The 41,624-nt window shown below is 63.9% G+C and carries 41 protein-coding genes (1 of these 41 only partly in view); 18 read left to right on the top strand and 23 right to left on the bottom strand.

What is annotated here, in order from left to right:
• The 8 genes from RHIZ70P_RS18865 to gfa form a co-directional block, all read left to right on the top strand.
• Nucleotides 1–297: ATP-binding protein (locus RHIZ70P_RS18865; protein WP_181904072.1), on the top strand; the 297-nt coding region annotated here is incomplete at its 5' end.
• 40 nt (nucleotides 298–337) lie between these two features.
• Entirely contained in the window at nucleotides 338–550 is a 213-nt protein-coding gene (locus RHIZ70P_RS18860) for a hypothetical protein (protein WP_147294023.1), read from the top strand.
• Between the two features lie 83 nt (nucleotides 551–633).
• Nucleotides 634–1,605 (top strand): ABC transporter substrate-binding protein, encoded by a 972-nt coding sequence (locus RHIZ70P_RS18855; RefSeq protein ID WP_115672018.1) that lies wholly within the window; start codon nucleotides 634–636, stop codon nucleotides 1,603–1,605.
• On the top strand, nucleotides 1,598–2,359 hold the full coding sequence (locus RHIZ70P_RS18850; protein ID WP_181904071.1) for an ABC transporter permease: 762 nt from the start codon (nucleotides 1,598–1,600) through the stop codon (nucleotides 2,357–2,359). Before RHIZ70P_RS18855 ends, RHIZ70P_RS18850 begins: the two co-directional genes overlap by 8 nt.
• Entirely contained in the window at nucleotides 2,356–2,988 is a 633-nt protein-coding gene (locus RHIZ70P_RS18845) for an ABC transporter ATP-binding protein (protein ID WP_115672016.1), read from the top strand. Before RHIZ70P_RS18850 ends, RHIZ70P_RS18845 begins: the two co-directional genes overlap by 4 nt.
• Complete coding sequence (locus RHIZ70P_RS18840; protein ID WP_115672015.1) at nucleotides 2,985–3,713, top strand: ABC transporter ATP-binding protein; 729 nt, start codon at nucleotides 2,985–2,987, stop codon at nucleotides 3,711–3,713. Before RHIZ70P_RS18845 ends, RHIZ70P_RS18840 begins: the two co-directional genes overlap by 4 nt.
• A complete protein-coding gene (locus RHIZ70P_RS18835) occupies nucleotides 3,710–4,504 on the top strand; it encodes an ABC transporter permease (protein WP_115672014.1) in 795 nt (264 codons plus the stop codon). Before RHIZ70P_RS18840 ends, RHIZ70P_RS18835 begins: the two co-directional genes overlap by 4 nt.
• A gap of 135 nt (nucleotides 4,505–4,639) precedes the next feature.
• Nucleotides 4,640–5,209, top strand: coding sequence for an S-(hydroxymethyl)glutathione synthase (gene gfa / locus RHIZ70P_RS18830; RefSeq protein ID WP_115672013.1), 570 nt, complete (start codon nucleotides 4,640–4,642; stop codon nucleotides 5,207–5,209).
• Nucleotides 5,210–5,470: 261 nt separating this feature from the next.
• Here the strand turns inward: gfa and RHIZ70P_RS18825 are convergent, their stop codons facing one another.
• From RHIZ70P_RS18825 to RHIZ70P_RS18785, 9 genes are read right to left on the bottom strand one after another with little or no spacing between them, the layout of a single operon-like run.
• Entirely contained in the window at nucleotides 5,471–6,049 is a 579-nt protein-coding gene (locus RHIZ70P_RS18825) for a thioredoxin family protein (protein WP_115672012.1), read from the bottom strand.
• A 4-nt stretch (nucleotides 6,050–6,053) separates the two neighbouring features.
• A complete protein-coding gene (gene rpe / locus RHIZ70P_RS18820; RefSeq protein ID WP_115672011.1) occupies nucleotides 6,054–6,749 on the bottom strand; it encodes a ribulose-phosphate 3-epimerase in 696 nt (231 codons plus the stop codon).
• Complete coding sequence (cbbX, locus tag RHIZ70P_RS18815; protein WP_115672010.1) at nucleotides 6,746–7,690, bottom strand: CbbX protein; 945 nt, start codon at nucleotides 7,688–7,690, stop codon at nucleotides 6,746–6,748. The genes rpe and cbbX overlap by 4 nt, the downstream gene beginning before the upstream one ends.
• Nucleotides 7,691–7,705: 15 nt before the next feature.
• Nucleotides 7,706–8,098 (bottom strand): ribulose bisphosphate carboxylase small subunit, encoded by a 393-nt coding sequence (locus tag RHIZ70P_RS18810; RefSeq protein WP_115672009.1) that lies wholly within the window; start codon nucleotides 8,096–8,098, stop codon nucleotides 7,706–7,708.
• Nucleotides 8,099–8,125: 27 nt separating this feature from the next.
• Nucleotides 8,126–9,586, bottom strand: coding sequence for a form I ribulose bisphosphate carboxylase large subunit (locus RHIZ70P_RS18805; RefSeq protein WP_115672008.1), 1,461 nt, complete (start codon nucleotides 9,584–9,586; stop codon nucleotides 8,126–8,128).
• Nucleotides 9,587–9,617: 31 nt separating this feature from the next.
• Entirely contained in the window at nucleotides 9,618–10,697 is a 1,080-nt protein-coding gene (fba, locus tag RHIZ70P_RS18800) for a class II fructose-bisphosphate aldolase (RefSeq protein ID WP_115672007.1), read from the bottom strand.
• Between the two features lie 49 nt (nucleotides 10,698–10,746).
• On the bottom strand, nucleotides 10,747–12,771 hold the full coding sequence (tkt, locus tag RHIZ70P_RS18795) for a transketolase (protein WP_115672006.1): 2,025 nt from the start codon (nucleotides 12,769–12,771) through the stop codon (nucleotides 10,747–10,749).
• An 11-nt stretch (nucleotides 12,772–12,782) separates the two neighbouring features.
• Nucleotides 12,783–13,652: a phosphoribulokinase gene (locus RHIZ70P_RS18790; RefSeq protein ID WP_115672005.1), complete on the bottom strand. Its 870-nt coding sequence runs from the start codon at nucleotides 13,650–13,652 to the stop codon at nucleotides 12,783–12,785.
• 10 nt (nucleotides 13,653–13,662) lie between these two features.
• Nucleotides 13,663–14,712, bottom strand: coding sequence for a class 1 fructose-bisphosphatase (locus tag RHIZ70P_RS18785; RefSeq protein ID WP_115672004.1), 1,050 nt, complete (start codon nucleotides 14,710–14,712; stop codon nucleotides 13,663–13,665).
• Nucleotides 14,713–14,814: 102 nt separating this feature from the next.
• On the opposite strand from RHIZ70P_RS18785, the gene RHIZ70P_RS18780 reads away from it, so the two are divergent.
• A complete protein-coding gene (locus tag RHIZ70P_RS18780; protein ID WP_115672003.1) occupies nucleotides 14,815–15,756 on the top strand; it encodes a LysR family transcriptional regulator in 942 nt (313 codons plus the stop codon).
• A 22-nt stretch (nucleotides 15,757–15,778) separates the two neighbouring features.
• Here RHIZ70P_RS18780 and RHIZ70P_RS18775 read toward each other — a convergent pair whose 3' ends face one another.
• Both RHIZ70P_RS18775 and RHIZ70P_RS18770 read right to left on the bottom strand, forming a co-directional pair.
• A complete protein-coding gene (locus tag RHIZ70P_RS18775) occupies nucleotides 15,779–17,002 on the bottom strand; it encodes a YeeE/YedE family protein (RefSeq protein ID WP_115672002.1) in 1,224 nt (407 codons plus the stop codon).
• 182 nt (nucleotides 17,003–17,184) lie between these two features.
• Nucleotides 17,185–17,805: an exopolysaccharide biosynthesis protein gene (locus tag RHIZ70P_RS18770; RefSeq protein ID WP_115672001.1), complete on the bottom strand. Its 621-nt coding sequence runs from the start codon at nucleotides 17,803–17,805 to the stop codon at nucleotides 17,185–17,187.
• A gap of 214 nt (nucleotides 17,806–18,019) precedes the next feature.
• Here RHIZ70P_RS18770 and RHIZ70P_RS18765 point away from each other — a divergent pair, with 214 nt between their 5' ends.
• The 3 genes from RHIZ70P_RS18765 to RHIZ70P_RS23075 all read left to right on the top strand — a co-directional run bounded on the left by RHIZ70P_RS18765 (nucleotide 18,020) and on the right by RHIZ70P_RS23075 (nucleotide 19,859).
• Nucleotides 18,020–19,180: an iron-containing alcohol dehydrogenase gene (locus RHIZ70P_RS18765; RefSeq protein WP_115672000.1), complete on the top strand. Its 1,161-nt coding sequence runs from the start codon at nucleotides 18,020–18,022 to the stop codon at nucleotides 19,178–19,180.
• A gap of 5 nt (nucleotides 19,181–19,185) precedes the next feature.
• The gene (locus RHIZ70P_RS18760) at nucleotides 19,186–19,623 is read left to right on the top strand and encodes an acyl-CoA thioesterase (RefSeq protein ID WP_115672027.1); all 438 of its coding nucleotides are present in this window, start codon (nucleotides 19,186–19,188) and stop codon (nucleotides 19,621–19,623) included.
• A 62-nt stretch (nucleotides 19,624–19,685) separates the two neighbouring features.
• Nucleotides 19,686–19,859 (top strand): hypothetical protein, encoded by a 174-nt coding sequence (locus RHIZ70P_RS23075; protein WP_181904070.1) that lies wholly within the window; start codon nucleotides 19,686–19,688, stop codon nucleotides 19,857–19,859.
• 75 nt (nucleotides 19,860–19,934) lie between these two features.
• On the opposite strand, the gene RHIZ70P_RS18755 is transcribed toward RHIZ70P_RS23075, so the two are convergent.
• The 8 genes from RHIZ70P_RS18755 to RHIZ70P_RS18715 form a co-directional block, all read right to left on the bottom strand.
• Nucleotides 19,935–21,032 carry a DUF475 domain-containing protein gene (locus tag RHIZ70P_RS18755; RefSeq protein WP_115672026.1) on the bottom strand — a complete coding sequence of 366 codons (1,098 nt, stop codon included), beginning with the start codon at nucleotides 21,030–21,032 and terminating at the stop codon, nucleotides 19,935–19,937.
• A 353-nt stretch (nucleotides 21,033–21,385) separates the two neighbouring features.
• Nucleotides 21,386–21,805: an OsmC family protein gene (locus RHIZ70P_RS18745; protein ID WP_115671999.1), complete on the bottom strand. Its 420-nt coding sequence runs from the start codon at nucleotides 21,803–21,805 to the stop codon at nucleotides 21,386–21,388.
• Between the two features lie 99 nt (nucleotides 21,806–21,904).
• The gene (locus tag RHIZ70P_RS18740) at nucleotides 21,905–22,312 is read right to left on the bottom strand and encodes a hypothetical protein (protein WP_115671998.1); all 408 of its coding nucleotides are present in this window, start codon (nucleotides 22,310–22,312) and stop codon (nucleotides 21,905–21,907) included.
• A 78-nt stretch (nucleotides 22,313–22,390) separates the two neighbouring features.
• A complete protein-coding gene (pbpC, locus tag RHIZ70P_RS18735) occupies nucleotides 22,391–24,481 on the bottom strand; it encodes a penicillin-binding protein 1C (protein WP_115671997.1) in 2,091 nt (696 codons plus the stop codon).
• A complete protein-coding gene (locus tag RHIZ70P_RS18730; protein WP_115672025.1) occupies nucleotides 24,478–29,937 on the bottom strand; it encodes an alpha-2-macroglobulin family protein in 5,460 nt (1,819 codons plus the stop codon). The genes pbpC and RHIZ70P_RS18730 overlap by 4 nt, the downstream gene beginning before the upstream one ends.
• A 108-nt stretch (nucleotides 29,938–30,045) precedes the next feature.
• Complete coding sequence (locus RHIZ70P_RS18725; RefSeq protein WP_115671996.1) at nucleotides 30,046–31,323, bottom strand: CynX/NimT family MFS transporter; 1,278 nt, start codon at nucleotides 31,321–31,323, stop codon at nucleotides 30,046–30,048.
• Nucleotides 31,324–31,325: 2 nt separating this feature from the next.
• Nucleotides 31,326–32,003, bottom strand: coding sequence for a FadR/GntR family transcriptional regulator (locus tag RHIZ70P_RS18720; protein WP_115671995.1), 678 nt, complete (start codon nucleotides 32,001–32,003; stop codon nucleotides 31,326–31,328).
• Between the two features lie 71 nt (nucleotides 32,004–32,074).
• The gene (locus tag RHIZ70P_RS18715; protein WP_115671994.1) at nucleotides 32,075–32,998 is read right to left on the bottom strand and encodes a LysR family transcriptional regulator; all 924 of its coding nucleotides are present in this window, start codon (nucleotides 32,996–32,998) and stop codon (nucleotides 32,075–32,077) included.
• A 99-nt stretch (nucleotides 32,999–33,097) separates the two neighbouring features.
• On the opposite strand from RHIZ70P_RS18715, the gene RHIZ70P_RS18710 reads away from it, so the two are divergent.
• Both RHIZ70P_RS18710 and RHIZ70P_RS18705 read left to right on the top strand, forming a co-directional pair.
• On the top strand, nucleotides 33,098–34,285 hold the full coding sequence (locus RHIZ70P_RS18710) for an acyl-CoA dehydrogenase (protein WP_115671993.1): 1,188 nt from the start codon (nucleotides 33,098–33,100) through the stop codon (nucleotides 34,283–34,285).
• 416 nt (nucleotides 34,286–34,701) lie between these two features.
• The gene (locus RHIZ70P_RS18705) at nucleotides 34,702–35,712 is read left to right on the top strand and encodes a diguanylate cyclase (protein ID WP_115671992.1); all 1,011 of its coding nucleotides are present in this window, start codon (nucleotides 34,702–34,704) and stop codon (nucleotides 35,710–35,712) included.
• A 32-nt stretch (nucleotides 35,713–35,744) separates the two neighbouring features.
• Here the strand turns inward: RHIZ70P_RS18705 and glgX are convergent, their stop codons facing one another.
• The gene (gene glgX / locus RHIZ70P_RS18700; RefSeq protein WP_115671991.1) at nucleotides 35,745–37,823 is read right to left on the bottom strand and encodes a glycogen debranching protein GlgX; all 2,079 of its coding nucleotides are present in this window, start codon (nucleotides 37,821–37,823) and stop codon (nucleotides 35,745–35,747) included.
• Nucleotides 37,824–37,994: 171 nt separating this feature from the next.
• Between glgX and RHIZ70P_RS18695 the strand changes: the two genes are divergently transcribed.
• Together RHIZ70P_RS18695 and RHIZ70P_RS18690 are read left to right on the top strand one after the other, a co-directional pair.
• A complete protein-coding gene (locus RHIZ70P_RS18695; protein WP_115672024.1) occupies nucleotides 37,995–38,183 on the top strand; it encodes a DUF3008 family protein in 189 nt (62 codons plus the stop codon).
• A 26-nt stretch (nucleotides 38,184–38,209) separates the two neighbouring features.
• Nucleotides 38,210–38,992, top strand: a complete 783-nt coding sequence (locus tag RHIZ70P_RS18690) for an SDR family oxidoreductase (protein WP_115671990.1) — start codon at nucleotides 38,210–38,212, stop codon at nucleotides 38,990–38,992.
• Nucleotides 38,993–39,236: 244 nt separating this feature from the next.
• Here the strand turns inward: RHIZ70P_RS18690 and RHIZ70P_RS18685 are convergent, their stop codons facing one another.
• The gene (locus tag RHIZ70P_RS18685) at nucleotides 39,237–39,623 is read right to left on the bottom strand and encodes a hypothetical protein (RefSeq protein WP_115671989.1); all 387 of its coding nucleotides are present in this window, start codon (nucleotides 39,621–39,623) and stop codon (nucleotides 39,237–39,239) included.
• Nucleotides 39,610–39,864, bottom strand: coding sequence for a hypothetical protein (locus tag RHIZ70P_RS22820; RefSeq protein ID WP_147294022.1), 255 nt, complete (start codon nucleotides 39,862–39,864; stop codon nucleotides 39,610–39,612). The genes RHIZ70P_RS18685 and RHIZ70P_RS22820 overlap by 14 nt, the downstream gene beginning before the upstream one ends.
• Here RHIZ70P_RS22820 and RHIZ70P_RS18680 point away from each other — a divergent pair.
• Entirely contained in the window at nucleotides 39,845–40,237 is a 393-nt protein-coding gene (locus RHIZ70P_RS18680; RefSeq protein WP_115671988.1) for a response regulator, read from the top strand. The two genes, RHIZ70P_RS22820 and RHIZ70P_RS18680, sit on opposite strands and share 20 nt — an antisense overlap.
• 19 nt (nucleotides 40,238–40,256) lie before the next feature.
• Here the strand turns inward: RHIZ70P_RS18680 and RHIZ70P_RS18675 are convergent, their stop codons facing one another.
• A complete protein-coding gene (locus RHIZ70P_RS18675; RefSeq protein WP_115671987.1) occupies nucleotides 40,257–40,877 on the bottom strand; it encodes a riboflavin synthase subunit alpha in 621 nt (206 codons plus the stop codon).
• Between the two features lie 239 nt (nucleotides 40,878–41,116).
• Between RHIZ70P_RS18675 and RHIZ70P_RS18670 the strand changes: the two genes are divergently transcribed.
• Nucleotides 41,117–41,624, top strand: partial view of a 1-phosphofructokinase family hexose kinase gene (locus tag RHIZ70P_RS18670; protein WP_115671986.1) — the 5' portion only. The gene runs 416 nt beyond the window's last position; 508 of the gene's 924 nt are visible here — the first part of the coding sequence; it begins with the start codon at nucleotides 41,117–41,119; its stop codon lies off the right edge, out of view.

The raw sequence follows: 41,624 nt of genomic DNA, 5'->3' as shown, positions 1-41,624 counted from the left end.
CTCGGTTACCTGCCGTTCAGTGCTTCAGGCGGTGCACTGCTATTCCATCTGCTGAGCAAACTCTACGAGCACACGAGCGTCATCATCACCACCAACCTGAGCTTCAGCGAATGGGCCAGCGTGTTCGGCGATGCCAAGATGACCACCGCGCTGCTCGACCGCCTCACGCACCATTGCCATATCCTCGAAACCGGAAACGACAGCTTCCGATTCAAAAACAGTTCGGCCCATGAGCCCAAAGCGACGAAGGAGAAACGGAGGAACTTGACCACCCCAACCACGACGGACGATACCTAAGGCGGGTCACTTCTCGGCGCAAATCCCGGGTCAGCTCTCAGTGCAAATCAACACAGCGGGGGCGCAGGAAGTGCCGGCGGAAAAGGTGACGGCGATCCAGGCCATGCTGAAGACCATGCAATGCGAGGTCGATCCGGCCAATATCGAGGCCAATGGCGATGGTTTCGAGCTCGATGATGTCTTTTGCGCCGACGGTCAGTACGACATGGATCTGAAGGGCGACTTGACTGTGGCGGAGAAACGCAAGGAATAGGCGAGACGTCCGCCGCTGGGCGGGCGAATCGCTTGGAAATCGGACGGACAGGAAGACGGCGGTAAGCCGTGGGAGGACGCGCGATGGGTAAACTGGGACGTTTCTTGGCTACGGGCCTTTTGGTGCTCGGCCTTTCGCCGGCTCTGGCCGAGGATTTGCCGAAACTGCGGGCGGCCATGCTGGCCTCCGGCACGGTCAATTGGGAAATCACCACGATCAAGGCGAACGCGCTCGACAAGACGAACGGGTTCGAGATGGCGGTGCAGGACTATGCCGACAACGGCGCGACGCGCGTCGCCTTCGAGGGCGGCGAGGCCGATACCATGGTGGCCGACTGGATCTGGGTCGCCTATCAGCGCGCCGCCGGCAAGGATTATGTCTTCATCCCCTATTCGCGGGCTGTCGGCGGGCTGGTCGTCAAAGACGACAGCCCGGTCAAGACGCTCGGCGATCTGAAGGGGCAAAAGATCGGCATTGCCGGAGGGCCGCTCGACAAGAGCTGGCTGATCCTTCGTGCCTATGCGACCAAGAAGCATGGCATGGATCTCGCCAGGGAGACCGAACAGGTGTTCGCCGCGCCGCCGCTGATCTTCAAGTCGGCCTTGTCCGGGGAGACTGCGGCGGCGATCAATTTCTGGCATTTTCTCGCCAAGATGAAGGCCAAGGGCATGCGGGATCTGGTGACTGTCGCAGACGCGGCGACCGAACTCGGGCTGGACCCCGATACCCCGCTCCTGGGCTATGTGCTGAAGGGCGAATTCGTCAAGGCGCATCCCGAGGTGGCGCAAGGGCTCTACAAGGCCTCGGTGGCGGCCAAGGAACTCCTGCGCACCGACGACAAGGCCTGGGAGGGCCTGCGCGGAATGATGAACGCGGCGGACGACGCCGAGTTCGTTGCCTTGCGTGACGGGTATCGCGCCGGAATCCCGAGCGGCAAGCCGATCGACGAGGCGGCTGCCGATCGCTTCCTGCGGCTGATGGCCGAACTTGGCGGCGAGGAACTCGTCGGCAAGGCAACGACGCTTCCGGAGGGAGTGTTCCTGCATCTTGAGTGAATTCGCCCGCCATCCGTCGATCGTTCGCGCGCTGTCGCTCGGCCTGCTCCTGCTGGTCTGGGTCGCCGCTGCGGCGCTGACGGCGGATGCGAGCATCCTGCCGCAGCCATGGGCGCTCGGCGAACCCTTTGCCCGCGCGGCCGGGTCCGGCGCTCTGCCCTATCATCTCGCCATGACGCTCGGGCGTGTGGTGATGGCCTTTGTGCCGGCCATGGCGATCGGCGTGGCGCTGGGCTTCCTGATGGGGCGCTATCCCGCCTTCGATCGTTGGCTCGACCCCTGGCTGGTGGTGTTCCTCAACCTGCCGGCGCTGGTGCTGATCGTGCTCTGCTATCTGTGGATCGGGCTCAACGAGACGGCGGCGATCATCGCCGTGGTGCTCAACAAGATCCCGAATGTCGCCACGCTGATTCGAGAGGGCGCCCGCGCGCTCGATCCCAATCTCGACGCCATGGCCAAGGTCTATCGCATGTCGTCGCTAGCGCGCCTTCGCCATGTCGTCGTGCCGCAGCTCGCGCCCTATATCGCCGGCGCGGCGCGAGCCGGCATCGCGGTCATCTGGAAGATCGTGTTGGTGGTCGAATTCCTCGGTCGCTCCAGCGGCATAGGCTTTCAGATCCACTTCTACTTCCAGCTGTTCGATGTCGCCATGGTGCTGGTCTATTCGCTGACCTTCATCGTCGTCATGCTGATCGTCGAGGCGCTGGTCCTGCAGCCGCTCGAGCGCCGGGCGCGGGCCTGGAGGACGGCATGATCAAGATCGACGTCGAGCGCAAGGCATTCGGCGAGAACGAGATCCTGCGCGACATTCGCTTCGAAGTGGCGGATGGCGAGACGGTTGCGATCCTCGGGGCTTCGGGGATCGGCAAGTCGACGCTGCTCCGGCTGATCGCCGGCATTGACGAGGCCTTCGAGGGTGAGATCGTCCGACCGTCGAACATCGCCATGGTCTTCCAGGAGCCTGTACTGCTGCCCTGGCGCAGCGCGCTGCAGAACCTGACGCTGGTGCATCCGACGCTTGGGGAGCAGGCGGCGCGCGGCGCTCTCGAACGCATCGGCATCGCCGACAAGGCCGGGCTCTTCCCCGGCCAGTTGTCGCTTGGCCAGCAGCGGCGACTGGCGCTGGCGCGCGCCTTTGTCGGGCGTCCCGCGCTCCTTGTCATGGACGAACCTTATGTCTCGCTCGATCCGCAGACGGCGGAGGAAATGCTGGAACTGACCGAGGCGCTGATTGCCGAAACCCGCCCGACGGTGATCCTGGTCACCCATTCCGAGGCGGAGGCGAAGCGGCTGGCCAGGCGCACGATCCGGCTTGCCGGGCGTCCGGCGACGATCGTTGATGGAGTGGGCCCACCGGGGGCGAAGCGGGAGGACATGACATGAAGGGTCTGGAGATCAGCCATGTCGGCTTTCACTATGGCGAGCGAAAAGCGCTAGACGATGTCTCGTTCAACGTCGAACCCGGCCGCTTCTGCGCGCTGCTCGGCCCGAACGGCGCGGGCAAGTCGACGCTTTTTGCCCTTCTGACCCGGCTGATCGTCGCAGACGAGGGAGTGATCAATGTCGCTGGCTTCGACATCGCCCATTCGCCACGCGCGGCGCTCGCCCGGATCGGCGTGGTTTTCCAGCAGCCGACGCTCGATCTCGACATGACGGTGCGCCGCAACCTGCGCTACTTCGCCGGGCTGCACGGCCTGTCCGGCCGTTCCGCCGCCATCGCCATAGACCGGGCACTGGCACAGCTCGGCATGGCCGAGCGCGCCGACGAACTGGTGCGCGCGCTGAACGGTGGACACCGCAGGCGTATGGAGATCGCCCGCGCTCTGGTCCATCAACCGGAAATCCTGTTGCTCGACGAGGCCACCGTCGGGCTCGACGCCGCTTCGCGCCAGGCGATCACCGATCATGTCCATCAGCTTGCCGAGAGCGGACTTGCCGTCCTTTGGGCGACGCATCTGGTCGACGAAATCGCCGTTTCGGACCAGGTCGTGGTGCTGCATCGCGGGCGGGTATTGAGCAACGGTCCCGCGGCTGAACTGGCCGGGGACCGCAGCCTGGCCAAGGCCTTCCTCGCCATGACCGCCGAGAATACGGAGGCCGTTGCATGAGAGCCTGGCTGACCGCGATGCTTGCCATCATCACCCGCGAGAACCTGCGTTTCGTCAGGCAGCGCGGACGCTTCCTTGCCGCCCTCGTGAGGCCGCTCGTCTGGCTCATCGTGTTCGCCGCCGGCTTTCGCGCCGCGCTCGGCGTGTCGATCATTCCGCCCTACCAGACCTACATCACCTACGAGGTCTATATCCTGCCGGGGCTTTGCGGCATGATCCAGCTGTTCAACGGCATGCAGTCGTCGCTGTCTTTGGTCTACGACCAGGAAATGGGCTCGATGCGGCTGTTGCTGACCTCGCCTCTGCCGCGCTGGTGGCTGCTTTTCTCCAAGCTGCTGGCCGGGGTCATCGTGTCGATCGTTCAGGTGATGGTGTTCCTGGGCCTGGCGGCCTTGACAGGCATAGACCTGCCGCTGCTCGGCTATGTGGCCGTGCTGCCGGCGCTTCTGCTCAGCGGCCTGATGCTCGGGGCGTTCGGGCTTTTGATTTCCTCGACCATTCGCCAGCTGGAGAATTTCGCCGGGGTGATGAACTTTGTCATCTTCCCGATGTTCTTCCTGTCGTCGGCGCTCTATCCGCTGTGGAAGATGGCCGAAAGCTCACCGTTGCTGCGCGACATCTGCGCCTACAATCCCTTTACCTATGCCGTCGAGTTGATCCGGTTCGCGCTCTATGGCCAGTTGAACCTCGAGGCGCTGGCCTGGGTTTCCGCCTGCTTCGTCGTTTTCATGCTGGCGGCGGTGTGGGGCTATGATCCGGCCCGCGCCATGCTGCGTGCGCGCGGCCGGTAGCCCCCGGCTTACGCTGGAATCCCGCGTCCGCGCCGAAAACCGCCACTTTCCGCTATGTTGCCGATCGCCTGATTTGCTCCGATCCTGTCATCGACTGAGACGCTCCAGACGTCCAGACTTGAGGAGGAGGGACCCATGATCAAACTGCATCCGGCCATCGACAACGGCTTTCCGCCGGCTAAGCCCGGCTTCCACGGCGGTACGCTCAAATGCAAGTGCGCGACCAATCCGGTGACCGTGGAAATCAGTTCACAGACGGCCCACAACCATGCCTGCGGCTGCACCAAGTGCTGGAAGCCGAAGGGCGCAATCTTCGCGCAGATCGCGGTCGTGTCGCGCGACAATGTCAAGGTGACCTCCGGGGCGGAGAAGCTCCAGATCGTCGATCCCAGTGCTACGATCCAGCGTTATGCCTGCAAGGATTGCGGCACGCACATGTACGGCCGCATCGAAAACACCAAGCATCCGTTCTACGGCCTGGACTTCGTCCATACCGAACTCAGCGACGAGACGGGCTGGTCTCCGCCGGAATTCGCCGCCTTCGTTTCGTCGGTCATCGAGAGCGGGGTCAGCCCCGACAAGATGGGCGAGATCCGCGCGCGCCTCAACGAACTCGGGCTGCCGCCCTATGACGCGCTGTCACCGGCGCTGATGGATGCGATCGCGACCCATGTCGCCAAGCAATCGGGTGCGCTTGCGGCCTGATGAAGGCTAACCATTCCTCCCCCGAGCCCTGTCCGCGTCTCTTCCTTTTCGGAAGCGAGAACGGGCAGGGCTTGAGGGTGTCGGCGGCGCGCCGGCATCCTTGGGTTGGAAGTGCAGGCAGCAACAAGCAAAGCCGCCGATGGTGGATCATCGGCGGCTTTTTGACGTTTCATGGGATGTCCGCATGCGACCGGGGTTTGGTGTTGAAGGTCCTTGTCGCCATTTCGATCGGGGAGGGTGATCGCCGGTTCCGCAGTTGCCTCAGCGCTTCTGCGCCAGCCAGGACGGATCCTGCTTCCATTTGATCGAACAACCGATCGCCGAATGCTGCTCCTCCGGCCCCTTGCCGGTCCTGGCGATGCCAACCATGGCTTCGAACAGGTCGCGCCTCAGATCCGCCGGGCCGATCTCCTTGCGCGAGGCATCCAGCCGTCCGCGATATTGCAACTCCATGCGCTTGTTGAAGCCGAAGAAGTCCGGCGTGCAGACCGCGCCATAGGCTCTGGCGACCCACTGGTCGGCGTCATGCAGATAGGGGAAGGGCAGGGCGTGGTCGGCGGCAAATCGCTTCATATTGTCGAAGCTGTCTTCCGGATAGACGGTGGCATCGTTGGAGTTGATGGCGACGAAGCCGATTCCGTGGGCCTCGAGCTCCAGTGCATCGCGGACGATCCGGCCGATCACCGCTTTCACATAGGGGCAATGATTGCAGATGAAGGCGACGACGAGGCCATTCGGTCCGGCCAAGTCGAGTATGGAGCGGGCGCGCCCCTCGGTGCCGGGAAGCCGGGCGTCGATAGCCTTCCAGCCGAAATGGCAAAGCGGCGCAGTGGATGCCATGGAGCTACCTTTCGTTCTGGACCAGGGGACGGGTCGCGTTGTCTGCGGCGTGGCGCAGGGCGGCGATATTGCCGGCATAGGCATCCGCTCCGCCCTTGAAGACCGCCGAGCCGGCGACGAGGATGTCGGCGCCGGCCCGGGCGACGAGCGGCGCGGTCTCGGGCGTCACGCCGCCGTCGATTTCGATCACGATCGGGCGATTGCCGATCATCGCCTTGATGCGTGCGACCTTGTCCACCACGGCCGGGATGAAGGCCTGGCCGCCGAAGCCGGGATTGACGGTCATCAGCAGGACGAGATCGAGGCGGTCGAGGACGTATTCGATGACGGTTTCCGGCGTCGAGGGGTTGAGCGAGACGCCGGCCTTGCAGCCGAGGTCGCGGATCGCCTGCAGCGAGCGGTCGAGATGGGTGGTCGCCTCGGCATGGACGGTGACGATGTCGCAGCCGGCATCGGCGAAGGCTGAGAGAAAGGCATCGACGGGCTCGATCATCAGGTGGCAGTCGAACACCTTGTCGGTGCGATTGCGGATCGCCTTGATCACCGGCGGGCCGAAGGTGATGTTGGGCACGAAATGGCCGTCCATCACGTCGAGATGAATCCAGTCTGCCCCGGCCCGGCAGACGGCTTCGACTTCCTCGCCAAGGCGCGAGAAGTCGGCGGACAGGACCGAGGGCGCGATGATGGTTTTCTGGCTCATGCTGTCTCCTGACGAGGCTCGGAGGGTGTGGGCGGTTTCATGGCAAAGACACGGCTGGCGGCAATGTCACGACCGATGATCGTGGACAGCTGCTCGGCATTGACCGGTCCCTTGGCCTCCTCGAACAGGCGGTTGGCCTGTCGCAGCCGCGCCCGGTCGAGCGCGTTGCGGATGGACCGCGCATTGGCGAAATGCGGCTGGCTGCGCCGGCGGGCGATGTAGTCGGTCATCACATCCGTCGCCTCGGCGTCGAGGTGGTATCCCTGCCTCTCCAGCATGGTCTCGGCGATCGACAGCAGTTCCTCGTTTGCATAGTCGGGGAAGTCGATGTGATGAGCGATGCGCGAGCGAAAGCCCGGATTGCTTTCGAAGAAGCGATCCATGCGGTCGGAATAGCCGGCGAGGATCACCACCAGGTCGTCGCGGTTGTTCTCCATCACCTGCAGCAGGATCTCGATCGCCTCCTGGCCATAGTCGCGTTCGTTGTCGGGCCGGTAGAGGTAGTAGGCCTCGTCGATGAACAGCACGCCACCCATGGCCTTCTTGAGGATTTCCTTGGTCTTCGGCGCGGTGTGACCGATATACTGGCCGACCAGGTCGTCGCGCGTCACCGAGACGAGGTGCCCCTTGCGGATATAACCGAGGCGATGGAGCAGGTTCGCCATGCGCAGCGCCACCGTCGTCTTGCCGGTGCCGGGATTGCCGGTGAAGCTCATGTGCAAAGACGGCGGTTCATGGGAAAGTCCCATGGCGCGGCGGGCGCGCTCGACCAGCAGCAACGCCGCCGTCTCGCGGATCCGCCGCTTCACGGGTTTCAGGCCTACAAGGTCGCGGTCGAGTTCTTCGAGGATCTCGGCGACGCCCGAGGTCCGGTATTCCTCGGCGAGGTCGACCGAAGTCGGCAAGCTCTCCTGCGTCACGGTTGTCTCGGGCATTGCCATTGTCTCGTCCTTTCGTCAGTTCGTCGTGGTCGACCAGGAGTAATGCTGGGAGCGGCCCGGACCGTCGGTCCGCACCATCCGGAGATCCGGCTCCTTGTCCGGGCGGTTGACGATGAAGGACATCGTCACCGTCTCGAAACCGCGATGGGAATCGAAGGCATTGAGGCGGATGTAATGCTGGGGATTGGCCTTGCGGCAATCGTCGAGCTCCATCATCACGCCCTTGGCGTCCTTCAGGTCGAACATGGGATTGCCCCACATTTCCCAATAGGTGTTGCGGGGATGGGGATCGTCGGTGTACTCGACGCCGATCGCCCAGCCCTTGCGCAGGCAGTATTCCACCTGCGCGGTGATCTGCTCGTCCGTCAGGTCCGGCAGGAACGAGAAGCAGCCTTGGGTGATACGCATTGTCGTTTCTCCTTTTCTCTCGCCCTGTCAGAGGACGCTTACGCTCGGAACGAAGTCCGACGTGTCGGTCGAGGTGTAGTTGAAGCTGATATTGCCCCAGGTATCGAGGGCAGCTTCGAGCGGCTTGCACCACTTGGCGGCGGCCCTCAGAATTTCCGGACCCTCATTGGCGATGTCGCGGCCCTCGTTGCGGGCGAGCACCATGGCTTCGAGTGCGACCCGGTTGGCGGCCGCACCGGCCTGGATGCCCATCGGGTGACCGATCGTGCCGCCGCCGAACTGCAGCACCACGTCGTCGCCGAACAGGTCCAGCAACTGGTGCATCTGGCCGGCATGGATGCCGCCCGAGGCGACCGGCATGACCTTCTTGATGTCGCCCCAGTCCTGCTCGAAGAAGAGGCCGCGTTGCAGGTCGACTTCGTTCTTCGTTTCGCGCAACACATTGTAGTAGCCCTGTACGGTCATCGGATCGCCTTCCAGCTTGCCGACGGCGGTGCCGGCATGCAGGTGGTCGACGCCGGCCAGACGCAGCCACTTGGCGATGACGCGGAACGAGATGCCGTGGTTCTTCTGGCGCGTATAGGTGCCGTGGCCGGCGCGGTGCATGTGCAGGATCATGTCGTTCTGCCGGCACCATTCCGAGATCGACTGGATCGCCGTCCAGCCGACGATCAGGTCGACCATGACGATGACCGAGCCGAGTTCCTTGGCGAATTCGGCGCGGCGGTACATTTCCTCCATCGTGCCGGCGGTGATGTTGAGATAGTGGCCCTTGACCTCACCGGTGACGGCGGAGGCATGGTTGACGGCCTCCATGCAGTATAGGAAGCGGTCGCGCCAATGCATGAAGGGTTGCGAGTTGATGTTCTCGTCGTCCTTCATGAAGTCGAGGCCGCCCTTCAAGCCTTCGTAGACGACGCGGCCGTAGTTCTTGCCGGACAGGCCGAGCTTCGGCTTGGTGGTGGCGCCGAGCAGCGGTTTGCCGAACTTGTCGAGCCGTTCGCGCTCGACGACGATGCCGGTCGGCGGTCCCTTGAAGGTCTTCACATAGGCGACGGGGAAGCGCATGTCCTCGAGCCTGGCAGCCTTCAGCGGCTTGAACGAGAAGACATTGCCGATGATCGAGGCCGTCAGGTTGGCGATCGAGCCTTCCTCGAACAGGATCAGGTCATAGGCGACGTAGCAGAAGTACTGCCCGGGCGTTCCCGGCACCGGATCAACCCGGTAGGCCTTGGCGCGGTACTGGTCGCAGGCGGTGAGGCGGTCGGTCCACACGACCGTCCATGTGGCGGTCGAGCTCTCGCCGGCAACGGCGGCCGCCGCTTCGATCGGATCGACGCCGTCCTGCGGCGTGATGCGGAAGAGAGCGATCAGGTCGGTGTCCTTCGGCTCGTAGTGGCCGTCCCAGTAGCCCATCTGGGCATATTTCAGGACGCCCGCCCTGTAGCGTTCCTTGCCCTTGATCTCGGTTTTCGCATCGGCGTTCATGGCACTGTCCTTTCCTTGGTCGGATGGGAGTTCAGGCGGCTTCAGACCGCGCGTTTGAGGGTTTCAGGCTGCCGCTCGCATAGCGTTTGGCCATGTCGCTCATCGGGATGACCTTGATGCGCGACGCATTGCCCGCCGTGCCGAAGGCCTCGAATCGGGCCTTGCAGACGGAGGCCATGGCATCCATGGCGGGTTTGAGGAACTTGCGCGGGTCGAATTCGTCGCGGCGAGTATCGGCGACACGGCGGAATTCGGCGGCGGCGGCCAGGCGCAGGTCGGTGTCGATATTGACCTTGCGCACGCCGAAGCGGATGCCGCGGACGATCTCCTCGACCGGCACGCCATAGGTCTCGCGCATCTCGCCGCCATGGGCGTTGAAGATCTCCTGCCATTCCTCAGGGACCGAGGAGGAGCCGTGCATGACGATATGGGTGTCGGGAAGCCGGCGGTGGATGTTCTCGATCACGTCCATGGCGAGCACTTCGCCGGTCGGCTTGCGGGTAAACTTGTAGGCGCCGTGCGAGGTGCCGATCGCGACCGCCAGCGCATCGACGCCGGTCTCGGCGACGAAGCGGGCGGCTTCGTCGGGATCGGTCAGCAATTGCGAGCGGTCTAGCGCGCCTTCGAAACCATGGCCGTCCTCGGCCTCGCCATGGCCGGTCTCGAGCGAACCCAGGCAGCCGAGTTCGCCTTCGACCGAGACGCCGACCATATGGGCCAGACGCGCCACTTCGGCGGTGATGCCGGCATTGTAGGCATAGTCGGCAGGCGTCTTGGCGTCCTCTTTCAGCGAGCCGTCCATCATCACCGAGGTGAAGCCGTGCTGGATTGCGGACAGGCAGGTGGAGACCCGGTCGCCATGATCCTGGTGGATGCAGAGCGGAATGTCCGGATACATCAGTTCCAGCGCTTCCATCATCTTGGCCAGCATGATGTCGTTGGCATACGAGCGGGCGCCGCGCGAGGCCTGCAGGATGACCGGCGCATCGCAGGCCTTGGCCGCCTGCATGATGGCGAGGCCCTGCTCCATGTTGTTGATGTTGAAGGCAGGCACGCCGTAACCGCGTTCGGCGGCATGGTCGAGCAATTGACGAAGCGTGATGCGGGCCATGGTCAGGCGTCCTCTCTGTGTGCGGGGGTGGGATTGGAGGTTCTTGTCATCATTTGCGCCCACCCTTATTGTGGCCGGCAAGCCGCAGGGCTTCCGCGACGACATGCTCGGCGGTGATGCCGAAATGCTTGTAGAGTTCGCCAGCCGGGGCCGAAGCGCCAAAGCCCTGCATGCCGATGAAGCTGCCGCGCGATCCCATCCAGCGGTCCCAGCCGAGCCGGCCGGCGGCCTCGATGGCGATGCGTGGCGCGCCGCCGAGGGTCTTGTTCTGGTAGGCCTCGTCCTGCGCTTCGAACTTCTCCCAGCTTGGCATCGAGACGACGGCCGCCTCTATGCCTTTTTCGGAGCGGAGCTTGTCGGCCGCAGCGACAGCGATCTCGACCTCGGAGCCGGTGGCGAGAAGCGTCACGTCGCGTGGCCCCTTGGCTTCCCGCAAGACATAGGCGCCGCGGGCGGAGAGGTTCTCGTCGCCGGGGACGGTGCGCAGCATGGGCAGGGCCTGGCGGGAGAGTGCCAGCACGCTCGGCGTCGCCTTTTCGGTGAGCGCAATCTCCCAGCATTCGGCCGTCTCGATGATATCAGCCGGGCGGAAAACGTTGAGGTTCGGCGTCGCGCGCAGCATGGCGAGATGCTCGACCGGCTGGTGGGTCGGTCCGTCTTCGCCAAGGCCGATGGAATCATGGGTCAGCACGTAGACGACCGGCAGGCCCATCAGCGCCGAGAGCCGCATCCCGCCCCGGGCATAGTCGGAGAACACGAGAAAGGTGCCGCCATAGGGGATGAAGCCGCCATGCAGCGCGATGCCGTTCATCGCGGCTGCCATGCCGTGCTCGCGGATGCCATAGTGCAGGTAGCGACCCTTGAAGTTGCCGGCGGCGATCGGGGCCGTCTGCGAGGTCATGGTGAGGTTGGAACCGGTGAGATCCGCCGAGCCGCCGATCGTCAGGTCTGTCGCGCCGTTGATTACTTCCAGCGCCATTTGCGAAGCCTGGCGTGTTGCGACCTTGGTGGATTTCGTCTGGTGCTCTGCACGGAACTTCGCCAGCCGACGCCCGACCTCGGCGCCGAGATCGCGGCCGATGGTCTGCTCATAGCGCTTGCGCGAGCGGGATGTCTCCCTGCGAATTTCCCAGGCTGTTCGGACAGCCTTGCCCCGGATGGCCACGCCTTCCCACGCCGACTTGATGTCGGACGGGATGAAGAAGGGCGGATGGGGCCAGCCAAGCTTTTCCCGCGTGGCGGCGATTTCCTTGTCGCCGAGGGCGGCGCCATGGGTCTTGTGCGATCCTTCCATGCTGGCGGCCCCCTTGCCGATCCGCGTGCGGCAGGCGATCAGCGATGGCTTGCGGCTCTTGCGGGCACGCTCGATCGCCTTGGCGACCGCTTCCGGATCATGGCCGTCCACGGCTTGTGCGTCCCAGCCGGCGGCACGGAAGCGGGCGAGTTGGTCCATGGAGGTGGAAAGCTCGGTCGCGCCGTCGATGGAGATGTGGTTGTCGTCCCACAGCACGACGAGTTTGCGCAACTTCAGGTGTCCGGCCAGGTCGATCGCCTCGTGGCTGATCCCCTCCTGGAGGCAGCCGTCGCCGGCGACGACATAGGTGAAGTGATCTGAGAGCGACGAACCGAAGCGGGCGGCCATCATCTGTTCGGCGATCGCCATGCCGACGGCGGTGGCGATGCCCTGGCCGAGCGGGCCGGTGGTCGTCTCGATGCCGAGCGCATGACCATATTCCGGATGGCCGGCGGTCTTCGAGCCCATTTGCCGGAAGGCGGCGAGCTCCGTCATCGGCATGTCGGCAAAGCCGATCAGGTGATGGATTGCGTAGAGCAGCATGGAGCCGTGGCCGGCGGACAACACGAAACGATCGCGGTCGGGCCAGTCGGGTTTGGACGGATCGACCCTGATGAAGCGGTTGAACAGCACGGTCACCGCATCCGCCATGCCCATCGGCATGCCGGGGTGCCCGGAATTGGCCTTCTGCACGGCATCCATGGCGAGGAAGCGGATGGCGTTCGCCATGGCCTGCTCGGACACCGCGGCAGTGGTCTCGATCTTCTGCGAAATGTTCATGGCTGTCCTCCTCACGACATGCGGTGCTTGCGTTCGAGCAGCTTGTGGATGAGCGGGGTGAAAATCAGCTGCATGGCGAGGTCGAGCTTGTCGCCGGGCACGACGATCGAATTGGCGCGCGACATGAAGCTGTTCTGCAGCATCGACAGCAGATAGGGGAAATCAATGCCGCGCGGATTGGTGAAGCGGATCACCAGGATCGATTCCGCCGGCGTCGGAATCCAGCGGGCGATGAACGGGTTGGAGGTGTCGACGATCGGCACGCGTTGGAAGTTGATGTCCGTCTGCGAGAATTGCGGGCAGATGTAGTGGACATAGTCCGGCATGCGGCGAAGGATGGTGTCGGTGACGGCTTCGGTCGAATAGCCGCGGGTCGCCTTGTCGCGATGGATCTTCTGGATCCATTCGAGATTGATGACGGGCACGACGCCGATCTTCAGGTCGCAATGCTGGGCGAGGTTGAGGTCCTCGGTCACCGCGCAGCCGTGAAGTCCTTCGTAGAACAAGAGATCGCTGCCCTTGAACTCCTCCCATTCCGTGAAGGTCCCGGGGGCTGCTCCGTATTTCGCCGCCTCCGCATCGTCGTGGATGTAATGGCGGGTGCGGCCGACGCCGCGGCGGCCATATTCTGAGAATACGTTCTCCAGGATTGCCAGTTCGTTGGCGTCGGCGGCGAAATGGGTGAAGTCGTTGCCCTTGGCCTTTTCCTCGGCGACCTTCTTCTTCATCGCCTCGCGGTCGTAGCGATGGAAGGCATCGCCCTCGATGAACGAGGCGGAGATGTTCTCGCGCTTGAAGATCTTCTCGAAGGTGTCCTTGACGGTGGTGGTGCCGGCGCCGGACGAGCCGGTGATCGAAATGATCGGGTATTTTGCTGACATTGGTTTCTCCTCAGGCGCGGAACAGGCCGCGCTTGCCGAACAGCGGCGCGCGTTCACCGATCATGGTGGGGTCGACATGGTAGCGGGCGACGCGTGCCACCTCGCGGCGCGAGCCGAACACCAGCGGCACGCGCTGGTGAAGGCTCTCCGGCTCGATCTCTAGGATGCGGGTGACGGCATTGGTCGCCGCACCGCCGGCATTCTCGACAAGGAAGGCGATCGGATTGGCCTCGTAGACCAGTCTCAACCGGCCCTGGGAATAGCCCCTACGGCTGTCGGCCGGATAAAGGAAGATGCCGCCCCGCACGAGGATGCGGTAGGCATCGGCGACCAGGGAGGCGATCCAGCGCATGTTGAAGTCGCGCTCACGCGGGCCTTCGGCACCGGCAAGGCAGTCGTCCACATAGAGGCGGATCGCCTCTTCCCAGTGGCGGTAGTTCGAGGCGTTGATGGCGAATTCGTGGGCGCGGTCGGCAATGCTGACGGACTTGTAGCCTTGTACGAAGCAACCGAGGCGGCTCGAGAAGATGAAGATCTCCGTGCCCTTGCCGAGCGACAAGACCAGCGCCGTCTGGGGCCCGTAGATGAAAAAACCGGCCGCCAGCTGGCGGGTGCCCGGCTGCAGGAATGTCGGCATCGGGTCGTGCTCGGCGTTCGTGAGGGCCGGAAGGATCGAGAAGACCGTGCCGACCGAGACATTGGTGTCGATGTTCGACGAGCCGTCGAGCGGATCGATGGCAACGGCAAGCCTTGCCTCGGGATTAAGCGAGACGGGATGCTCCAGCTCTTCCGATGCATAGAAGGCGACCGGCGCGCCCTGCAGCGAGGAGAGGAAAAGGTCGTCGCAGATGACGTCCATTTCCTTCTGCATGTCGCCGTCGCTGTTCGAGGCGCCGCGCAGGCCGTGGAGGTGCGCGCTGAGTGCGCCCTGGCCGACAAGCTTGCGAACATCCAGGGCCGCGGTTGCCAGCCGCTGTATGACGGCGGCTACGTCGCGTGCCGTTTCATCGCGCGTGGCGATGCATGAAACGAGATATGCCTCGAGTGTTGCCCCTGACATGATGTCTCCTCCCATCAAGTGTCGGGAGAAGAATGGCGGATTACCAAAGTTTGTAAATTTTATTATATTGACTAACTCAGTTAGAAATATTTACTTACTAATATGCGCAATGTGACCCTCCGCCAACTGCGAACCATCGAAGCCGTCAGTCGGCTGGGCAAGATCAATCTCGCCGCCGGCGAACTGGGTCTGACCGGGCCCGCGCTGACCCTGCAGATCCAGCAATTGGAACGCGACACGGGCGTATCGCTCTTCGACCGGACCCGCGAGGGTATGGTGCCGACGACCTTTGGTCTTGCCTTTCTCGAGGCGGCGCATGCGATCGAGGAGAACCTGTCGGCTCTTGCGGACTCGATCGATGCGATGAGGGGCTTGCGAAGCGGGCGCCTGAGGCTCGGTGTGGTGTCGACGGGCAAGTATTTCGCGCCGCAATTGATTGCAGCCTTTCGCAAGCAGGTGCCGGGGATCGAGATCAATCTCTTCATCGGCAACCGTGCGGAGATCATCCAGAAGCTTCGCGATCACGAGGTCGATATCGCCCTTATGGGCCGTCCGCCGCGCGATTTCGACGTTCGCTCTCAGATGTTCGGCGATCATCCACTGGTCTTCATCGCGCCGGCCGGCCATCCGCTGGCGGGTGTTCTCGACATTTCTCGCGAGCGGATCGCCCAGGAGCAATTCCTGGTGCGGGAAAGCGGATCGGGCACGCGGATCTCGCTGGAGATCTTCCTCAGCGAGGTGCCGCGACGGCTGGAGGAGCTGGGTACGGAAATGGGGTCGAACGAGACGATCAAACAGGCGGTCATCGCCGGGCTCGGCCTCGCCTTCATTTCGGCACATACCATTGAGCAGGAAGTCAAGCTCGGCCGTCTCATCATTCTCGATGTGGTGGACACGCCGATCCGGCGGCAGTGGTTCAGCGTGTCGCGCACGGACCGCGCGACCAATCCGGCCATGCAGGCCTTCGAGCGTTTTCTGCTGGCGGAAGGGGCGCGCCACCTGCCGGTGGTGACGAAGCCCTATCCCGCCAACGCTTTCGGCTAAGAGCGTTCCCGCTGCCGGCTGATCAGCCGTCGGCGCGCGACAGGACCTTCTTCTCGAAGAAGAAATAGGGGCGGAGCTTCACGCCGACCATGTTGCCGGCAAAGGCGAACACGGCCCAGAGCCAGCCGTGCAGGCTGCCCGAAGCGATGCCGGAGAAATAGGCGCCGATGTTGCAGCCATAGGCGATGCGCGCGCCATAGCCGAGCAGCAGGCCGCCGATCACGGCGGCAAGCACCGAGCGCAGCGGAATATCAAGGCTGGGGGCGAACTTGCCGGCCAGTGCCGCAGCCAGCATCGCACCGACGATGACACCGAAGTCCATAACCGAGGTGATGTCGGCGAACACGCTTTCGCTGAGCGCCTTGGCATTCGGCGGAAGCTGCCAATAGGCCCAGGCGGAGGGGTCGATGCCGATCAGCTGCGCACCCTTCGCACCCCACAGCGCGAAGGCCGAGGTGATGCCCCAGGGGCGGCCGGCCAGCGCGAGCGTCGCGAAGTTGAGGAGCACGAGGGCGACCGCACCGGCGACCAGCGGCCAGGGACCACGCAGCAGGCGCGACACGCCCTGTCGCTTCGAGACCGGTTCATTTTCCAGAGCGCCGTGGCGGCGCTTCTCGACCAGGATGGTGACGGCGGCGATGGCGGCAAAGAGGACGAGAGAGACAAGGATGCCACCGGCGGCGCCAAAATTCTCGACCAGCGAAACAGGCGGCAGCGACGGCAGGGCGACCCACCAGTCGAAATGGATCGTCGCGACCACCGAGCCGATGATGAAGAACAAAAGCGTCACCAGCATGCGGGCATTGCCGCCGCCGGCGGTGAACAGGGTGCCTGAGGCGCAGCCGCCGCCGAGCTGCATGCCGATGCCGAACATGAAGGCGCCCGCCAGGACGGAGGTGCCGAGCGGCGAGACGAAGCCCTTGACCGGATTGCCGAACAGCGTGCCGCTGGCCAGGAAGGGAAAGAACAGGATGACGGCCAGCGCCAGCAAGATCATCTGCACGCGCAGGCCGCGACCGCGACCGTCCATGATGAAGACGCGCCAGGCCGAGGTGAAGCCGAAGGCTGCATGATAGAGGGCAATGCCGAGGCCGCCGCCGACGAGGAACAGCGCGCCCTGTTTCACGCCATAGGCGTAACCGAGCAAGAGGGTGCCCAGAACGAGGAGGGCGAGAGCGCCGAGGCCGGGGGTGCCGAGCAGCGGCTGCCGTTCGGGCGCGCTCAGCGGAGATGCGACTGTGGACATGGAAAGGCTCCTGATGTTGAGGTCGCGATCCTATGTCCTGTGGCCCGCTTTCACGAGAAACCCTGTTCTTCGCCGGCGCCGGATCGGCACCCAGTTTTGCGCGTTGGCCAAAGTCAGTGGATAATTGTACCGGGCTGCCGGCAAGTCCGGTCGGCAGAGGCGTTCCGGCTTGTTCTCTTCCCTTAGCCCGCAGCCCAGCCAAAGGCCGCGGCGGTGCCGTAGATCAGGCCTCCGGTGGTGCTGAGCGCCACGGCGGCCAGCACGATGCCGAAGAGGGTGGCCAGCCCATCCCGTTCCATCAATCCCATGGCGATCACCACCAGTGCTGCCACGGGGAGAACATTGCCGAACGGAATGGGCAGTGCCACGGCCACGGCCAGCAGGAAGACGGGGATGCCGAGCAAGGTCTCGGCGGTTCGCCCGGTCAGCGGTCTCATGCGATCGCGCCGGAGGATGGTTTCGACCCGTTTGACGAGGGGTGCGGTGTGGCGCACCACCAGTTCGACCGTGCCCGCCGAAAGCCGTCTGCGGGCCAAAATGTCCGGCAGCCAGATGGATCGGTTCCCGGCCATGATCTGCAGCGAGACGAAGGCGAGGCAGGTGCCGAAAAACATGCCGAAAGGGCCGGGGATCGGTGTCAAAGCCGGCAAGGAGAGAATGAGGATGGCGAATGCAATGCTGGTCCGGCCCATCGCCGCCAGGAGTTCGCCGAGCGTGATCGTTCCCGCCAAGCTCGCCGCTTCAGCGAGCGCTGCGAGTTGCGTAGAAGCGGTGCCTGCCTGTTCGGTGGAGGCGGGGTCCATCGGTCTTTGATCCTTGCCCTTCGGTCGGCGGGTTGATTGCCCCATCGCCAATCCGCTGCGATGTTCACACTTGGATGTAGGTGCGCCGAAGGCTGGGACAAGATGAGGGCGTTTCGATGGCCGCTCCCTCTTTATCAATGCGCGCGCCATGGTTCCCAATGGGGGCGACACGCTTTAGCATGCGGGTCATGGACAGGACGGGACAGGAGGAAGAATGCGAGCCTTTCAGTTCAACACCACGCCGCAGGTGATTTTTCGGCCCGGAGCCGCAAACGAGATCGGCGTCCTGGCACGCCTGAAATGTGGTGCAAGGCCCCTGCTTGTCACCGATCCCGGCTTGCGCCGGATCGGTCTCTGCGATCCCGCGCTTCATTCGCTTGCCGAAGCCGGGCTCGGGATGACGGTGTTCGACGCGGTCGAAGCGGACCCCTCCCTTGCGACGGTGATGGCTGCGGTGGAGGCCGGACGTGCGGCCGAGGTGACGGGTGTCATAGGCTTCGGTGGCGGCTCCTCGCTCGACGTCGCCAAGGTCGTGGCATTGCTGCTCGGCTCCGGCGAAGACATCGACGCCGCCTGGGGCGTCGGCAATGCGAAGGGGCCGCGCCTGCCGCTCATACTCGTGCCGACGACGGCCGGTACCGGTTCTGAGGTGACCCCGGTATCGATCATCACGGTCGGTGGGGAGGAGAAGCGGGGTGTGTCGTCGCCCATCCTGCTGCCGGACGTCGCCCTGCTCGACCCCGACCTGACGCTCGGCCTGCCTGCGCCAATCACGGCAGCGACCGGCATCGACGCCATGGTGCACGCGATCGAGGCTTATGCCTCGCGCAATGCCAACAACAATCCCTTGTCAAAAATGCTCGCCCGCCAGGCCCTGCAACTCCTGGGGGCGAATATCGAGACGGCGGTGTTCGACGGGGCCAATCGGGAGGCGCGCGGTGCCATGCTTCTCGGCTCGATGCTGGCGGGACAGGCCTTCGCCAACTCTCCGGTCGCCGCGGTCCATGCGCTCGCCTATCCGATCGGCGGGATCTTCCATATCCCTCACGGATTGTCCAATGCCCTGGTTCTGCCACATGTCCTGCGGTTCAACGCGCCACAGGCAGGGGGTTTCTATGCCGAAATCGCTGCCGACGTCTTCCCTGATCTGGCAATGGAGCAGGGGACGCAGGGACGATGTGCGGCCTTTATCGAGCGCCTTGCCGACCTGTCGCAAAGGCTTGGGCTCCAGACAAGGCTGCGCGATGTCGGCATCGGCGAGGCCGATCTGCCGCGCATGGCCAGCGAGGCGATGAAGCAGGGCCGTCTCCTGGTCAACAATCCCCGCGATGTCAGGGAAGCCGATGCATTGGCGATCTATCGGGCGGCGTGGTGAGCGGCATGGAGAGACGCGGTCCGGCGGATCGCTCCGCCTACAAGCTGTTCCGCACGCTGACGACCCGCTGGGCCGACAATGACATTTACGGCCATATGAACAATGTCATTCACTACAGCCTGTTCGATACGGCGGTGAACGGTCTGCTGATAGAGAGGGGCGTGCTCGATATCCATGGCGGCGAGCGGATCTTTCTCGTCGTCGAGACGGGGTGCCGCTATTTCGCGGAAATCGCCTTTCCGGACGTCGTCGATGCGGGAATCCGGGTGGCCCGGCTCGGCGGTTCGTCTGTTCGCTATGAGGTGGGCCTTTTTCGCCACGGGGAACGGGCCGCTGCTGCCGAGGGTTTCTTCATCCATGTGCAGGTCGATCGCGCGACACGTCGGCCGGTGCCGGTGGGTGAGGAGACCCGTCGCGTGCTGGAGCGGCTGTCGATTGGTTGATGACCGTTGGAACCAGAGGGTGGGTGGCGCGGTTCTCCAGGCATGGAAACGAGGAGACAGCCATGAGCCGCGATAAAGAGATCGACCAGGCCCAGTTGGAATGCGAACGCCGCCAGGAAGATATGCCGGCGGCCGGTCCGCACGGGCGCAAGGAACTGACCGACCCGATGAAGACGCCGGGTACGGGATCGCTGCCTGAACCGGGTGCGTCCAAGACCGACGTCGGCCCCGACTGATCGGCGAATGCCCCTTGAAATGACGAAAGGCCGGCGGGTGTCCGCCGGCCTTTCTGTATTGACCCTGGTGGCGTCTCAGATGTTTTCGGCGATCGTCTCGCGTTCGCGCTGCAGTTCTTCGGCGCGTTCCTTGCGATTGTAGCGGATCGAGGACCACAGCGAGACTCCGATAAGGCCGGCGCCGCCGAGGCCGGTGATGACCTCCGGGATGTGCACCAGCGTCTGGCAGTACATGATGACCGACAGGATCAGGATCGCGTAGAAGGCGCCGTGCTCGAGGTAGCGGTATTCGGCCAACGTACCTTTCTCGACCAGCATGATCGTCATCGAGCGCACATACATGGCGCCGATGCCGAGGCCGATGGCGATGACGAACAGATTCTGGCTGAGCGCGAAGGCACCGATGACGCCGTCGAAGGAGAAGCTGGCATCGAGCACTTCGAGATAGATGAAGGCGCCCAGACCGCCCTTGGCTGCTTCCGACATGGTCTTCTGCGACTGGTCGAGAAGGCCGCCGAGCACTTCTACGGCGAGGAAGGTCAACAGGCCGTAGATTGCGGAATAGACGAAGGTGACGGCTTCCTCGCCTTCGAGCAGTTTCGAGAACAGCAGGATCAGCAGCAGGACGAAGGCGATTTCGATGCCCTTGATCGTCGCCGAACGCGCCATGTGCTTCTCGATCATCTCGATCCAGTGCACGTCCTTCTCATGGTCGAAGAAATAGGTAAGTCCGACCATCATCAGGAAGGTGCCGCCGAAAGCGGCGATCGGCAGGTGGGCGTCGTTCATGATGCGGGCATATTCGGCCGGTTCCCGCGCTGCCAGGATGAAGGCGTCGACCGGTCCGATTCCGGCGGCGATGACCACGATCAGCAGCGGGAAGACGATACGCATGCCGAACACGGCAATGACAATGCCCCAGGTCAGGAAGCGATGCTGCCAGACCGGCGTCATGTCCTTGAGCTTGTTGGCATTGACGATGGCGTTGTCGAACGACAGCGAGATTTCGAGGACTGCGAGCACGGCGCAGATGAAGAAGACGGTGGCCATGCCGCCGATCGTGCCGGTCGTCTGCCAGCCAAGCCAGGCGCCGAGCACGAGGCCGGCGACCGTGACGATGAAGGCCCACTTGAAGTAGCCGAGCGTGTTGTTTCCGGATGCGGGCTGGCTCATCGACGTGTCTCCCGGTTGATTTGAATTGTCGAAGGGGACAGGCGACGTGGTCTGCCGCGCGTCGCCCGGCACGCGCGGAAAATTGGCATGTTCGAAGATATCATTTTCTTGAATCCGCCGGCTCATATTGCTGGCGGTACCGACATCACGAGAGCGCCGTAAACTCTCGCCAGAGGGGCCCGGCACCAAAGCTTATCCGTGGAGACCAATGGTCAGGTGTCACAGAACCCGGACGTTTTCACCGAAGTCGGACCTTGCGTCAAGACCTCGGCGCATTTGCACCGCGCGACAACGGATATAGGGCGGTTTTGTCGCCCGTCCATCGGAATGCCTGTCGCATCCTGTGCCAGGGCCTATTCCGCCAGGCGCAGGTCAAGGCTTGGGTTCCCGGAGAGCGTGTTGCTGACGGTGCAGATTTCCTCGGCGTCATGAACGATCGCCCTCCTCGTTTGGGCATCGATGTCGCCGTCGATGGTGAAGAGGATATCGAAACGGGCGATGCGGGACAGGCCTTCATCCGCCTTTTGGCCGCTCGCCTCGACGCGAATTTCCCGGATGTTTTCATGAACGCCCATGCGATGGGCAGCGATGCGCGCGCTCATCGCCATGCACGAGGCCAGCGAAGCATAGAGCAGATCCAGCGGATTGAAGCCCGGCTGCGAGGGGCCGGTGACGATGTCGAGTGTTCCGCCGGTGGGCGTTACGATATGGGGGAAGCCTGTGCGCCCGAGGCTTGCGGTGGCTCCGGTCGTCCGGACCTTAGATTGCTGCATCTGCCTTCCCTCGTGCTTACGGTCAACTCTGCATAGCCGTGAGGCGCCTGGCCGGCAAGCGCGTCGACCAGGGGCTGCCAGAGGGTTGCCAGAGGGTTGTCAGAGTGAACTGCCGATGCGGGCTGTTCCGGTCTGGCCGTTGTTGCGCGTCCATTTGAGCTTGTTGTCGCTGATGCGCTCGAGTTCGAAGCACATGGGCTCGCCCTTGTACCAGGTGGTGAACTTCTGGCACAGCCGGTTGCCATCGATCCACCAGCGGCCGGTGTCGGAGGGCTTGGCCAGGCGTCCGAGGCCGAGCGCTTCGCCAGAGCCGTCCACCTGTCCGTTAAGGCGATAATTGAGCGGGAATTCGCCGCCGAAGGGGACAGCCAGATAGATCCGTTTGCCGATCACAGACTGCCTGATCTCAGCGGCGTCATAGCGGTTCTGGTTTGCATTGGCGGGGTTTGTCAGAATGAGCGCAGAAGCAAGCGCCGCAAACACCATGATCGTCTTTGCTGTCGTCATCTTTCCGGTCTCCCTGGAGGTTCCAAGCCTGGTCCATTCAAGGATACGCAGTGCGCGCAGCCCTGGATCAGCCTGAGATCAGGGGTTTCGTATGAAAATCCCGACGCTCGCCGCCCGGCCGGTGGCGTCGATCACGGTCAGCGTCGAATAGCCGGAGCCTTCCGGCATCCAGTCGCTGGTGCGCCGCCTCGTCGGCTCGGCGAGCGGCTTGCCATTGGCGAGCCAGCGAAACGGTGCGCGCCCGGCCTGCAGCTTGAGGATCAACGGCAGGGCCGTGCCGTCCGGCGCGGTGCCGAGTTCCACTTGGGCGCCTTCCGGCGGATAGACGATCTGTGGCGGCTTTTCGCGCGCAGACGCGGAGATGAGGCCATTCTCCTGCATGGAGAACCGCCGCTGACTGATGGGGAGCTCGGCCTGGGCGATGCGGGCAGCGCCACGTGGAGCGGGGGGGAGCGGCGTGCCGGCAATGCCCGACTTCGCAAAGGCCTCGAACAGAACCGGGGCTGCGGTGGCATAGCCGGAAATGCCGGGGATGGCGGCGTTGTCGGGCCGGCCGATCCACACGCCGACCAGGTAGCGCCCGTCATAACCCACGGACCAGGCGTCGCGATAGCCGTAGCTGGTGCCGGTCTTGTAGGCGATGCCGCTTTTCGGGCTGCCGAGCGGCGGCAGAACGGCGGAGAGGACGTCCGCGATATTCCAGGCGGCGACGGGTTCGAACAGCGGCGGGCTGTCGATCGCTCCGGGCAGATCGCGAATGCCGTCACCCAGCCTCACCGGCTTCTCGCGGTTGGCAAGGCCGGCATAGAGCTGGACCAGATCCTTCAGCGACAGGCCCGCTCCACCGAGCGCAATCGCAAGGCCCGGCGCTTCGGCCGTCGGCAGGCGCGGCGTCACCTCGCCGCGGCGTAGGCGCGCCATCAGCTTGGTCGGGCCGAGTGCATCGAGAAGACGAACGGCCGGCACGTTGAGCGACAATTGCAGCGCCTGACGGATGGAGACATCGCCCTGGTAGGTCATGTCGAAATTCTTCGGGCGGTAGCCGAAGAAGTCGGCGGGGCGGTCCTCGACGATGGTCTCCTGGGCGATGAGACCCTCTTCGAAGGCGAGGCCATAGATGAAGGGTTTCAGCGTCGAGCCTGGCGAGCGGCTCTGGCGCGTCATGTCGATCCAGCCGGAGCGCGAGGCGTCGAAATAGTCGGCGGCGCCGACTTCCGCAAGGATTTCGCCGGTCTCCGCATCGGCCATCATCAGGGCGAGCGAAACCTTGGGGTCGAGCTTGGCCGAGGCATGCAGCGCGACGGTTTCCAGTCTCTGCTGGATGTCTGCGTTCAGCGTCGTTTCATGGCGCTCGGCCGTCGGGTCCTTCTGGCGCGCGGCTTCGGCCAGGTGCGCGGCCAGTGCCGGCAGCTGGGCGCGCCGGGTCGGAACGGCACTCGTGTCGGCACGGGCGATCTCGCTCGCGTCGAGCACACCGGCCGCCTGCATGCGCTCGAGAACCCGGTGGCGGGCGGCTTCGGCCGTGGCCGGATGGCGATCGGGTCGGCGACGTTCCGGCAGCTGCGGCAAGGCGACGAGCAGGGCGGCCTCCGCGACCGAAAGACGGCGCGGTTCCTTGCCGAAATAGGCAAGGCTTGCGGCCCGCACGCCTTCCAGATTGCCGCCATATGGGGCGAGCGTCAGATAGAGATCGAGGATTTCCGCCTTGCCGAGGCGCCGCTCGATCTGGATCGCCCGGGCGATCTGGATGAGCTTGGCGGTGATCGACCGCTCGCGCCGTGGTTCGATCAGGCGTGCCACCTGCATGCTGATGGTCGAGCCGCCGGAGATGATACGGCCATTGGTGACGAGCTGGAGCGCGGCCCGGCCAAGTGCCACGGGATCGACCCCGGCATGGTCCGCGAAGCGGCGATCCTCATAGGCGATGAGCATCTTGAGGAGCTGCGGATCGACGTCGGCGGCGCGCGTCCGCAGGCGCCAAAGCCCGTCCCGCGTGGCAAAGGCGCGCAACAGCCGGCCGTCGCGATCTACCACTTCCGCAGAGACGCTTGCGGCCCCTTCCAGCGGCGGAGGGAACGCCCGGTCCGCCCAGAGAAGGCCGACGACCAGCATGCCCGCCGCCAGGGAGGCGGCGAGTGTGGCGATGCCGATGGTTCGAACCAGCCTCATTGTTCCGCCGCTACGACCTCCATGCGGCCCGTCGCCGTGCGGGCGAAGAACTGCGGGCGATACATGTCCTCGACATGGGCGGCGGGGTGGTCATAGACGCCCGGCGTCACCGCGCGCACCACATAGGCGAGCGTGATCGCGTCGTTTTCGCCGGCACCTCGGCTGATCGCTGCGACGAAGCGGTCGTTGCGGAACTCGAGATGGGCGGTTTCGGTCTCGCCGATCCAGTCGAAATTGGCCAGCTTGGCGCTGTCGACGAGGCTCGGATTGTCGATCTCGAAGCCGGCCGGCAGGAGGTCGGTGATCAGCAGCTCGGCCGGCCATTCGTCGGTTTCGGTGACCTCGAGGACCACAACATAACGCTCGTTCTGGCTGGCCTCGCTGACATTGGCCTCCTCGCCGTCCAGCGTGTAATAGCTGCGGGCGATGGTGAAGCCTTCCTCGGTTGCCGGCAGCGGCACGCTTGGTGCCGCGACCGTGGTGACCGATGCCGTCAGCGGATCGCTGCTCTTGTTGGTCAGCGTGACAGGGTGCTCGAGCAGCGCGTCGCCGGTAATGCTGGCGCGGTAGCCGCCGCTATGGTCGGCGCCGTTGACCTCGACGCTGATGCCCTCGTCGCCCTGGTCGAGCGCGCGGGCGGCGAGCAGCGCCCAGGTCTGTTCCTGGGTGCTGAGATAGCGCTTGTCGCGCAGTTCCTCGCTCACCACCTTGGCCAGCATTGGCACGATCGGCGGCACGGGCCGGCTTTCCGCGGCGAGCGCCAGGACGGCGGCGGCGTCGCGCAAGGACGAGCCGTAGTCCGAGCGGTTCAGGCTGACCTTGTGGATGCGGGCTTCCTCCGACATGCCGGCGGCATCGAGGAAGACGGCACGCGAGCGTTCGGCATCGCCATAGAGGGCGAGGGCGGCCGCCAGATGCGCCTTGGACAGCGGCGTCGGGAACTCGCCGAGCATCGTGTCGGCATAGTAGCGCAGGTCGCTGATCGCGGCCTTGCGGTTCCGGGCGAGCACGTAGAGCGAATAGGCGATCTCGTTGCCGCGATCCTTGATGTTGGTGTCGTAGCCGATGCGGTTCTGCAGGTTTTCCAGTGCCTGCACCATGGCTTCGTCCGGTACATCGAATTTCTGTTCGCGCGCCCGGGTCAGGAAGTCGCTGACATAGGCGTCGAGCCAGAGGTCGTCATAGCCCGGTGCCCAGAGGCCGAAACTGCCGCTCGACGACTGGTAGGACAGCACGCGGTAGACCGCGTCCTGGACGCGCTTCTTGATCTCGGCGTCGGCGGGCAGGCCTGAGCCGGGCTGCAGTTCGTCGAAATAGACGAGCGGAAGCGCACGGCTGGTGGTCTGCTCGGCGCAGCCATAAGGGTAGCGGTCGAGGCTCATCATCAGCGCGGGGATGTCGAAGCCCTCGGCGCGCGAGACGTTCAGGCTGACCGAGGCGTCCTGCAACAGGCTGTCGGCCAGAAGGTCGCCGTCGACGGTGAGGCTGCGGCCGGCGGCCAGGTTGATGATCCGCCGTTCGGTGACCGGCAGAGAGGACGGCCTGACCGGGACGATCAGTTGCTGGTCGAGCGAAATACCGTCGCCGCCGGAAAGCGCGATGTCGATGGTGCCCTGGCCCGGCTGCACGCCGGTCAGCGGCAGGGTCACCGTGGTCTTGCCGCCGGCTTCGAGGCTGATCGTCTGCGTGGCATCGTCTGCGTCGACCGAGACCGGATCGCTCGGCGTGACCGCCAGCGTGTAGTCGCCGGCCGGGGCGTCGGTCGCGACGATGTCGAGCCTGAGCGCGCTGACGTCGCCGGGGGCGAGGAAGCGCGGCAGGCTTGCCGTCACCACGATCGGATCGCGGATGATCACATCCGTCTCGGCATGGCCGACGCCTGTCTTCGACCAGGCGACCGCCATGACGCGGGCCGTGCCGTTGAACTGCGGAATGTCGAAGCTGACGGTTGCCTTGCCTTCGCCATCCAGCTTTACCGGACCGGAGAAGAAGGCGACGAGCTTTTCCTTCGGCGGATTGCCCTGCAGCGGCATTTCGGCGCCGTCACCGCCGGTGCGCAGCTTGCCCGTCGCGCCGAGCGAGCCGTCGATCAGGCGGCCGTAGAGGTCGCGCATCTCGATTCCCAGGCGGCGCTGGCCGAAATACCAGGTCTCCGGATCGGGCGCCTCATAACGCGTCAGGTTGAGGATGCCGACGTCGACGGCGGCGACCATGACATAGGCTTCCTCGCCGATGCCGGCTCCAGCCACCTCGATCGGGATCTCAAGGGACTGGCGCGGCAGCGTCTTTTCCGGGGGCGATAGCTTGATCGCCAGCTTGTCGGCGCCGGGATCGACGGTCAGCCAGGTGACGCCTATGGCGCGCATCGGCATGCGGCTTTCCTGGGCCTCACCGGGACGGAACAGGGTGGCGGTGACATAGGCGCCGGGGCCGAAATCGGCGGTGATCGGAATTTCGACCTCGCCGCCGACGACGGGAATGCTTGCGGTCTTCGCGGTCACCAGCGTGTCGGTGCCGACGGTCAGCAGCAGTTCGCCGGCAAAGCGCGGGGAAACCTTCAGCCGGGCCGTGTCGCCGACCTTGTAGTTTTCCTTGTCGAGGCCGATTTCCAGCGCGTCGGGCGTTTCGGTCGAACTGGCCTCGACGAACCAGCCGGCGTCGAATTCGACGCTGGTGGCCGCGCCGCCGGCGCTCGCCTGTTCGATCTCGAGGCGATAGCGGCCCCAGGTGACCGGCACGGCGATTTCCGCGCCGTCGCTTTCGATGTTCACGGTGCCGTCGGCCACCTGCTTGGTGGTGACGATCGGTTCATAGCGCCAGGACGAGCCCTCGCGATACCACTGGTAATTCCGTTCCAGGCTGACGAGTTTCCACTTGGCGCCGGCAAGCGCCTGCTTTTCCCCGTCGGGGCCGACGGCGATGACATGGAAGCGGCCGGTGGAGTTCTCGGCGAGGTCGCCGGTGAATTCCGGCTTCATGCCGATCATCGCCCCTTCGGGACGCACCGGCAGGGTGAGCTTGCGCTCGACGGCCCGGCCGCCGCCTTCGACCATGCGCAGTACGATCTCGGCTTCCAGCATCTGCGTGGTCGAGGGCAGTTCGCTGATGTCGACGTCGAAACTTGTCTTGCCGTCCTCGTCGAGCGGTTCCAGTGCTTCAAGCGGGATGCGGGTTTCCTCGCTCTGCTCCTCGTCGGCAAGGCCGAAGACATAGCGTTCGAAGGCCGGGCTCGTGCGGGTCGGACGGATGTTCACCTCACCCTCGAGCATCAGTCCGGCCGCCGGAGCGCCATAGAGGTAGCGGCCGTCGACGGAAACCGGAACGGCAACGCCGGGCTCGACGCTCTTGGTTTCGCTGGTGATGTCGAATTCCAGCCGGTCCGGCACGAAGTCGTCGACCAGGAAGCCCTTCTGCGCAATCGGTTCCTTCTTCGGATCGGTGTGGATGTTGATCGTCCAGGTGCCGCGCATGGCGTCGGCCAGCAGCGGAAGATCGGCGGAATAGCCGCCCAGCGTCTCGCTGGTCACCACCATGCGGCGGAATTCGACCCCGTCGGGGCGGTTGAAGATGAAGGTCAGCGGCAGTCTTTCGATCGCGTCGGCCTCGGTGTCGCGCGACAGGGCGGCGGTATGCACCGTCTCGCCGGGGCGATAGATGCCGCGTTCGGTCCAGGCGAGCACGTCGATGGCGCCGGGCGCCGGACGTCCGGTGACGCCGCGGTCGGAGAGATCGAAGCCGGCGCGTGTCATGTCGAGGAAGACGTTGTCGTCCTCCCCCTTGCGGGCGACGATCACGGCGGGAGCAAGCGCTGCTCCGGCGCGCATCAGGCCTGCGTCGAAGCGGGCGCGGCCGTCCGCATCGGTGCGAGCGGTGGCGAGGATTTCGTTATTCTTGGCGATCAACTGCAGGTCGACATTGGCAAGCGGTGCGGCACTTGCCAGCGAGCGGGCAAAGACGTGCAGGCCGTCGGTGCCGGCAAAGGTCGACAGCCCGATGTCGGAGACGACGAACCACTGGGTGGCCCGGGTATTCCAGTCCTCGTTCGTGGTATTGGCGACGGCTGCGGTCATCACATAGATGCCCGGGCGGCGCTTCGGCAGTGCCTCGTCGACCGGGAAGCTGGTGATCACGTCCTTGTTGAGCTCGCTGGCAATGTCGATCGTTCCCTGCCAGATCAGTTCGCCGCTCTCGCTTTCGATGCGGTCGGCGCCATAGCCGTCGAGCTGGGTGAGGAACTGCGAGGCGGCCAGCAGGGGAGCGACATTGCGGTCGCCGATCCGATAGAGCTCCAGCTTGGCGCTCTCGGTGTTGACGGAGACGATCGGAATGCCGCGCCGGGCGGTCGACGGCAGGACGAAATTGTCGCCGGTGAAGCGCACGGCGGCCGAGCGATCCTTCACATAAACCTCGAGATCGACCTGGGCTTCGAGGTTCTCCTCGACGGAGGAGGGCAGGCCCGCACGCAGCGCCAGCTTGTAGCGCTCGCCGTGGGTCAGTCCTTCGACGCAGATCTGGTTGTCCTTGGCTTCGACGGCCTTAGGAGCCGAACCGTCGAGCGTGACGAAGGGCGTATAGTCCACGCCGCGCTTGACCAATGGATCGGAGAATTCGACGCAGGCACGCGGCGTCAGGCTGTCGGCATCGACCGTGTGGCTGACGACGCGGAAGCCCTTGCGGGCGCGCAGGTCGTTATAGGCGGCCTGCACGGTCTTGGCAGTCACCAGTTCAAGGCTGGCCTTGTAGGCACTGAGCGCGCCGCGGTAGTTTTCCGAGTTCTCCAGACCCTTGGCGAGCACGGCCAGCGCATCGGCGCGCGCCTGGGTGGAGCGGGTGAGCAGGAAACCGTTGAGGGCGGCGAGCACGCCCTGGCCGGTCATTTCGCTGTTGCCCGTGATGGAATTGGCGGTGCGCGCCACCTCGATCCACCGGGCCGGATCTTCCGGCGTGAGCGCGAGAGCGCCCTTGAAGGCATGGAGGGCGCCCTCGTAATTGCCGGCAAACATGGCTTGCCGGCCCTGGTCGAGAAGGGCGTTGTGGCCAAAGCCCTGCTGGTCTTCGCCAAGCGAGAGGTCCGCGCGCTGCTGGCGGGCATCCTCCATCAACTGGTCCGAGACGAAATCGGGCCGCTGGGGTGCGCCGATATCAGGTTCCGCGCCCTGCTCGACGATGCGTCCGGCAACGGCACCGGCGAAGGTATTCAGCTGGTTGAAGTCGGATTTCAGGAAACACCATTTCACCTTGGGATTATAGGTGAAGGCCCGGCATTCCTGGTCGGCGATGCAGCTCGACTGGCACTCGGCGAGCGAGACGTTCTGCTCTGTCCTCAGGTCGAACCCAAAATAGTCGCCGTCGCGGGTGGTGACGACGCTGCGTCCGCCGGCGGAAAGCGCGGGTGGCGCAAGCGCCAGAAGGCCAAACAAGAGTGCGGTGAAACCGTTGGACCTGCGCCTGGACATGATGTCCCTCCCACGCTCGAGCATTTCAGCGGAGAATACTCTTCGTCCATAACAGACGCTTGTCAATCGCAGCCGAGGACGCGCTGTGCGCCTCGACACAGGCTTTGGTCAGGCTGCGTTCTGAATTGTCTTGACGTCGACATGCAAGGCGCGCCCCGCTCCCCAGCCGTTGATCGCGGCGCCCAGGCCGAAGGCGACGAAGACGATCGACGTGGCGGCGAAACTGCCGGTCCAGTCGCGGATGAGGCCGACCAAGAGCGGCGCGATGGCGGCCAGCGTATAGCCGACAAATTGGGCCATACCGGACAGGTGGGCCGCGACATGCTGGTCTGGCGAGCGCAGCACGACGGCGGTGAGCGCCACCGCGACCAGACCACCCTGACCGATGCCCTGAAGCACGGCAAAGGGCCAGACGGTCCAGAGTGGTGCAAACAGAAGGCCGAGCAGTCCGATGACGGCGATCGCGGCCAGTGCGACATGGACCACGCGCTGGTCCTTGCCGCGAACGGCAATCTGCGGCGAGACGATGCAGGAGGCGGCCTGGACCATGACCGACAGCGAAACGATCGCGCCGGCCGTGACGCCGTCAATGCCGCGATCGCGAAGGATCGGCACCAGCCAGCCGAAGACGCAGTAGGCGAGCGCCGATTGCAGGCCCATGAACAGGGTCACCTGCCAGGCCAGCTTGTCGCGCCAAAGGCCCTCGACGCGAAAACTGGTCTTTGCCGGTTTCGCCCGGTTGCCGAGGGCCTGGGGCAGCCAGATCAGCCCGACGACGGCGGCGGGGATCGCCCAGACCGCCAGCGCGGCGCCGAGCGAACCGCCCATGGCTGTTTCGAGCGGCAAGGTCAGGCCGGCGGCGCCGGCCGCTCCGGCACACAGCGCCATGGTGTAGAAGCCGGTCATCAGCGCCGCCTTGTCGGGGAAGTCGCGCTTGACCAGGCCGGGCAGAAGGACATTGCCGATGGCGATGCAGGCGCCGGCAAGGGCGGTGCCGAGGAAGAGCAGCGGTACGGAATGGAAGCCACGCAGTGCGGTACCGAGCGCGAGCAGGGCGACGGCGGCCAGCAGGGTGCGCTCCGCGCCGAGGCGTCCGGCAAGCCGAGGCGCAAGTGGCGAGAACAGGCCGAGGCAGGCGACCGGCACGGTGGTCAGGAGGCTCGCGCCCGCGGCCGAGAGGCCGAGTTCGGTGCGGATTTCCGGCAACAGGGCCGAGGCGCTGGAGAACAGTGGCCGAAGGTTGAAGGCGATCAGCACCAGACTGATGCCGAGCAGCAGGCGTGCGAGCGGGCTCATCGAAGCGGTGGGCGGCGCCTCGGGCGGCATGTCCTCGGCGTCGATCAGGAGTTCATCGCCCAGGTCGAGCGCTTTGGTCTGTTCCGTCATGGTCACGTGCCGGTCTTTCCGTCGAGGAAGGCGAAAACCGGTGCCATGAAGCGGCGCACCGTTGCATCGGCCTTGTCCGGGTCGCCGGTTTCAATCGCATCGACGATCGCCAGATGGGCGGCCATGTCGGGTTCGGGAAGTTCGCCGCCGGTCGTCGCCTGGATCGTCTCGGCGATCGAGGCCGAGAAGAAATCGAAGAGTTCGATCAGCGCGCGGTTTGCAGAGGCGGCGATCACCGCCTTGTGGAAGGCGAGGTCGCGGGCAATGAAACTCTCCCGGTCGCCGCCATCGGAATTTCCACGTTGGGCGAGCAAGGCGCGCAGCCGGGTGATCGTCGCCGGGGTCGCCCGCCTGGCGGCAAGCCGGGCGGCCTCGACATCGAGCGCGCAGCGGGCCTCGAAGCGGTCGCGGAGGCTCGCATGGCGGGCAGCGTCCAGGGTGCGGCGGCCGTCGGTGGCGGAGCGGACATAGGTGCCGGATCCCTGCAGGACTTCGAGCAGTCCCTGTGACGCGAGCACGCGCACGGCCTCCCTGACGGTTCCGCGGCTGACGCCGAGCGTCGCCGAGAGGGTCGCCTCGTTCGGCAGGCGGGATCCGACGGCGAAGCGCCCGGAGACGATCTCGGCGCGGATCGCTTCGGTCGCCGTGTCGGCGAGGCTGGTCTTTTGAACGGGTCTCATTTCGATAGATTAAATCATCGGATGACTATGGCAAGCGAAAATTCGACGGATCGGTTCTCTCTTCCCGACGGTCAGCCGGCGGCGCCCTCGCTCGAAGCGTTGAATTCCCGCACCTGCCCCAGCAGCCAATTTGAGAAGGCCGTGGCCGGCGGGTAGGCCATCTTCGACAGGGGGCGGACCAGATAGTAAGCGCTGGCGCTCTTCACTTCATGGTTCCAGGCGCGGACCAGCTGACCGCTCGCCAGTTCCGGCTCGATCAGGAAGGTTGGCACCAGGGCGATGCCGAGACCGGCAAGGCAGGCCTGGACGACGTTGGAGAATTGCTCGAACCGCATGCCGCCGCCGCGCCCATTGGCTATGCCGAGACTTGCGAACCAGTGCTCCCAGGCCCGCGGTCGAGAAGCCATGTCGAACAGCGGCATGGAGAGCATGTCTTCCGGTCTGGCCACCGGGTGATCGCGCAGAAAGGCCGGACTACAGACCGGCACGACCATCTCCTGCATGAGGAACTGGCAGTCGGTGCCCGGCCAGTTGGGCTCGCCGATATGGATCGCCGCATCGAGGCCGGAGCTTTCGAAGTCGAACTGGCCGATGCGGGTGGCGAAGTCGATGATGATCGACGGGTGCTTCTGCAGGAAGTCGGGAATGCGCGGCATCAGCCAGCGGGTGCCGAAGGTTGGCAGGATCGCCAGGCGCAGGTGGGTGTCTTCGGCCTTGGCCATGGCCTCGAGCGACAGGGTGCGGATGGTTGCCAGCGCGTCGCCGATGCCCTTGGCATAGTCGCGCCCGATCGGCGTCAATTCCACGCCGCGGTTGGTGCGGTCGAACAGCTTGACCCCGAGCTGGTCTTCCAGGAGGGATATCTGTCGGCTGATCGCTCCTTGCGTGAGGTTCAGCTCGTTGGCGGCGGCGGAGAAGCTGCCGAGCTTGGCGACGGAATCGAAGGCGGCGAGCGCGCTGGTCGAAGGCAGGAAGCGGCGTTGATGAGTCAGCATCGGCTATGATTAGACCTGATGGCCACATGAGTAAACATGCCTTGCGTTCGCCTGCCGTTTCGTCAATCTATGCACCAGTTTACAGAGGATATCAGACCTATGAGCGAAATGCGGCCGTTTTCCTGGAGTGATCCATTCCTGATGGCGGAGGCGCTCTCCGAAGATGAGCGCATGATCCAGGCCTCCGCCGAGGCCTTTGCCCAGAGCGAGCTGATGCCGCGCGTCAACGAAGCCTATCTCGGCGAGACCGTTGCGCCGGAACTGTTCAAGCTGATGGGCCAGGCCGGGCTTCTCGGCGTTACTCTTCCCGAGAAATACGGCGCCGCGGATGCGAGCTATGTGTCCTACGGCCTCGTTGCCCGCGAAGTCGAGCGCGTCGATTCCGGCTATCGTTCGATGATGAGCGTGCAGTCCTCGCTGGTCATCTATCCGATCTACGCCTACGGCTCGGAAGAGCAGAAGGACAAATATCTGCCGGGCCTCGTCTCGGGTGAACTGATCGGCTGCTTCGGTCTGACCGAGCCGGATGCCGGCTCCGATCCGGGCGGCATGAAGACCCGTGCGGAGAAGATCGAGGGCGGCTATCGCCTTCGTGGCTCCAAGATGTGGATTTCCAATGCGCCGATTGCCGACGTCTTCGTCGTCTGGGCGAAGTCGGAGGCTCATGGCGGCGAGATCCGCGGCTTCGTGCTCGAGAAGGGCATGAAGGGTCTTTCGGCTCCGAAGATCGGCGGCAAGCTGTCGCTCAGGGCCTCGGTCACCGGTGAAATCGTCATGGACGGCGTCGAGGTGGGTGAAGATGCGATCCTGCCGAACGTCTCAGGCCTGAAGGGACCGTTCGGCTGCCTCAACCGGGCCCGCTACGGCATTTCCTGGGGTGTCATGGGGGCTGCCGAGGATTGCTGGCACCGTGCCCGCCAGTATGGTCTCGATCGCAAGCAATTCGGCAAGCCGCTGGCCGGCATGCAGCTTTACCAGAAGAAGCTCGCCGACATGCAGACGGAAATCACGCTCGGCCTGTTCGCCTCGCTGCGCGTCGGCCGGCTGATGGACGAGCACCAGTTCGCTCCGGAAATGATCTCGCTCATCAAGCGCAACAATTGCGGCAAGGCGCTCGATATCGCCCGCCAGGCCCGCGACATGCACGGCGGCAACGGTATCCAGATCGAGTATCACGTCATGCGTCACGCGCAGAACCTAGAGACGGTCAACACCTACGAGGGCACGCACGACGTCCATGCGCTGATCCTCGGTCGGGCGCAGACCGGCATCCAGGCGTTCTTCTGAGAAAACGACCGGAAATCGACGTTTCTCCGGGCGGCCTCAGGGCCGCCCTCTTTTTTTAAAATATTGCCGTTCAGGCGGGTGGGCCAGTGGGAGCTGAGGCGGCATCTGATGGTGACCGCAGCGACCCCGTGTTTCCTATTGTCTGTTTTTGGATGCTTGCGCGGCATATTCTTGCGCTTTGTCAATTGCCGGCGAAATTTTCTTGTTCGCGCACGGCTTCGTTTTGCCCAGGATGTATGAAACGGCGGTCTGTTGAACTATTAGCAACGCCTTGCTGAAGATCGCGCGACGTTGCCGCCGCGACCGCCGGGCGTTTGACGGGTCCTCGGATGATCCGCCTTTCCCCTGGGCACGTAACGAGTGTTCAGACGTTGATTTGCCGCCAGGACCTTGGCAAGAGACCAGGAGAGACAGACATGTATGCCGTTGCCGTTTTGGATGCGGACGCCCTTGCCACATTCAGGCGTGAGCATCCCTGGCTGAGCTTCCCGGACAATGTGCGGGAAGTGTCCCTCTTCCTCGATGACAATGGGAGCCCGGTTCGTCTCACGGCCACCGCTTTGGGGGCCGATGGTGCGGACTGTCCCGCCGATGCGGATGCGTTCGGCACGGAGACCGTGCTGGCCCTGATCCGCTTTGCTCCACGCGGCAAGCCGACGACCTGGGAGAGCCCTGATGAGGCGCGAGTATGGCGTATCCTCGAGCGGCTGCCGACCAGTGACGAGATGGTCCTAGTCGATGATACGCTGGAGGCCAGCCGTCGCGTGCTGCTCGATCAGGCCTATGAAATTGTCCGCAAGATGACCGTAGATGCCCTTCGTGACCTCGCCGTGTCGGCCCGATGCGGCGGTGAAAAGGATCGGCTCGAGGCGGCCGCTCTGAATGTGCCCGCCAGCTTGGACGGGGTGGCCGAGGCCCACAGGATCCTGTTCCACGAAGTCGATCTGTGGCGGCTGGTGGCCATCTTGCGCGATGAGGCATCCTTGCCGATCGATCACGATCTGGTGGGGTCCGATGATCTGTCTGTGATCGAGCGCCTGGCCGTTGATCCGGGCGTGGCGGAGGGCACGGCGGATTCGCTGATCCAGACCATGTTCGACCTCTCGCCGGTGGCATTCTCGATTTCGACGATCGGCGAGAACAGTTCGCGCTATGTGCGCGTCAACAAGGCCTATCTAGACCTTGTCGGAAAGACATGGGATTCGATCCGCGGTCAGGAAATGGTGTCCTCGGGTCTGGTGATCGACAATGCCGCGCGCGAGGCGCGCCTTGCCCTGCTCGATTGCGAGGGCGGCTATTCGGCTGAACGGGCAGATATCCGCAATGCCGCCGGAGAGCCTGTTCCCGTGCTGATTTCGGCCCGACGAATGAAGCTAGGCGGCAAACTCTACGACTTCGAGGTGATTGCAGAGGTCTCGCATCCATAGAAAGGCGGGCGGCACTCGCCTCCCCCGGCTTGTCAGACGCGGTACAACAGGGCGAGTGAACGTGGCGCAAGCGTCAGGTCATGACCCTCCGCGACAATGTCGCCGTGGCCATCCGGGTCGACCGTGGTCAACGCGAGCCGCCAATCGCCACCGCTTGTCTTCGGCAGTTTGAAGGTCATATCCGCATCGACGGGGTTGAACAGAATGAGGATTTCGCTCCAGACTCCTTCGATTTCGGCCAGGTCATCGCGCCCGATCTTCAGGGCAAGGGGATTTCCGTCGAGCCAATGCTCGGGACGCTGAGATCCACCCTTCACGTTGAACCAGTCGATCGCCATTCCATCGCGCCAGCTTGCGCGACGCAGCAAAGGTTGCTGCTTTCGGAGGGCAATCAAGTGGCGCGTGAAATCGCGCAGCGCTTCGCAGCCTTCCGGCAGGTTTTCCCAATGCAGCCAGCTGATTTCGCTGTCCTGGCAGTAGCCGTTGTTGTTGCCCATTTGCGACCGGCCGAATTCGTCGCCCGCGAGCAACATCGGCGTCCCGTGCGAGAAGAGCAGCGTCGCCAGAAAATTGCGCTTCTGCCGCTCGCGAAGGGCGTTGATGCCTTCGTCTTCCGTCGGGCCTTCGACGCCGTAGTTGTGGCTGCGGTTGTCGTTGTGGCCGTCATTGTTGTCTTCGCCATTGGCCTCGTTGTGCTTGCCGTCATAGGAGACGAGATCGTTGAGGGTGAAGCCGTCATGGGCGGTGATGAAGTTGATGCTGGACCAAGGGCGACGCCCGCGCAGATCGTAGATGTCGCCCGAACCCAATAGACGGGCAGCGAAGTCCGGTGCGCAATTATCCCCGTTCAGCCAGTAATCCCGGGTCGAGTCGCGATACTTGTCGTTCCACTCCGCCCAGCCTGGCGGGAAACCGCCGACCTGATACCCGCCGGGACCGATGTCCCACGGCTCGCCGATCAACTTGACCTTCGACAGAACCGGATCCTGCGTGACGGCATCGAAGAAGCCCCCGCGCTGGTCGAAACCCTCGGGCTCGCGCCCAAGGATCGTCCCGAGGTCGAAGCGGAATCCGTCGACATGCATTTCTTCCGCCCAGTAGCGCAGGCTGTCCATTACCATCTGCAGCACGCGCGGATGGGATGTGTTGACGGTGTTTCCGGTGCCGGTGTCGTTGATGTAATAGCGGTGATTGTCAGGCAGGGTGCGGTAGTAGGAGAAATTGTCGATGCCCTTGAAGGACAGCGTCGGCCCGAGTTCATTGCCCTCGGCGGTGTGATTGTAGACGACGTCCAGGATGACTTCGATCCCCGCATCGTGGAAGGCGCGCACCATGTCTCTGAAGCCGGTCAGGCCCTTTGGGCCATAATAGCGCGTCGCCGGGGCAAAGAAGCCGATCGTGTTGTAGCCCCAATAGTTTCGCAGGCCCTTTTCCAGAAGGTGACTGTCATCAGGAAAGGCATGGATCGGCAGCAGTTCGACCGAGGTGATCCCGAGGCTCTTCACATAGTCGACGGCGGCCTTGTGGCCCAGGCCCTCGAATGTGCCGCGCAAGTCTTGCGGGATGGCCGGGTTGAGCTTGGTGAAGCCCTTCACATGCGTTTCGTAGACGATGGTATCCGCCCAGTGGATGTTGGGGGAACCATTGTATTCGCGACTGATCCGTGGATCGACGACCCTGCACTTCGGCATGTCCGAACCATTGTCCAGCGTGCTGAAGGACAGGTCCTTCTCGTCACTGTCGATATCGTAGCCGAAATGCCCCTTGGTCCAGGCGATGTCGCCAACGATCTCTCGCCCATAGGGGTCGAGCAGCAGCTTGTTCGGATTGAAGCGGTGGCCGTTGGCGGGGTCATAGGGGCCGTGGACGCGGTAACCGTAGAGCATGCCGGGCTTGATGCCCGGAAGGTAGCCGTGCCAGACCTCGTTCGTATATTCCGGCAGATCGACGCGGGCGATCTCGGTCTTGCCGTCCTCGTCGTAGAGGCAGAGCTCGACCCGCTCGGCATGCGCCGAGAAGAGCGCAAAGTTGGTGCCCTCTCCGTCGAAACGCGCGCCGAGCGCGTGGAATTCGCCGGGCTCCACTGCGAAGTTCGTGCTGCGGGCATCCATCGTGATTTTCCTTTGGCGGAGAGAGGAGTGCGAGATCGCGCCTCTCAATTCCGCAGTGCGGCATTTTGTTCCCTCCGCCTCGAAAGAGTGGAAGTCGTGCCGGAACTTTGTTGCGGCGACAGGGTTGATCGAGTGGTCGCGCAGCAAGCGCGTGGCAACGAGGAGACCGACATGCCGGCAAAATCCAAGGCGCAGCAAAAGGCCGCGGGCGCGGCGCTTTCCGCCAAGCGAGGCGAAACGAAAAAGAGCGAGTTGAAGGGGGCTTCAAGGGACATGGCCAAGTCCATGACCGAAGATGAACTCGAAGAGCTCGCTTCGACAAAACGCAAGGGCAAGCCGGAACACGTTTCCGACAAATAGACGGCGATCAGAAGCAGGGGGACGAGATGGAGTTTCACGGCAAGGTGGCGCTGGTGACAGGCGCCGGTTCGGGTATCGGCAAGGCTTCGGCAATGATGTTAGCCGCGCGTGGCGCCTTCGTCGGCCTTCTGGGCCGAACCGAGGACGAATTGCAGGAGGTCCTGCTCGCAATCCAGACGGCGGGCGGCGAGGGGCGAGTTCTTGTCGCCGACATCAGCGATGAGACAGCGATGCGTGATGCCGTCGAAGGCCTGTGGTCGGCCGCGGGACGGCTGGACATGGTCGTTGCCAATGCCGGCATCAATGGCACCTGGGCACCCATCGATGAACTGAGGCCGGAAGAATTCGACCAGACGATTTCGGTCAATCTGCGCGGCACTTACCTGACGCTGCACCATGCGGTGCCAAAGCTCAAGAGAACGGGTGGTGGATCGATCGTCGTCGTGTCGTCGATCAATGGGACCCGGACCTTCACGTCGCCGGGGGCGACGGCCTATTCCGCCACCAAGGCGGCCCAACTTGCCATGGTGCAGCAATTGGCGCTGGAACTCGGGGATGACCAAATCCGGATCAATGCGGTCTGTCCCGGTGCCATTTCGACGTCGATTGACGACAACACCCAGATCCGCAGTCGCGAGGATACCGAGGTACCCGTTCATTTTTCGGAGGGCGATATTCCTCTGACGGGGGGAAAGCCGGGTGAGGCTGCTGACGTGGCCGAGATCATTGCGTTCCTCGTCTCCGAACGCGCGCGGCATATCACCGGTACGCCGATCTGGATCGACGGTGGCCAAAGCCTGCTGCGCTGAACACGTGAAGCCGGCCAGTCGCAGCATTGTGCAAGAAGGTCGTGATTTTCAATTGAGTGCTAATCGGCATCGTCCGGGGCAATGAGCGCTCCGAGCCCCTGAAGCGCCAGAGCACGATGAGGGCCAGCGCTGTGGCAACCAGACTGACGGGTTCCTGTAGGGCGACGCATGCCTTCCGACTTGAAACCGTAAAGGACGTGCCGGCGGAGCCGACACGTCCTTTTGTCATTCGTCGAGATGCGCCTTAATGGCGATTGGCGCCGGCGGTCGAGGAATAGGTCGCCGAAACCGGGTCGCTGGCGGGGAAGGTATCGATCAGGCCTTCGTCGACCTGCGAATCCAGTTCCGATTCGTCCTGGGCGCGACGGGCGCTGAGCACGGCGTCGGACACCGTTTCGTCGCCGTCCTGCGACGGCGCGCGTTCATGGCCCTTTGCCGGATTTTCGTCGAAGGAGCCGACCTGCACCAGAAGGGCACGCGCCTTTTCAAGCGCGTTGTCACGGCTTAGTTCGCCGCTCTGGCCCTGCTTCATCCGCACCGAGACGACTTCGCCGCCGTCACCGACGAATTCGACGGTGAAGCCCGGCACGCCGCCCATGTCCTCATGAATCTGTGTATCAATGATCTGCATGGCAGTTCTCCATCGTGGCAATCCGGAGAAGAACGCCTGGATGGTCGACAGGTTCCATCGGCAGTTGGCGATATGCGTGGCGAAGATGAAGCGCCCCGGTTAGGGCGATCCGTGTGGGTTGGTTGAAGGAAAGACTTTGTTTACCAAGTTTTTCCGAGAACTGTTCAAAACTGAAACAAACTTCGGGTTGCATGCGTTGTGCGGTCAAAGGAGTAAAGCCCATGCCGCTCAAGAATTCCATTCAGGCCGATACAATCCTCATCGTCGAGGACGACGTCTTCATTTCCATGGATGCCGCGGACAGCGTTTCGCGCGCCGGTGTAAACGTCGTGACGGCCGAGACGGTGCACGATGCGCTGGATATTCTCGAGAACGAGCCTATTTCGGCGGCGATCCTGGACTTTCAGGTGCGCGACGGTGCGGTCACGCCGATCGTCGACGAGTTGCGCAAGAGGAGCATTCCCTTTCGCATCGTATCGGGCTCGCCGCTTGCCGAAATCGCCGCGAAGGGCATTCCGGCCGGCCTTTGCGCGCAGAAGCCCGCCGACTATTTCAAGGTGCTTGTCTCCTTGATCAGCGACCGCCCCTGGATATCCCTGCGCCCGAGCCATTGAAGGCACTGGCCGGGGTGCCTCATGGGCGCTTGTCGAGGAGCCCGGTCAGCGTACGCTCAACCACGTCGACCATGACCATCGTCTGGTGATCGACCTCGATGTTCAATCGATCACCCGGCTTGTATCGCGGAAATGTCGTCTGCCGCAGCGTTTCCGGAATGAGATTGATCTGAAAGACGTCGCCTTCGGCCTCCGCAACCGTGAGGCTGGCGCCGTTGACGGCGAGAAAACCGCGCGGGAAGATATATTTCGCCCACTCCTGCGGCACCGAAAAGCGAATGAAGGCGCCCGGCATCTCGCTTTTCGCCGCAACAAGAGTGGCCGTGGTTGCAATGTGGCCGGCGATCGCGTGGCCACCGTTTTCATCCGTGGGCTTGGCCGAGCGCTCTATGTTGACGCTGTCGCCGATGGTCAGATCGCCGAGATTGGTTCGCTCCAGGGTCGCATCCATGGCATCGAAGGTCACGGTCGTGCCGTTGATCGTCGTCGCCGACAGGCACACGCCCTCGACCGAGACGCTGCCGCCGATCTGCAAGCCCTCGACAAGGCGTTCGGGAAACGCAATGTGGAATTCGGTGTAGCCATCATGACGGGTTATGTTGATGATGGGAGCAACTGCCTGCACGATACCGGTATACATATATCTTCCTGTGTTCTGCGCCCGGCTCTATCTGAGCGCCCGCAACGATTTTCTGCAAAGGTAATGTGCGGCTTGGCAAAGACAACCGTTTAAACGAGACACTGTGTCAAGTCTTCCCGAGCGGACCGGTCATCGGACCCCATCTTGCCCTGTCCAAGGGACTGGCGCCATGGCCCGGCCTTCCGTTTGGGTTGCAAACAATTTCTTGGATCTGTCATGAAGGGGCGCTAGGCTCGGGCATGTCGAAAATTCTCTCCATCGCGCTCAATCCCGCCATCGATATTTCCAGTGACGCTGACAAGGTGCGTCACACCCACAAGACCCGCACCCATAACCAGCGCCAGCATGCCGGCGGCGGCGGCATCAATGTGGCGCGCGTCATCGTCGAGCTCGGCGGCAATTGCGAACTGCTTTATCTTTCCGGCGGTGCCACGGGAACCTTGCTGGAAGCCATGTTGAAGCCATTGGGCATCCGCCAGCATGCGTTCCCCATTCACGACCCGGTCCGGGTCGCCTACAATGTGCGCGAGCTCGCCACAAATCTCGAATATCGCTTCGTGCCCGAAGGGCCGCAGGTCACCGAGGCGGAACTGGCGCCGGTCTTCGACCTTCTGGAAGACACGGATGCAGATTATATCGTCGCCAGCGGCAGCCTGCCGCGCGGTATCAGTGACGGCTCCTATGCGCGCATGGCCGAAATTGCCGCCGCCAAGAAAGCCCGCCTGATCCTCGACACGTCCGGCGAGG

The sequence above is a fragment of the Paenirhizobium selenitireducens ATCC BAA-1503 genome (assembly GCF_900492185.1).
Lineage (GTDB): Bacteria > Pseudomonadota > Alphaproteobacteria > Rhizobiales > Rhizobiaceae > Allorhizobium > Allorhizobium selenitireducens_A.
This window is presented reverse-complemented; position numbering and strand designations above follow the sequence as displayed.

Bases quoted from the DNA above. Each gene is read 5' to 3' on its own strand.
- RHIZ70P_RS18740 (WP_115671998.1), bottom strand. From the start codon at position 22,312: ATGACGACAGCAAAGACGATCATGGTGTTTGCGGCGCTTGCTTCTGCG.
- RHIZ70P_RS18725 (WP_115671996.1), bottom strand. From the start codon at position 31,323: ATGACGGAACAGACCAAAGCGCTCGACCTGGGCGATGAACTCCTGATC.
- RHIZ70P_RS18825 (WP_115672012.1), bottom strand. From the start codon at position 6,049: ATGGCATCCACTGCGCCGCTTTGCCATTTCGGCTGGAAGGCTATCGAC.
- RHIZ70P_RS18755 (WP_115672026.1), bottom strand. From the start codon at position 21,032: ATGAGCCAGCCCGCATCCGGAAACAACACGCTCGGCTACTTCAAGTGG.
- RHIZ70P_RS18775 (WP_115672002.1), bottom strand. From the start codon at position 17,002: ATGTCCACAGTCGCATCTCCGCTGAGCGCGCCCGAACGGCAGCCGCTG.
- RHIZ70P_RS18730 (WP_115672025.1), bottom strand. From the start codon at position 29,937: ATGTCCAGGCGCAGGTCCAACGGTTTCACCGCACTCTTGTTTGGCCTT.
- RHIZ70P_RS18840 (WP_115672015.1), top strand. From the start codon at position 2,985: ATGAAGGGTCTGGAGATCAGCCATGTCGGCTTTCACTATGGCGAGCGA.
- pbpC (WP_115671997.1), bottom strand. From the start codon at position 24,481: ATGAGGCTGGTTCGAACCATCGGCATCGCCACACTCGCCGCCTCCCTG.
- gfa (WP_115672013.1), top strand. From the start codon at position 4,640: ATGATCAAACTGCATCCGGCCATCGACAACGGCTTTCCGCCGGCTAAG.
- tkt (WP_115672006.1), bottom strand. From the start codon at position 12,771: ATGAACATTTCGCAGAAGATCGAGACCACTGCCGCGGTGTCCGAGCAG.
- RHIZ70P_RS18765 (WP_115672000.1), top strand. From the start codon at position 18,020: ATGCGAGCCTTTCAGTTCAACACCACGCCGCAGGTGATTTTTCGGCCC.
- RHIZ70P_RS18720 (WP_115671995.1), bottom strand. From the start codon at position 32,003: ATGAGACCCGTTCAAAAGACCAGCCTCGCCGACACGGCGACCGAAGCG.
- rpe (WP_115672011.1), bottom strand. From the start codon at position 6,749: ATGAGCCAGAAAACCATCATCGCGCCCTCGGTCCTGTCCGCCGACTTC.
- RHIZ70P_RS18695 (WP_115672024.1), top strand. From the start codon at position 37,995: ATGCCGGCAAAATCCAAGGCGCAGCAAAAGGCCGCGGGCGCGGCGCTT.
- RHIZ70P_RS18805 (WP_115672008.1), bottom strand. From the start codon at position 9,586: ATGAACGCCGATGCGAAAACCGAGATCAAGGGCAAGGAACGCTACAGG.
- RHIZ70P_RS18785 (WP_115672004.1), bottom strand. From the start codon at position 14,712: ATGTCAGGGGCAACACTCGAGGCATATCTCGTTTCATGCATCGCCACG.
- RHIZ70P_RS22820 (WP_147294022.1), bottom strand. From the start codon at position 39,864: ATGGAATTCTTGAGCGGCATGGGCTTTACTCCTTTGACCGCACAACGC.
- RHIZ70P_RS18780 (WP_115672003.1), top strand. From the start codon at position 14,815: ATGCGCAATGTGACCCTCCGCCAACTGCGAACCATCGAAGCCGTCAGT.
- RHIZ70P_RS18770 (WP_115672001.1), bottom strand. From the start codon at position 17,805: ATGGACCCCGCCTCCACCGAACAGGCAGGCACCGCTTCTACGCAACTC.
- RHIZ70P_RS18835 (WP_115672014.1), top strand. From the start codon at position 3,710: ATGAGAGCCTGGCTGACCGCGATGCTTGCCATCATCACCCGCGAGAAC.
- RHIZ70P_RS18715 (WP_115671994.1), bottom strand. From the start codon at position 32,998: ATGCTGACTCATCAACGCCGCTTCCTGCCTTCGACCAGCGCGCTCGCC.
- RHIZ70P_RS18690 (WP_115671990.1), top strand. From the start codon at position 38,210: ATGGAGTTTCACGGCAAGGTGGCGCTGGTGACAGGCGCCGGTTCGGGT.
- RHIZ70P_RS18710 (WP_115671993.1), top strand. From the start codon at position 33,098: ATGAGCGAAATGCGGCCGTTTTCCTGGAGTGATCCATTCCTGATGGCG.
- RHIZ70P_RS18760 (WP_115672027.1), top strand. From the start codon at position 19,186: ATGGAGAGACGCGGTCCGGCGGATCGCTCCGCCTACAAGCTGTTCCGC.
- RHIZ70P_RS18790 (WP_115672005.1), bottom strand. From the start codon at position 13,652: ATGTCAGCAAAATACCCGATCATTTCGATCACCGGCTCGTCCGGCGCC.
- RHIZ70P_RS18745 (WP_115671999.1), bottom strand. From the start codon at position 21,805: ATGCAGCAATCTAAGGTCCGGACGACCGGAGCCACCGCAAGCCTCGGG.
- cbbX (WP_115672010.1), bottom strand. From the start codon at position 7,690: ATGGCAATGCCCGAGACAACCGTGACGCAGGAGAGCTTGCCGACTTCG.
- RHIZ70P_RS18855 (WP_115672018.1), top strand. From the start codon at position 634: ATGGGTAAACTGGGACGTTTCTTGGCTACGGGCCTTTTGGTGCTCGGC.
- glgX (WP_115671991.1), bottom strand. From the start codon at position 37,823: ATGGATGCCCGCAGCACGAACTTCGCAGTGGAGCCCGGCGAATTCCAC.
- RHIZ70P_RS18705 (WP_115671992.1), top strand. From the start codon at position 34,702: ATGTATGCCGTTGCCGTTTTGGATGCGGACGCCCTTGCCACATTCAGG.
- RHIZ70P_RS18680 (WP_115671988.1), top strand. From the start codon at position 39,845: ATGCCGCTCAAGAATTCCATTCAGGCCGATACAATCCTCATCGTCGAG.
- RHIZ70P_RS23075 (WP_181904070.1), top strand. From the start codon at position 19,686: ATGAGCCGCGATAAAGAGATCGACCAGGCCCAGTTGGAATGCGAACGC.
- RHIZ70P_RS18685 (WP_115671989.1), bottom strand. From the start codon at position 39,623: ATGCAGATCATTGATACACAGATTCATGAGGACATGGGCGGCGTGCCG.
- RHIZ70P_RS18845 (WP_115672016.1), top strand. From the start codon at position 2,356: ATGATCAAGATCGACGTCGAGCGCAAGGCATTCGGCGAGAACGAGATC.
- RHIZ70P_RS18810 (WP_115672009.1), bottom strand. From the start codon at position 8,098: ATGCGTATCACCCAAGGCTGCTTCTCGTTCCTGCCGGACCTGACGGAC.
- fba (WP_115672007.1), bottom strand. From the start codon at position 10,697: ATGGCCCGCATCACGCTTCGTCAATTGCTCGACCATGCCGCCGAACGC.
- RHIZ70P_RS18675 (WP_115671987.1), bottom strand. From the start codon at position 40,877: ATGTATACCGGTATCGTGCAGGCAGTTGCTCCCATCATCAACATAACC.